At 60.1% G+C, this 57671-nt stretch carries 50 protein-coding genes and 1 pseudogene (1 of these 51 cut by a window edge); 31 read left to right on the top strand and 20 right to left on the bottom strand.

The genetic code is table 11. From position 1 onward, the window contains the following. The 3 genes in view from AC0L15_RS03355 to AC0L15_RS03345 are tightly spaced (at most 14 nt apart) and all read right to left on the bottom strand, a layout consistent with a single transcriptional unit that may run on beyond the window. Positions 1-859, bottom strand: the 5' portion of a protein-coding gene (locus AC0L15_RS03355) for a WD40 repeat domain-containing protein (RefSeq protein WP_287244814.1). Its footprint begins 299 nt before the window's first position; 859 of the gene's 1158 nt are visible here — the first part of the coding sequence; the start codon lies at positions 857-859; its stop codon lies off the left edge, out of view. A gap of 14 nt (positions 860-873) precedes the next feature. After that, positions 874-1194, bottom strand: coding sequence for a hypothetical protein (locus AC0L15_RS03350; protein WP_287244811.1), 321 nt, complete (start codon positions 1192-1194; stop codon positions 874-876). Beyond that, positions 1191-1664 (bottom strand): hypothetical protein, encoded by a 474-nt coding sequence (locus AC0L15_RS03345; protein WP_287244810.1) that lies wholly within the window; start codon positions 1662-1664, stop codon positions 1191-1193. The genes AC0L15_RS03350 and AC0L15_RS03345 overlap by 4 nt, the downstream gene beginning before the upstream one ends. 559 nt (positions 1665-2223) lie before the next feature. Here AC0L15_RS03345 and AC0L15_RS03340 point away from each other — a divergent pair. The 8 genes from AC0L15_RS03340 to AC0L15_RS03305 all read left to right on the top strand — a co-directional run bounded on the left by AC0L15_RS03340 (position 2224) and on the right by AC0L15_RS03305 (position 11196). Further along, the gene (locus AC0L15_RS03340; protein WP_006206784.1) at positions 2224-3897 is read left to right on the top strand and encodes an aromatic/alkene/methane monooxygenase hydroxylase/oxygenase subunit alpha; all 1674 of its coding nucleotides are present in this window, start codon (positions 2224-2226) and stop codon (positions 3895-3897) included. A 53-nt stretch (positions 3898-3950) separates the two neighbouring features. Beyond that, positions 3951-5012, top strand: a complete 1062-nt coding sequence (locus tag AC0L15_RS03335; protein WP_473495894.1) for a 2Fe-2S iron-sulfur cluster-binding protein — start codon at positions 3951-3953, stop codon at positions 5010-5012. A 50-nt stretch (positions 5013-5062) separates the two neighbouring features. Further along, a complete protein-coding gene (locus AC0L15_RS03330) occupies positions 5063-6121 on the top strand; it encodes an aromatic/alkene monooxygenase hydroxylase subunit beta (protein WP_128172142.1) in 1059 nt (352 codons plus the stop codon). A 17-nt stretch (positions 6122-6138) separates the two neighbouring features. Then, the gene (locus AC0L15_RS03325) at positions 6139-6510 is read left to right on the top strand and encodes an MmoB/DmpM family protein (protein WP_287244804.1); all 372 of its coding nucleotides are present in this window, start codon (positions 6139-6141) and stop codon (positions 6508-6510) included. Between the two features lie 73 nt (positions 6511-6583). Further along, positions 6584-7606, top strand: coding sequence for an amidohydrolase family protein (locus tag AC0L15_RS03320; RefSeq protein WP_287244801.1), 1023 nt, complete (start codon positions 6584-6586; stop codon positions 7604-7606). Between the two features lie 5 nt (positions 7607-7611). Continuing rightward, a complete protein-coding gene (locus tag AC0L15_RS03315; protein ID WP_287244798.1) occupies positions 7612-8406 on the top strand; it encodes an iron-sulfur cluster assembly protein in 795 nt (264 codons plus the stop codon). A 77-nt stretch (positions 8407-8483) separates the two neighbouring features. After that, the gene (gene groEL / locus AC0L15_RS03310; protein WP_287244795.1) at positions 8484-10115 is read left to right on the top strand and encodes a molecular chaperone GroEL; all 1632 of its coding nucleotides are present in this window, start codon (positions 8484-8486) and stop codon (positions 10113-10115) included. A gap of 37 nt (positions 10116-10152) precedes the next feature. Continuing rightward, a complete protein-coding gene (locus AC0L15_RS03305; protein ID WP_254020526.1) occupies positions 10153-11196 on the top strand; it encodes an NAD(P)-dependent alcohol dehydrogenase in 1044 nt (347 codons plus the stop codon). Positions 11197-11383: 187 nt separating this feature from the next. On the opposite strand, the gene AC0L15_RS03300 is transcribed toward AC0L15_RS03305, so the two are convergent. The 3 genes from AC0L15_RS03300 to AC0L15_RS03290 form a co-directional block, all read right to left on the bottom strand. Continuing rightward, positions 11384-13459 (bottom strand): sigma-54-dependent Fis family transcriptional regulator, encoded by a 2076-nt coding sequence (locus AC0L15_RS03300; RefSeq protein WP_287244794.1) that lies wholly within the window; start codon positions 13457-13459, stop codon positions 11384-11386. 96 nt (positions 13460-13555) lie between these two features. Continuing rightward, the gene (locus AC0L15_RS03295; protein WP_287244793.1) at positions 13556-14029 is read right to left on the bottom strand and encodes a hypothetical protein; all 474 of its coding nucleotides are present in this window, start codon (positions 14027-14029) and stop codon (positions 13556-13558) included. 267 nt (positions 14030-14296) lie between these two features. Next, positions 14297-14947, bottom strand: a complete 651-nt coding sequence (locus tag AC0L15_RS03290; protein ID WP_287244790.1) for a GntR family transcriptional regulator — start codon at positions 14945-14947, stop codon at positions 14297-14299. 199 nt (positions 14948-15146) lie between these two features. Between AC0L15_RS03290 and AC0L15_RS03285 the strand changes: the two genes are divergently transcribed. From AC0L15_RS03285 to AC0L15_RS03275, 3 genes are all read left to right on the top strand, one after another. Beyond that, entirely contained in the window at positions 15147-16541 is a 1395-nt protein-coding gene (locus tag AC0L15_RS03285; RefSeq protein ID WP_473495893.1) for a malonyl-CoA decarboxylase, read from the top strand. Positions 16542-16563: 22 nt separating this feature from the next. Next, positions 16564-18084: a malonate--CoA ligase gene (locus tag AC0L15_RS03280; protein WP_473495892.1), complete on the top strand. Its 1521-nt coding sequence runs from the start codon at positions 16564-16566 to the stop codon at positions 18082-18084. A 211-nt stretch (positions 18085-18295) separates the two neighbouring features. Next, positions 18296-19645, top strand: a complete 1350-nt coding sequence (locus AC0L15_RS03275; RefSeq protein WP_287244784.1) for an SLC13 family permease — start codon at positions 18296-18298, stop codon at positions 19643-19645. Positions 19646-19822: 177 nt separating this feature from the next. Here the strand turns inward: AC0L15_RS03275 and hutC are convergent, their stop codons facing one another. The 8 genes from hutC to AC0L15_RS03235 all read right to left on the bottom strand — a co-directional run bounded on the left by hutC (position 19823) and on the right by AC0L15_RS03235 (position 27910). Continuing rightward, positions 19823-20557 (bottom strand): histidine utilization repressor, encoded by a 735-nt coding sequence (gene hutC, locus AC0L15_RS03270; RefSeq protein ID WP_287244781.1) that lies wholly within the window; start codon positions 20555-20557, stop codon positions 19823-19825. After that, the gene (locus AC0L15_RS03265; protein ID WP_287244779.1) at positions 20554-21573 is read right to left on the bottom strand and encodes a zinc-dependent alcohol dehydrogenase; all 1020 of its coding nucleotides are present in this window, start codon (positions 21571-21573) and stop codon (positions 20554-20556) included. Before AC0L15_RS03265 ends, hutC begins: the two co-directional genes overlap by 4 nt. Before the next feature lie 6 nt (positions 21574-21579). After that, positions 21580-22902 carry a histidinol dehydrogenase gene (hisD, locus tag AC0L15_RS03260; protein ID WP_287244777.1) on the bottom strand — a complete coding sequence of 441 codons (1323 nt, stop codon included), beginning with the start codon at positions 22900-22902 and terminating at the stop codon, positions 21580-21582. Between the two features lie 36 nt (positions 22903-22938). Further along, the gene (locus AC0L15_RS03255) at positions 22939-23739 is read right to left on the bottom strand and encodes an ABC transporter permease (RefSeq protein ID WP_287244775.1); all 801 of its coding nucleotides are present in this window, start codon (positions 23737-23739) and stop codon (positions 22939-22941) included. After that, positions 23736-24680, bottom strand: coding sequence for an ABC transporter permease (locus AC0L15_RS03250; protein ID WP_027156433.1), 945 nt, complete (start codon positions 24678-24680; stop codon positions 23736-23738). Before AC0L15_RS03250 ends, AC0L15_RS03255 begins: the two co-directional genes overlap by 4 nt. A 66-nt stretch (positions 24681-24746) precedes the next feature. Continuing rightward, positions 24747-25853 (bottom strand): ABC transporter substrate-binding protein, encoded by a 1107-nt coding sequence (locus AC0L15_RS03245; RefSeq protein ID WP_287050054.1) that lies wholly within the window; start codon positions 25851-25853, stop codon positions 24747-24749. A gap of 35 nt (positions 25854-25888) precedes the next feature. Then, positions 25889-27034 carry an ABC transporter ATP-binding protein gene (locus tag AC0L15_RS03240; protein ID WP_287244772.1) on the bottom strand — a complete coding sequence of 382 codons (1146 nt, stop codon included), beginning with the start codon at positions 27032-27034 and terminating at the stop codon, positions 25889-25891. A gap of 102 nt (positions 27035-27136) precedes the next feature. Then, a complete protein-coding gene (locus tag AC0L15_RS03235) occupies positions 27137-27910 on the bottom strand; it encodes an SDR family NAD(P)-dependent oxidoreductase (RefSeq protein WP_473495891.1) in 774 nt (257 codons plus the stop codon). A gap of 232 nt (positions 27911-28142) precedes the next feature. Between AC0L15_RS03235 and AC0L15_RS03230 the strand changes: the two are divergent. Next, positions 28143-28367: pseudogene (locus AC0L15_RS03230) on the top strand (plasmid stabilization protein); the annotation flags it as partial. Positions 28368-28575: 208 nt separating this feature from the next. Here the strand turns inward: AC0L15_RS03230 and AC0L15_RS03225 are convergent. Then, positions 28576-28818 carry a hypothetical protein gene (locus AC0L15_RS03225; RefSeq protein ID WP_287237070.1) on the bottom strand — a complete coding sequence of 81 codons (243 nt, stop codon included), beginning with the start codon at positions 28816-28818 and terminating at the stop codon, positions 28576-28578. Positions 28819-29395: 577 nt separating this feature from the next. On the opposite strand from AC0L15_RS03225, the gene AC0L15_RS03220 reads away from it, so the two are divergent. Continuing rightward, positions 29396-29968 carry a transglutaminase-like cysteine peptidase gene (locus AC0L15_RS03220; RefSeq protein WP_287179674.1) on the top strand — a complete coding sequence of 191 codons (573 nt, stop codon included), beginning with the start codon at positions 29396-29398 and terminating at the stop codon, positions 29966-29968. A gap of 298 nt (positions 29969-30266) precedes the next feature. Further along, entirely contained in the window at positions 30267-31004 is a 738-nt protein-coding gene (locus AC0L15_RS03215) for a TylF/MycF/NovP-related O-methyltransferase (RefSeq protein ID WP_287244766.1), read from the top strand. 99 nt (positions 31005-31103) lie between these two features. Here the strand turns inward: AC0L15_RS03215 and AC0L15_RS03210 are convergent, their stop codons facing one another. Then, positions 31104-32192: a GSCFA domain-containing protein gene (locus AC0L15_RS03210; RefSeq protein WP_287244763.1), complete on the bottom strand. Its 1089-nt coding sequence runs from the start codon at positions 32190-32192 to the stop codon at positions 31104-31106. Between the two features lie 147 nt (positions 32193-32339). On the opposite strand from AC0L15_RS03210, the gene AC0L15_RS03205 reads away from it, so the two are divergent. From AC0L15_RS03205 to AC0L15_RS03170, 8 genes are all read left to right on the top strand, one after another. Continuing rightward, positions 32340-34145, top strand: coding sequence for an ABC transporter ATP-binding protein (locus tag AC0L15_RS03205; RefSeq protein ID WP_473495890.1), 1806 nt, complete (start codon positions 32340-32342; stop codon positions 34143-34145). A gap of 6 nt (positions 34146-34151) precedes the next feature. Next, positions 34152-35330 (top strand): glycosyltransferase family 9 protein, encoded by a 1179-nt coding sequence (locus AC0L15_RS03200; protein ID WP_287244760.1) that lies wholly within the window; start codon positions 34152-34154, stop codon positions 35328-35330. A gap of 8 nt (positions 35331-35338) precedes the next feature. Further along, positions 35339-36523: a hypothetical protein gene (locus AC0L15_RS03195; protein ID WP_473495889.1), complete on the top strand. Its 1185-nt coding sequence runs from the start codon at positions 35339-35341 to the stop codon at positions 36521-36523. Continuing rightward, the gene (locus AC0L15_RS03190; RefSeq protein ID WP_287244758.1) at positions 36513-37685 is read left to right on the top strand and encodes a glycosyltransferase family 9 protein; all 1173 of its coding nucleotides are present in this window, start codon (positions 36513-36515) and stop codon (positions 37683-37685) included. The genes AC0L15_RS03195 and AC0L15_RS03190 overlap by 11 nt, the downstream gene beginning before the upstream one ends. Positions 37686-37875: 190 nt before the next feature. Further along, the gene (locus AC0L15_RS03185) at positions 37876-38910 is read left to right on the top strand and encodes a hypothetical protein (protein ID WP_287244755.1); all 1035 of its coding nucleotides are present in this window, start codon (positions 37876-37878) and stop codon (positions 38908-38910) included. Between the two features lie 38 nt (positions 38911-38948). Then, the gene (locus AC0L15_RS03180) at positions 38949-39704 is read left to right on the top strand and encodes a sulfotransferase domain-containing protein (protein WP_287244752.1); all 756 of its coding nucleotides are present in this window, start codon (positions 38949-38951) and stop codon (positions 39702-39704) included. Between the two features lie 109 nt (positions 39705-39813). Continuing rightward, positions 39814-40341: a class I SAM-dependent methyltransferase gene (locus tag AC0L15_RS03175; RefSeq protein ID WP_473495888.1), complete on the top strand. Its 528-nt coding sequence runs from the start codon at positions 39814-39816 to the stop codon at positions 40339-40341. A 331-nt stretch (positions 40342-40672) separates the two neighbouring features. Beyond that, positions 40673-41368, top strand: coding sequence for a sulfotransferase family protein (locus tag AC0L15_RS03170; RefSeq protein WP_287244747.1), 696 nt, complete (start codon positions 40673-40675; stop codon positions 41366-41368). An 18-nt stretch (positions 41369-41386) separates the two neighbouring features. Here AC0L15_RS03170 and AC0L15_RS03165 read toward each other — a convergent pair whose 3' ends face one another. Further along, complete coding sequence (locus tag AC0L15_RS03165) at positions 41387-42304, bottom strand: sulfotransferase family protein (protein WP_287244744.1); 918 nt, start codon at positions 42302-42304, stop codon at positions 41387-41389. Between the two features lie 174 nt (positions 42305-42478). On the opposite strand from AC0L15_RS03165, the gene AC0L15_RS03160 reads away from it, so the two are divergent. The 8 genes from AC0L15_RS03160 (at position 42479) to AC0L15_RS03125 (ending at position 53505) form a co-directional block, all read left to right on the top strand. Beyond that, complete coding sequence (locus AC0L15_RS03160) at positions 42479-43648, top strand: glycosyltransferase family 4 protein (RefSeq protein ID WP_287244743.1); 1170 nt, start codon at positions 42479-42481, stop codon at positions 43646-43648. 108 nt (positions 43649-43756) lie between these two features. Next, positions 43757-44572 carry a glycosyltransferase family 2 protein gene (locus AC0L15_RS03155; RefSeq protein ID WP_287279850.1) on the top strand — a complete coding sequence of 272 codons (816 nt, stop codon included), beginning with the start codon at positions 43757-43759 and terminating at the stop codon, positions 44570-44572. A 78-nt stretch (positions 44573-44650) separates the two neighbouring features. Continuing rightward, positions 44651-45382, top strand: a complete 732-nt coding sequence (locus AC0L15_RS03150) for a glycosyltransferase (protein WP_091589996.1) — start codon at positions 44651-44653, stop codon at positions 45380-45382. A gap of 750 nt (positions 45383-46132) precedes the next feature. Further along, positions 46133-47272, top strand: a complete 1140-nt coding sequence (locus tag AC0L15_RS03145) for an acyltransferase family protein (RefSeq protein WP_287244738.1) — start codon at positions 46133-46135, stop codon at positions 47270-47272. A gap of 1039 nt (positions 47273-48311) precedes the next feature. Further along, on the top strand, positions 48312-49031 hold the full coding sequence (locus tag AC0L15_RS03140) for a Crp/Fnr family transcriptional regulator (protein WP_287201953.1): 720 nt from the start codon (positions 48312-48314) through the stop codon (positions 49029-49031). Between the two features lie 396 nt (positions 49032-49427). After that, positions 49428-50198, top strand: coding sequence for a response regulator transcription factor (locus AC0L15_RS03135; RefSeq protein WP_287244736.1), 771 nt, complete (start codon positions 49428-49430; stop codon positions 50196-50198). 59 nt (positions 50199-50257) lie between these two features. After that, a complete protein-coding gene (locus AC0L15_RS03130; RefSeq protein WP_287245628.1) occupies positions 50258-52201 on the top strand; it encodes a GNVR domain-containing protein in 1944 nt (647 codons plus the stop codon). A gap of 413 nt (positions 52202-52614) precedes the next feature. Then, positions 52615-53505, top strand: a complete 891-nt coding sequence (locus AC0L15_RS03125; RefSeq protein ID WP_287244733.1) for a sugar transferase — start codon at positions 52615-52617, stop codon at positions 53503-53505. A gap of 71 nt (positions 53506-53576) precedes the next feature. Here AC0L15_RS03125 and AC0L15_RS03120 read toward each other — a convergent pair whose 3' ends face one another. After that, the gene (locus tag AC0L15_RS03120; RefSeq protein ID WP_287050091.1) at positions 53577-53819 is read right to left on the bottom strand and encodes a hypothetical protein; all 243 of its coding nucleotides are present in this window, start codon (positions 53817-53819) and stop codon (positions 53577-53579) included. A gap of 149 nt (positions 53820-53968) precedes the next feature. On the opposite strand from AC0L15_RS03120, the gene AC0L15_RS03115 reads away from it, so the two are divergent. Next, positions 53969-55444, top strand: coding sequence for a hypothetical protein (locus AC0L15_RS03115; RefSeq protein ID WP_473495887.1), 1476 nt, complete (start codon positions 53969-53971; stop codon positions 55442-55444). Between the two features lie 17 nt (positions 55445-55461). Here the strand turns inward: AC0L15_RS03115 and AC0L15_RS03110 are convergent, their stop codons facing one another. Together AC0L15_RS03110 and AC0L15_RS03105 are read right to left on the bottom strand one after the other, a co-directional pair. After that, positions 55462-56235 (bottom strand): TylF/MycF/NovP-related O-methyltransferase, encoded by a 774-nt coding sequence (locus AC0L15_RS03110; RefSeq protein ID WP_287050095.1) that lies wholly within the window; start codon positions 56233-56235, stop codon positions 55462-55464. A gap of 138 nt (positions 56236-56373) precedes the next feature. Continuing rightward, positions 56374-57669: a polysaccharide biosynthesis/export family protein gene (locus AC0L15_RS03105; RefSeq protein ID WP_287061611.1), complete on the bottom strand. Its 1296-nt coding sequence runs from the start codon at positions 57667-57669 to the stop codon at positions 56374-56376. Positions 57670-57671: the final 2 nt, after the last annotated feature.

Here is a 57671-nt window from a genome sequence, read left to right as displayed (position 1 = left end):
CGCCGTCAAGTGGCGGAGCGGTCATCGACCAGCCGGCGATCCGGAAGGCGCCCGACGCAAACAGCGCATGCTCCGGCCGGCTCCAGCACAGTGTCCTGACCGGCGATGGAAAACCCGCGACGATGCCGTAGCGATCATCGGTCATGCTGACCAGGGCAAAGCCGCCTGTTTCGAGCCCACAGGCCAGCCATGTGCCGTCGCCACTCCAGCGGATCGACACCGGGCGCGCCGAAAAAGAAACGTCGCGTATCGGGGTAGCGTCGCCGTCGACCGCCCAGATCGATAGTCCATCATCCCGGCCGCAGGCTAGGCGCCTTCCGCCTGGCGAAAAGGCAAGCGCACCCGTGGACGGTGTCGCATCGTGCCGCAGTCGTACTGCATCGCCTTGGCCGCGTGCCAGGAAGACATCCTGGCCGTTGCTGACGGCTGTGATGGTCGTCCGGGGGTTGTGGTCGAGGGCGACGACTGGCCCGTCGATCTTGACCAGCGTCTCCATCACATTGCCGTCCGCGGCCAGATGCACCGCTTCGCCAGCCGCCGTTCCAACGAGGAAGCCGGACTGATGGTAGCTTGCGAGTGGGACGTCGCCCTCTCCCAAAACAGCGGTGGCGATCAGTGGCGCCGGTAATTTTTCTCTGGGCCGGATCGTCGTCTGGCCGAGATCGCCGCTCACCCTAATCCGCGATTCCGGCGGCTCCTGGTCCGCGACCGCGGCAATTGCGACTGTTCCATCCACACACGTGAAGGCGACGGTCGAGCCATCGGCGCTGAAGCGCAGATCGGCGACCGCCGACGGACGACGCCAGCTTCGCGCCAGCAGGTCGAACAAGGTCAGGTTCTGTATCGCGTGCTGGTTCATGACCATCCCCTTCGTCAGTTTCCATCCGTCGCCGCAAGGCTGCGATCGACGTCGTCGACCTCACCCTCCGCGGCGGCGATGCGTTGCTCGCACCTCGCGCCTTCCTGCATGACCGCCGCGGCTCTCTCCTGCGCCTCAAGCAAATCCTGCACCAGTTGCGCGCTGCCGCGGCTCCTGCCGATTTCGAGTTCCAGGCGCAGCACATCCATCTCGATACCGGCGCGTTTCTGACCGAGCCGCAGCGCCTCGGCAGTCAGCGCGGAGACGTTGGCGACAAGATCGAGCCGGCGGGCGAGCAACATGTCACGCTTGGCAGTATCGGACCCTCCTGTCATTTTTCGCTCCCCCAAGATCCGGGCGGTTTTTCGAAAGCCGACAGCAATTTTGGCAACGTGCCGGCCTGCGACTGGAACTGTTTTTCGGCTGTTTCGATGTGGCTCTTGAGCTGATCCCAGATGTCGACGCGGATCATCGATGTCGTATCGCCGGTAAGGCGCTCGATCTCCTCGACGCGGAACTGCCGCGACAGCGAAACGCCGGAAAACACGAAGTCGCGCAACAGGATCGCATGGTTCTCGATGAACAGATGGATCATCGGATGCGTTTCCGTGGTGACGCCGCCGGCGGCAAGCTCGGCCCGGATGAAGTCCTGGAAGTGGCTCTGGAGGCGATGTTGGCTCTCGCCCATGAAGCGCATGACAAAGACCAGATCGCGGGGCATCAGCCTGACAAGATCGCCGGTGACGCCATCAGCCTGGCTGGACATTGGCTCGGGCTGCCTCCGGCTGTCTTTGTCGTTCGCCACGGTTTTTCTCCAGTGCGAGGCCCGTCCGTGAGCCATTGCCCTCAAATAGTAGAGAAAGGGGAAGAATAAAATAGATGATGCGTGTTTTTCAAATTTGCTGCGAATGCTAACTGGATATATCGCAATTGCGAATAGATATTAAATATTACATGCGTACGTTACAACTGTAAAAGAACGTTACAGTTGCCGTCCTCCTGATGTGCCGAAAGCGCGGCGATTTGTTTTTAGCGTCAGGCTCGGGCGCCACTTTCAAATTGGCACGGCGCTTGCTTTATACATTTCCACAAGAAGCCCATCGCGCTTTTGACGCGGTGCCAAAAGAACGAAGGAACGGAGGAAGCAGGTCACGTCCGCTTCGATACGCCCATCGCATGTGCGATTGGCGCCGCGGCCCTGTCAGACTCTAACACCTTTGCCGCGATCCACTTGAATGGCCGGACCATGAGTCGCGCCTGAACGCGCAACCCTTTGTCGTGCCGTTCGCACTCTCACTAGCGGTGCTGTGCGCCGCTCCATGCCGGGGGTCAAGGGACCTGCGGCTCAAACCTGGTGGAGGCTTATGACCATGACGTCTCTGACGCTCAACAAGATTACCTCGCAACGCGGAATCTCCGTCGGCGAGGCAACCAAGAAGATTGCCGATCTCGGCTGGAATCCTTCCTACGTCCAGGAAGCGATGACGTTTCCGACGGACTACAAGATCAACAAGACGCCGCGCGACCCGATGAAGCAGGTTTTGCGGTCGTACTTTCCGATGCAGGAAGAGAAGGACAACCGGGTCTACGGCGCGCTGGATGCGGCGCTGCGCGGCGACATGTTCCGCAATGTGGAACCGCGCTGGGTCGAGTGGATGAAACTCTTTCTGGCGATCATTCCCTTCCCGGAAATTTCGGCTGCCCGCTCGATGGCGATGGTCGCCCGTATCGCTCCTGGCGAGGAACTCAGGACCGGCTTCACGATGCAGATGATCGACGAGTTCCGGCACTCGACGATCCAGATGAACCTGAAGAAATGGTACATGGAGAACTACATCGATCCGGCTGGCTTCGACATCACCGAGGAAGCCTTCGGAAAATGCTACGCCACGACCATCGGCCGGCAGTTCGCTGAAGGCTTCATCACCGGCGACACCATGACTGCCGCCTGCATGTACCTGACCGTGGTGGCCGAAACCGCCTTTACCAACACGCTCTTTGTCGCCATGCCTTCGGAAGCCGCCCGCAACGGCGACTATGCGCTGCCGACCGTCTTCCTGTCGGTGCAGTCCGACGAGAGCCGGCATATCGGTAATGGCCACTCACTGCTGATGGCGGCGCTCAAGGAGCCGGAAAATCATCTGCTGCTCGAGCGCGACCTGCGCTATGCCTTCTGGCAGAACCACGCGATCGTCGATGCGGCCATCGGCACCTTCATCGAATACGGCACCACCAACCGCGACAAGAACAAGGAGTCTTACGCGGAAATGTGGCACCGCTGGATCTATGAAGACTACTACCGCACCTACATGCTGCCGCTCGAGAAATACGGCATCAAGGTCCATCACGACGACGTCCAGGCGGCCTGGGAACGCATCACCAAGAAGAATTACGTCCACAAAGTCGGGCAGTTCTTCGCGGTCGGCTGGCCGGTCAATTTCTGGCGCATCGAAGCTCAGACCGACAAGGACTTCGAGTGGTTCGAGCACAAATATCCAGGCTGGTACGCCGAATTCGGCGACTTCTGGAAATGGTACGCTAAGCTCAGCCACAAGGGCGAGAAGGTGCTGCTGTTCAACAGCGATGTTGGCTACGTCTATCCGCATCGCTGTTGGTCCTGCCTTGTTCCCTGCCTGATCCGCGAGGACATGGTGGTCGGCGAGATCGACGGCCAGTTGCACACCTTCGCCCACGAACTCGACAAGTGGACTGCCACCGTGGCCTTCGCCGACGAGTATCAGGGCCGTCCGACCCCCGCCATGGGCCGCTTCAGCGGCAAGCGCGAGTGGGAGACGCTCTATGATGGCTGGGATCTGGCCGACGCCATCAAGGACCTCAACTTCGTCCGCTCCGATGGCAAGACACTCGTCCCGCAGCCGCATATGCGCTTTGACGACAAGGAGATGTGGACGCTGGACGACGTGCGCGGCAACACGCTCGGATCGCCGCTCAACGCGCTGCGTGCCATGTCGCCTGCGGACCGTGAGAAGCACCTGGCGGAATACCGGGCCGGCTTCACGATCAATCCCTGCAACTGATCAGGCCAAAAGGGGGCGGGTCGTCCCGCCCCTTCCTTTCATTGGAGGTCCGTATGTCGGAAACCCACACGGTCAGGCTCAGCCCAGTCGGCGTCGAATTCGACGTCGAGCATGGCGAAACGGTACTCAACGCCGCTTTCCGCCAGGGCATCGCACTACCGCACGGCTGCAAGGAAGGGCAATGCTCGGCCTGCAAGAGCGTGTTGCTCGATGGCGAAGTCGACATGCTCAAATACTCGACTTTCGCGCTGAACGACATGGAGAAGGAGAGCGGCCACGTCCTTTTGTGCCGCTGCATCGCCTACTCCGATCTGGAAGTCGAGCTTCTCAATTATGACGAGGAGATCTTGGCGAAAGCGATCGCCGTGAAGACGTTCAAGGGCCGGATTGCTCTGATCGAGCACCTGACCCATGACATTCGCCGCATCGAGATCGAACTCGGCTCGCCGATAAAGTTCTGGGCGGGGCAATATGTCGACATCACGGTTACCACGGAAAAAGGGGAGACGATTACGCGCTCGTTCTCCATGGCAAATACGCCGGACCAAACCCAAAAACTCTCCTTCATCATCAAAAAATACCCTGAGGGAAAGTTCTCCGGAGAACTCGATTCCGGAGGCATCAAAGCCGGAGCCGAAGTCATCGTCGTCGGACCCTACGGAACCTGTTTCCGACGCGACGAACGGCAAGGACCCCTGATCCTGGTCGGCGCCGGATCGGGCATGTCACCGATTTGGTCGATCCTTAACGACCATCTGAAGAGCGGTGAGAAACGTCCGGTCTATTTCTTCTACGGTGCCAGAACGCGCAACGACCTGTTCTATCTCGACAGGATCGCCGAGCTGATCGGCCAGCATTCGGATGTCACTTTCATTCCCGTGCTGTCGCACGCGACGGATGACGCCGAATGGGAAGGCGAACGCGGTTTCGTACACCAGAGTGTCGACGCCAAGCTCAAGCGACTGGCGGTCGATGGGCAGGGCGATGTTCATGCCTGCGGCCCGCCACCGATGATCGATGCGCTTCAGCCGGTTCTGTTCATGAACGGGTTTGAGACGGAGCGGATCTTCTTCGACAAGTTCACCACATCGGCAGGTGTTACGCCGGCCCACTGAGGGGGCGGCCACGCAACTGCAACCACAACTGCAGCAAGGGAGTGAAGACTATGCCAGCTATCTCGAGTTCAGTCGGATCCGGAGCCGCCGGCGCGGCGATCTTTGCCGATTCCGACAGCCGGAAATACCGATATTTCGACCCGAAGGGCCAGCGCGCCACACACTATGAGGACATGACAGTCGACGTGCAGCCTGACCCAGAGCGTTACCTGATCCAGGACTGGATCATCTCATTCGCCGACGGCAAGGGCGCCTATGTCAAGCAGAACACCGCCGCGCAGAGCTCCAACTGGCATGCCTTCCGCGCGCCCGACCAGGAATGGGAGCGCACGCACTACCAGCGCCAGTCGAAGATCGAGACGATGGTGCAGAGCGTCATCAACAATGCCCGCAAGTCGGGGGCGCCCAAGACCTTTGACATGGCCTGGGTCAAGATCCTGCAGACGCAGCTCGGCGCCTGGAAACATGCCGAATTCGGGCTCGGCACCTCGCTGATGCAGGCGCAGCGTTACGGTTACACCCAGATGATCAACAACGCGACGCTGACCAACTCGTCCTACAAGCTGCGGCTTGCGCAGGACATCACGCTCTACCTTGCCGAGATCGGCATGGACCTTCCCGGCTGGGACGACGAACTCGGCAAGAAGGCCTGGCTCGAGGATAACAACTGGCAAGGCACCCGCGAAGCGATCGAGACCATCATGGGCGCGGCCGACTATCTCGAGCAGTATTTCGCCATCAACATCGTCTTCGAACCGCTGGTTGGGGAAGCATTCCGCTCAGGCTTCCTGATGCAGATCGCCGCCGCCAACCATGATTTCATCACGCCTGCGGTGATTTCGGCAGCCGAGGCCGACTACGAGCGCAATCTCGCCAACACGATCGACCTCATGCACATGCTCGCCAACGACGAGAAGCATGGCGCGGCGAACAAGAAGCTCTTCCAGGGCTGGGTCAAGAAGCACGGCGCGCTCGCCGACAAGGCAGCCACCGGCCTGCAGCCGATCTGGTCGATGCCGCATTCAAAGCCGGTCGCGTTCGCCGATGTCCGTGCCAAATCCGAGGAACGGATTGGCCAGATACTCGGCGAACTTGGCCTCAAGCGCTGACACAGGGAGAAACTGTCATGTCAACAGCAGCACGCGACGCATCGCAATCCAACATCTTCAGGGCGATGAAGGACATCACCTTCGAACAGACGATTTCGCATCAGTGCGGCGTCACCATGAACGACTCGGTGGAAGCCAGGGCGATCGCCGAATTCATGGGCCTGAAGCCGAACGTGATCGTAACCTACCAACCGGCGATGATCCGCATCGATGGCACCGGCCAGCTGATCTTCAAGATGGACGAGATCAGCGAATATCTCGGCCGCGAGATGACGGCGGAAACCTTCGAGGTCAACAGCTCCACCCACTACGGGCGGATGGTGCGCATCGACGACAACACCGTGATCCTGTTCGGCAACATGGACGAGATGTTCGAATACATCGAATAGGCGACCAAGAAAATCAGGCGCGCCGCCTGGCTACGGCGCGCCGAACGATCAACGCCATTTTGTGGAGGTAGGAATGTTTAGGACACCGGAAGGCAAGGAGATTTTCGTGGTCGATGGCCACACCCATTTCTGGGACGGCAGCCCGGAAAACCAGAAGAATATTCACGGCAAGCAGTTCATCGACTGCTTCTACGCCTATCATACCGGGCTCAGCCCCAAGGAACAGCTGTGGGAGAAGAGCAAGTTTGAGAAGTACTCGGCCGAGAATCTCTACAACGACCTGTTCATCGACGGGCCGGATGACATCGCGATTTTCCAGACCACGTCACTAAGCGATTTCTACAAGACCGGCTTCGGCTGCATCAAGCGCACCTCGGAGATCGCCAAGAGGTATCCCGGCCGTTTCATTGTGAATGGGGCGTTTGACCCGCGCGATGGCGAAAAAGCGCTCGAATACATCCATTTCATGAAAGAGACTTACGACATTAAAGGCGTGAAGATGTACACCGCCGAGTGGAACGGCGCGTCGAAAGGCTGGCGGCTGAACGACTCCGAGGCCTACAAATGCTTCGAGCTCTGCGACAAGCTCGGCATCAGGAACATCCACGTCCACAAGGGTCCGACGATAATCCCGCTCAGCAAGGATGCGTTTGACGTACACGACGTGGATCATGCTGCTACGGATTTCCAGGGCCTCAACTGGATCGTGGAGCATTGCGGCTTACCGCGCCTCGATGATTTCTGCTGGATCGCGACCCAGGAGACCAATGTCTACGCCGGGCTCGCGGTGGCACTGCCCTTTATTCATTCGCGTCCGCGCTATTTCGGCGAGGTGATCGCCGAGCTGCTGTTCTGGATCGGCCCGGAGAAGATCCTGTTCGGTTCCGACTACGCGATCTGGACGCCGCGTTGGCTGGTCGAAAAGCTCTGGGCCTATCAGATTCCAGAGGACATCGCCGCCGAGCGCGGCGTGCAGTTGACCGACGAGATCAAGGAAAAGATCCTCGGCCTCAACGCTGCCCGCCTCTACGACATCGACATCGAAGCCCGGAAGGCGGAATTCGCCAACTCGCCTTTTAGCATCGCCGCGGAGTAGGAACGATGGCAACCGCCTTTTCCGGTAGCCGCGAGAATGAGCTCTGGCGACGCCTTGGTGAGGTCAACGATCCGGAGCTCGACGAATCGATCACCGAGATGGGCTTCGTCGAGCTCGCCGCAGTCGCCGACGACGGCGGCGTGCAGGTCGAGTTTCGCCTGCCGACCTACTGGTGCTCGCCCAACTTCGCTTTCCTTATGCTGGACGGCGTCTGCAAAGCGCTCGACCAGCTTTCGTGGTCGCCTGCCTATCGGGTGAAGTTGCACGACCATATGTTCGCGGAGGAGGTAAATCGCGGCATAGAGGCTGGCAAGGCATTCGGCGAGATCTTTGGCGAACTTGCTGGCGACCTCGATCTCGCAGGTCTGCGGGAAACGTTTGCGATGAAGGCGTTCAAGCGACGCCAGGAGGCAGTCTTGCGCGGCCTCCGGCAGCACGGTCTGACAGATCGGGAAATCCTCGGCATGGACCTGCCGGCGTACGACGTCGCGCGGTTCGAACCCGGCGAAGCGGCCAAACAGAAGCCGAGGTATAGGTCGGCTCTGCTTGAACGCTTTCCCGACCGCCGGGCGGATGAGCCTGTCTTCGTGACATGGGAAGGGCAACCGATACCGGCCCATGCACTCAGTGCGCATCTCGCCGAGCTGCGCAGTGTGCGTATCAACATGGAGTTCAACGGCGCGCTTTGCCGTGGGCTCAAGCAGACCAGATACAAGGAACTGGATGTGACCGACGGCGAACCGACACTGGTCGATTTCATCATGGATCGCGTGCCGGCACGAGCCGCGCCGACCGCCTGAAGTAGAGCCGAAAACAACGGCCTCCCTCGCACGAGGCCCCTAACCAACAACCCGCCCGTAAGGCGGAAGGAGGAATCATGCCCAAAATAATGCTTCACAACTCCGACGCCCGCCGCGCTCTCGCCCGTGGCGTCTTTCGGCTGGCCGCTGCCGTCGAGCCGACGCTCGGCCCCAAAGGCATGAACGCTATGATCGACCGGCCGATCGGCACGCCGATGGTGACCCGTGACGGCGTCAGCATCGCCTCCGAGATCGAATTGCACGACCGTTTCGAAAACATGGGCGCGCAGGTCGTGCGCGAAGTGTCGATGCAAACCAACGAGGTCGCCGGCGACGGCACCACGACTGCCATCGTGCTCGCCAACGCTCTCATCCAGGGCGGTGTGGAGGCGAATGAACGCGGCGTGAAATCCGTCGATCTGTGCAAGGGCATCGACCTTGCCGTGACAGCGGTGGTGGCGGCGCTCAAGGCTTCGGCCAAACCGGCTAAGGGCAACGGCATTCTCGCCTCGGTCGCCAACATTGCGGCGACCAATGCCAAGCTTGGCGCACTGGTGGCGGAAGCCCATCAGCGGGTGGGTGCCGAAGGCGTCATCGCCACGGACTTCAGCGTCACCACCGAGACCACGCTCGATGTGGTCGAGGGCATGTCCTTCGACCGCGGCTATCTCTCTCATCACATGGTGACTGACCAGGAGAAGATGGAGGCTGTTCTCGAACGGCCGTACATCCTGATGACCGATCTCAAGATCAAGCAGCCCGAGGCGCTGGATGCGGCTCGCCGCATTGCCGCCGAGGATGGTCGGCCGCTGCTGATCGTGTCCGAGGAAATGTCGCCGGAAGTCGTGGTAACGCTGCTCGGCAAGCAGGGACCTGGAAAATACCTCGTTGTCCATCCGCCGGAATATGGCCATTGGCGCAAGGCGATGATGGAGGATCTGGCGATCATCACCGGCGGTAAGGTGATCGCGCGCGACCTCGGCGGTCGGCTGGAGGACATCACCGCCGACGATCTCGGAACGGCTGACCGGGTGAAGACCAGTTCGTCCTACACCTCGATCATCCGCGGCGGCGGCGACCACGCGGCAATCGCGTCGCGTCGCGCTCAGGTGCAGCGGCAGTATGAAGCTTCGCCGCCGAATATCGATCAGGACAAGCTGCGCGAACGCCTAGCCAAGCTTTCTGGCGGCACCGCGATTCTCTATGCCGGCGGTGTCACGCCGGTCGAGCAAAAGCGAACCATTCAGCTCATCGAGGATTCGCTGAATGCGGTGCGCGCCGCATCCGAAGAGGGCGTGGTCGCCGGAGGTGGCTCGGCGCTTGCCCAGATCGCGCCGCTGCTCGACAAGGTGGCGGCAGACGTCGACGGCGATGTCGCCGAAGGCGTGCGGCTGGTGCGATCGGTGCTGTCGCGGCCGCTCTGGCGCATAGCCGTCAATGCCGGCGCTGATCCCGAAGCGGTCGTGGCGGAAGTCACGCGCATCAACGGCGGCTACGGCTACAACGCGTCTGCCGGCAGCTACCAGAACATGTTCGAGGCAGGGATCATTGATCCGGTCCGCGTCACCTACACAGCACTAGCCAACGCAGCTTCGGTGGCGACGCTGATCCTGACCACCGAAACGCTGATCGGCCATCTCGCCGAGGAGGAGGACCCGACGGCCGGACCGGCCCGCGGCGGCGGCTCTGAAAAGCTCGGCCGCGCCTAAGCAATCCGAACAATCTCGACGTTGAAAGGATACGACGATGAAAGCTGCCAGACTGTACGAATACGATCCGCATATGAACGTCCAGCTCAGGATCGAGGAGGTCAAGGCGCCGACGATCACTGCCCCCGACGAGGTGATCGTGCGGGTCGGTGCCGCCGGCCTCTGCCGCACCGACCTGCACATCATCGAGGGTGTGTGGAAGCCGACCATGGATCCCGAAGGCACGCTGCTGCCTTACATCATGGGCCATGAAAATGCAGGCTGGGTCGAGGAGGTTGGCAGCGGCGTCAGGTCGGTCAAGCGCGGTGACGCCGTAATCTGCCATCCCTTCCGCTCATGCGGCATCTGCCTCAACTGCCGGCATGGCGAGGACATGTACTGCGACAACGGCCAGTTTCCCGGTCTTGGCATGAATGGCGGTTTCGCCGAGTATTTCATTACCGGCGAGCGTTCGCTGATCAAGCTGAACGCCAATGTCACGCCGATCGAAGTGGCGCCGTTGGCCGACGCCGGCATCACTGCCTATCGCGCCGCCAAGCGGGCGGCCAAGCTGCTAAGACCAGGGAGCTATTGTGTGCTGCTCGGCATAGGCGGGCTCGGCCATATCGCGCTGCAATCGCTGCACGCGATCTCGGGTTGCCGCATCATCGCCGTCGATCGCGAACCGGCGGCGCGTGTGCTGGCCAAGGATCTCGGCGCCGATTTCGTCCTCGACGGCGGGCCGAATGTCGTCGAGGAGGTCAGCCAGATCACCGGCGGCGGCGCCCATGTGGTCATCGATTTCGTCGGCGAACTCGGCGTCGAGAACATCTGCTGGAAGATGGTGCGCAAGGGCGGGCAACTGTTCGTCGTCGGCTATGGCGGCAACATCAACGTGCCGACCGCGCATCTCGTCATCGAGGAGATCAACATCGGCGGCAGCCTGGTCGGCAATTTCACCGAGCTTGTCGAACTGATGGAGCTCAACGCCGACGGCAAGGTGAAGATGCACTACACCGAATACAACCTTGCCAGCATCAACACCGCGCTCGACGATTTCAAGAACCGTCGGTTCACCGGCCGCGGCGTCATCGTGCCCTGAAATGGATGGACCGGATTTCGCGCGGACGGGTGCGGTGTCCGGTCACATCTAGAGGGAGAGAAAGGCTCCAGGCGGCATCACCAAGATCGGCGCTGCTGTGGTAATTTCGCTGACCATTGGCATGACTTTCCCCAGCCAGTGGCGCGAATGCCGCGCGGCGCTTTTGTGCCGGTGACGGGTTCTGATCCTAGAGGAAACCGCGGCGGATGCCGTATTGGTCGAGTTTGCGATAGAGCGTCGGCCGGGAAATACCGAGCCGCCGCGCGACCCGACTGAGATTGCCGCCCTCGGCTGCCAATGCGTTCTTCATCGCCTGGCGTTCCGCCTCGACGAGTGTGCCTCCAGGCGACTCGGCCGACAGGGTCTTGCCATCATCGGACGTGGCGCTGGGCGCCGCGATTTCACCGGGGAGATCGTGGAGCCCGATATCTCGGCCCCGCGCCAGGACATGCAACCGCCCGATGAGGTTCTTCAGTTCGCGTACATTGCCTGGCCAATGATAGGCGAGCAGGGCATCACGCACTTCTTGCGAAAATTCCAGCGGGTCCTCGCCTGCTGCGGTGGCGATCTGCCGGTTGAAATGTTCGACCAGAAGCAGAACGTCCTCGCCGCGCTTGCGCAGCGGTGGGACTGTGATCGAGACCGCGCCAATTCGATAGTAGAGATCGCGGCGGAAGCGGCCTGCAGCAATTTCCTGCTTGAGATCGCGATTGGTTGAGGCGACCAGGCGTACATCCACCGGGCGACCCCGGCTGTCGCCAATGCGGTGGACCACGCGCTCTTCCAGGACACGCAGCAGAAATGGCTGGATCTCGAGTGGCAATTCGCCGATCTCGTCGAGACTGAGGACGCCGCCATTGGCGAGCTCGAAAACGCCCGGTTTGCCGTCGCGCGAGGCGCCGGTAAAGGCGCCGGCGACATGGCCGAACAATTCGCTGCCGAACAGGTCCCTGGTGATCGCTCCGCAATTCATCGCGATGAACGGATCGTTCGCCGTGCGCCGGCTGCCGGCATGGACAAGCCGCGCAAACAGCTCTTTCCCGACGCCTGTTTCGCCTTCGATCAACAGCGATGTCAGGCTGCCTGAGCGGGCGACGCGGCAGGCGACGTCGACAGCGGCCTGCAGCGCTTCACTTTCGCTGACGATCATGGCGACAGCATCCTGAAGATGCTTGTTCACTTCCCGGTGGACCACCGCCACGCTGGAGACTGCCGGCACGGAGGGGAACACCAGCGCCGCGCCGCGGAGGTCGCCGTCCAACTTCAGCGGCGTGATGTGGCAGGATCGCAGATGGGCCGGTAGTGCCCTGGCAAGGTCGGCCTCGGAGCCGGACGACGGAAGGTTCATCAGCCAGCGACCACGGCCAGGCTCCATCGGGCCGTCCACCATTTCGGTTTTCTCGCCGTCAGGCACGTTGTTGCAGAAGATCGCACGACCGCGGTGGTCGACGATTACCAGCCCGTCCTTTCGGCGGTAGCCGGGAGCCGATGAAATGAAAGCTTCGAGCAGGCGCGTGCGCTGTTCCTGCTGCTGTTCGGCCAATGCCTTTTCGATCTGCCGGGCTGTCGCGGCGACGAGCGCGGTGTTGTGCGGCCTGAAGATCGGCGAATAGCCTGACAGGTCGACCACACCGATGATCTTGCCGTCCAGCGGGTCGCGAATCGGCGCGCCGGCGCAGGTCCAGGATTTGATGCCGGCACAGAAATGCTCGGCCGCATGCACGAAAGTCGGCTCGCCGGTCCACAGCGCCGTACCGATGCCGTTCGTCCCGACGGCATCCTCGTTCCATTTGCCGCCGATGGCCAAGTGGATATCCATGCCGTCATGCAGCGTCTTCTTGTCGCCGATGGCGTCGATCAGCACGCCGTCACTGTCGGCCAGAACCAGCATCGCGCCGGTCCCGTCCAGTAACTGGCCAAGCGATGCGAACGACCGCCGCGCCGCCGAAAGCAGTTCTGCATTGGCCCGGGTAAGATATTCGATTTCGTCGCGATCACTGCTCAGCGGCGCTTCAATGCCTTGAGCGTTGATGCCGCCGGTGGCACTGCGATACCAGGAATCGTGAATGAGGGAGCGGACGTAGCTTGGGTGGACAGCATCGCCGGCGCATTTGGGCTCGTCAGCCAGGAAACTTTCCCAGGCGCGCATGGTGGCATGCTCGTCATAGTCGATGTTGCTCAGAGCCATTTGGCCGGTGGTCAGCGACCTACGCGCCGGAAGGGCATCGATCTTCATCTGATTGGGGTCTATCGCGCGTTTCATTCAGTCATCACAGAACCTTTGAGGCATGCCATTGCTGTATGCTGTCATGTTCGAATGCTATCGCGGATTGGAAGCGCACGTCCCAACGTCTGCCGCTCAGTCGATGCCGAGTTTCGCACCGATGTCGGCGGCGAGCTGCTCTTCGGTGTAGGTTGCGGCGAGGCGGGATCCGTCCAGGTCCGCAAGCGCCTCGGCGACAGTTTTGTCGACCGGCGAGAAGAAGCCATTCTGCTTCGTCGCCAGAACGAAGATCTGGTCTCCGCCGCGGTTGCGGATATCGCCGATGTGATGAAGTTGACGGCCGGTGTTCCGATCCTTCGAAATGACGCGGCCGTTCATGGTGACTTGGATGGACGGCTTGGCCTCAGCAACCGGTGCCGTGCCGCCGCCAACATGGATGATCAGACCTTCCGCCTTTGGTTGCTGTCGTGGCTTCCTGGAAGCTGAATAGCCGCCCCCGCTGATCTGGTCGGCAAGGCGGACGATGGTCGAGCGGTTCTGCTCGATCAGTCTTTTGACTTGTGCGTCCTCGCGCCGCGGGCCATCCCGCTTGGAGATAATCTCGACCATGAATCCTCCCAGATTCGCTCCGCGTCGCCGTTTCTAGGGCTCAATTCTTCTTCTGAGGTGAACCCTACACCGCCTCGGCGAAGTTCGCCATTCATATCAAGATAGCGCCAAAATCTGCTTTGCTGGTAGCAGGTGGCTGCTACACGGGATTTCCGATATCGGAATGCCCGCTTGCTCAGATGCACGCCCGCTGCCTTGCCGGCCTCGGCATGCGGCTTGGCTTCACTGAGGCGGCGGTGAAAGGCGAGAGGCTCGACTTGCGACGGACTATCTGCTCGCCATCGTCGCTACAAGATCGCTGAAACGCTCGCCCTGGATGCTGACATGCTGGCGCAGGAGCGTGCGCGCCTGCTCCGCGTCGCCGGCGAGGATTGCTTCCACGATCGCGCCATGCTCAGCGAACGACGTGGCAACGCGGTTGCGCACGCGCAGTTGGAGACGCCTGTAGGGCTGCAGACGGCGATGCAGTGCGACGCACTGCTCGGCCAGAAAACCGCTGTGGCTGGCAGTGTAGATAGCTTTGTGAAAGCGTTCGTTATCGTAATAGTAGGCGTCGCTGTCGCCGGCCGAAGACGAACGCTCGCAATCTGCATGCGCCGTCAGGATCGTTGTGCGATCGGCATCGGTGAACCGTCGCGCGGCCAACGAGCCGGCCAAGCCTTCAAGTTCCGCCATCACCTCGAACATTTCGAAAATGCGGTGCGGTCCCGGATCGATCACCACGGCACCCCGGCGCGGCCGGATCTCCACCAGCCCGATTGCGTTCAACTGCATCAGCGCCTCGCGCACCGGCGTTCTCGAGACGCCGAAGCGTGTTGCCAATTGCACCTCGTCCAGTCGTGCACCGGGGGCGAAGTCGTTCGAGATTATGCCGTTTTCAATCTCGTCACGTAGGCGCTGAACGACATTCTCCGACATCTTTTGGGCCTTCCAATGCAATATGATAAATCTTGTATGCAAGAACATTGACTTTGCGTACAAGAACGTTTAAGAACAATACCACAAAAGGCAAGTCGCACACAAATGGGTGGACGCATCCGAGCACCGGCACGCGTCGAGGCCGCGCGGCGGGTCTGCTTGCGCCGATTTCGATTTTTTTGCCAGGAGGGACTCCGACATGGCAGGCATCTCGTTCTTTAGCGATATGGTGCAAAGCATTACCGATCGCGGCCGCAGGCTGGTTGCGGCAGGGGCGCGCAGCGAACCGGTCCAAGCCGAGACGAATATCGAAACACTCTGCGACATGCTGTTGTCGAGCCGGGGCGAGGCCTCGGGCATGGCATTGGCCGCCGAGGTTCTTCAGCGCTGGGCTCAACTGGACGCGGCCGGTCAGCAAGACTTCGTGCGTATGCTGCACGAACAGTTCGGCCCAGACATCGCCAAGCTTGACAAAGCCATCGAGCGCTACCGCAGCGACAGGAGTTCGGACGCCGTCATCGAACTGCACCAGGCCGCCGAGCCGCGTCGCCAGGAACTGGTGCGCAGACTGAACCTGGCCCCTAAAGGCACAGTGAGGCTGGTGGAGATGCGCGAGCGTCTATTAGCCATGAAGGATGCGACGGAACCGTTTCGCGCCGTCGATGCCGACTTCGCCCACCTGTTCGGCTCATGGTTCAACCGCGGTTTTCTGACCCTGCGTCCGATCGACTGGTCGACGCCAGCCGACATCCTGGAGAAGATCATCAGATACGAGGCGGTGCATGAAATCGCCGGCTGGGAGGAGCTGCGGCGGAGGCTGGCTCCAGCCGACCGCAGGTGCTTTGCGTTCTTCCACCCGCGTCTCGCAGACGATCCGCTGATCTTCGTTGAGGTTGCGCTGACCAGGGCGATTCCCTCCGCCATCGCTGATGTGCTCGATGTAAACCGTTCGCCGATCACGGTCCAGGACGCCACCACCGCTGTCTTCTATTCGATCTCCAACTGCCAGGACGGACTGCGTGGCATCTCTTTCGGGAATTTTCTGATCAAGCAGGTGGTGGAGGATTTGCGCCGCGACCTGCCTGGCTTGAAGACCTTCGTGACGCTGTCGCCGGTTCCGGGTTTCGCTGGCTGGCTGGCAAGACTGCGCAAGGCGGCCGATGCGAGCCTCGATGATCAGGCCCTCAAGACGCTCGAGCTGCTGGACGACCCGAACTGGGCGGACAATCCGCAGAAGGCACGGCTCGTTGAAGCGGTGCTTCTCCCGCTCGCCGCACGCTATTTCATTAGGGAACGGGCCACCGGCAGACGGCCGGTCGATCCTGTGGCGCGTTTTCATTTGGGCAACGGCGCTCGCCTTGAACGGCTGAACTTCCTCGCCGATCGCTCCGCCAAGGCGATGCGGCAGTCCCACGGCTTGATGGTCAACTACTTTTACAAGTTGGACGACATCGAGGCGAACCACGAAGCCTTGGCGCAGCATGGCGAGATCGCTGCTTCGCCGGAGGTGAGAAAACTGGCGGCAACCGCTTCGACCGACACCGATATCGCGGCCCCGGTTCGTCGACGCCGCACCGAAATGCAGAAAACCTAATAAGCAGATTGGGAGGAGTTCAATGAGCAATCATCTGTTCGACGCCATCCGAGCATCCGCCAAGTCAGGCGAGTCGATTTTCATCGAGACCATTGATGGTCAGCGTTGGACCTATGGAGATGCGCTGCGGCTCTCCGGACAGATCGCCAGCGCAATTGATGTGCTCGGCGTTCGCCCGGGCGACCGCGTCGCGGTCCAGGTGGACAAGAGTCCCCAGGCTCTGATGCTCTATTTCGCATGCGTGCGCTGCGGGGCGATCTATCTGCCGCTGAATACCGCCTATACGCTGGCTGAACTCGACTATTTTATCGGTGACGCCGAACCGCGGCTTGTCATCGTCTCCTCGAAGTCGCGAACTGATGTCGAGACGATCGCGCACGGCTACGGCGCGATTGTTGAAACGCTTGATGCGGACGGCGCCGGGTCGCTCATGGAGTTGGCCCGGGACGAGTCTGACGATTTTCTCGACGCGGCGCGCGCGCCTGACGATCTCGCCGCGATCCTGTACACATCTGGAACCACCGGCCGTTCCAAGGGCGCAATGCTGACGCACGACAACCTTTTGTCCAATGCAACAGCACTGCGCGAATGCTGGCAGGTGACGGCAACCGACCGGCTGATCCACGCGCTGCCGATTTTTCACACGCATGGGCTCTTCGTGGCGACCAATGTCACGCTCATCGCCGGCGCCTCGATGTTTCTGCTGCCAAAGTTCGATCCGGAAGAAATCCTTTCTCTGATGCCACGGGCGACGCTGATGATGGGCGTGCCGACCTTCTATGTCCGGTTGCTTCAGCATGAGGGCCTGAACCGGGAGAGGGTCGCCAATATCAGGCTGTTCATCTCCGGCTCGGCGCCGCTGCTCGCTGAAACCCACGCCGCATTCAAGCAGCGCACCGGTCACGCCATTCTCGAACGCTACGGCATGACCGAAACCAACATGAACACCTCAAATCCCGATGACGGCGAGCGAAGGGCAGGGACAGTAGGTTTCCCACTCCCGGGCGTGTCGGTGAGGGTCACCGATCCGGCCACCGGCGAGACGCTCGGACCAGGCAAAACCGGCATGATCGAGATCAAGGGCCCGAACGTTTTCCGGGGTTATTGGCGGATGCCTGAAAAGACGGCGGCGGAGTTCACCAAGGACGGCTATTTCATCAGCGGCGACCTCGGCAAGATCGATGAGGCGGGCTATCTCCACATCGTAGGCCGCGACAAGGATCTGGTGATCTCCGGCGGCTACAACATCTACCCGAAGGAAGTCGAGGGTGAGATCGATCAACTCGACGGCGTCGCCGAGAGCGCGGTCATCGGCATTGCACATCCGGATTTCGGCGAGGGGGTGACGGCCATCGTGGTGCTCAAGCCCGGTGCCACAATGGACGAAAAGGCGGTGCTCAACGCGCTGCGTGACCGCCTTGCGCGTTACAAGCAGCCGAAACGGGTGATCTTCGCCGAGGACCTCCCGCGCAACACCATGGGAAAGGTGCAGAAGAACCTTCTGCGCGACCGGTTCAGCAACCTTTACATGCCCGCCTCCTAGAGCATGATGCCGAAAAGTGTGCGACATCATGCTCTATCTCTTTGATTTAGAGCCGGATTCAGATTTCAGGTCGACTTGACCTGAAATCATCCGGCTCTAGGAGGCGCTGACGACCCTGCGTTGGGGCTTGGGAGCGAGACCAAAGCAGGCTGATCTACCACCGATGGAAATGAGAACGGGCGCCTGAAGGCGTTTCCCGAGGGAGGAAGCTATGAACATCCAGATTCTGTCGATCGCGCTGCTGGTCGGCATGTTCGTGATCGCCACCATGCAGCCGATCAATATGGGCGCACTCGCCTTCGCATGCGCCTTTCTGGTCGGCTCGCTCGTCATGGCTATGAAGCCGGCGGAAATATTTGCTGGCTTCCCGAGCGACCTCTTCCTGACACTGGTAGGCATTACCTACCTGTTCGCCATCGCCCAGATCAACGGTACTATCGATTGGCTGGTCGAGGGCGCGGTCAAACTGGTGCGCGGACATGTGGCCTGGATTCCCTGGGTCATGTTCCTGGTCGCGGCCGTCATCACCGGCTTCGGTGCGCTCGGACCTGCGGCGGTCGCCATCCTGGCTCCGGTGGCGCTGGGTTTTGCGTTCCAGTACCGCATCAATCCGGTCATGATGGGATTGATGGTTATTCACGGTGCACAGGCGGGCGGCTTTTCGCCGATCAGCGTCTATGGCGGCATCACCAACCAGATCGTCGAAAAGGCGGGGTTGCCGTTCGCGCCGACATCACTGTTTCTCTCCAGCTTCTTCTTTAACCTGGCCATCGCCGTCCTCGTATTCTTCGTCTTCGGCGGCTCGAAGGTGCTGCGTAAGTATTCGATCGCCTCGGGACCGCTGCCTGACCTCCACCCCGAGGGCGTGACGCAGTCAATCGTCGGCCACGGCGGCACGCTGGCTACTCCGATCAGCCATCACGTCTTTGAGGAGCAGACGAAAAATGTATCGGCGCTTTCCGGCCTGACTACGGAAAGGTTGACGACATTGATCGGCCTGACCGCGCTCGCGGTCGGCGCGCTTGTCTTTAAGTTCAATGTTGGCCTGGTTGCGATTACTGTCGCGGTCGCGCTGGCGCTGCTCTCGCCGAAGACCCAAAAGGCGGCGATCGACAAGGTCAGCTGGTCGACGGTGCTCCTGATCGCCGGCATCATCACCTATGTCGGCCTCATGGAGAAGATCGGCACGATCGACTACGTCGCCCAAGGCATTTCGAGCCTGGGCATGCCGCTGCTGGTCGCACTCCTCCTCTGCTTCACCGGCGCCATCGTATCGGCATTCGCCTCGTCCACGGCATTGCTGGGAGCCATCATTCCGCTGGCCGTGCCCTTCCTTCTACAGGGACAGATCAGTGCCATAGGCGTGGTCGCCGCGATCGCGATCTCCACCACCATCGTCGACACCAGTCCGTTTTCGACCAACGGCGCGCTGGTCGTCGCCAATGCCCAGGAAGCAGAGCGCGAAGGCGTGCTGAAGACCTTGCTGATCTACAGCGCGCTCATCGCCATCATCGGCCCTGTCATCGCCTGGCTGGTTTTCGTGGTCCCCGGGTTGGTTTGAACGGTCGGCCAATCAGTCTGGCCGCTCCGGTGCAACTTGACCGGCGGCCAGGCTTGACCCGAACCTGATCTGGTCGGCGTCAACAAGAAAACGGCGGCGCAGGTAGACCTGATTCCCTATCAAGGCAGCCGATTGGGCCGATCGCGCCGCCCGCCCTGCTTGGCGGGCCGTCGCTGCTCATGCGGCGGGTGAGGGCGCGTAGCGGCTGCCCAGCGAATAGCGGCTGCCGACATAGGTAAGCTTGTTGACGGTGGCGACGGCCGCGCCCGACCACGTCCGCCGATGCAGGAGCAGGCAGGGGTCGCCTGGTCGGATCATCAAATGGCGGGCCGCCATCTCTTCTGCGGCGACGGCCGAGATCACATGCTCCACTTCCGTCAGCGGCGTCGTCCGCTGCAAATAGTCGTAGGTGGTGGTCGCCACGAAATCTTGCCGATGGTAGTCCGGTGCGAGCGCCGGATTGACAAAGCGTTCCTCAAGCTGGACGGGCACATCGTCCTCGAAATGCACAATGATTGAATGGGCGACCGGTCTGCGGCGCGTGAACTCGAAGGCGACGACGAGGTCCAGCGCCGGATTGCGGATCTTCTCGAGGACGACGACCTCGGCCCTGTGGCGTGCGCCGCGCGCGGCGATCTCGCCGGCAATGTTCCTGATTTCGATGAGGGCCGATTGCGGTTTTGGCGGCGCCACAAAGGTGCCTACGCCCTGGATACGCAGGAGGTGGCCTTCCGAGGTCAGTTCCCTCAGCGCCCGGTGCACCGTCATCCTCGAGACGCCGAGCGTGCTGACCAGCTCGTTTTCGGAAGGCAGCCTGCGGTCCTTTGGCCAGTTGCCGCTGCCGATATTGCCAAGCACGTAGTCCTTGACCTTTTCGTAGAGCGGCCCGGCGGTTTCGGTAAGCCTGATCATCCTCTCTCCATTCGGACGATGGTCTTCAACCCGCCGCTCGCGCCGACGATCAGGCGCTGGTAGGCGGCGGGAATCTCACCGATCGCGATCTCGTCGGACACGAAGCGCGACAGCGCGGGCGCGAGATCGGCAAGCATCGCGACGGCCGGCGCAAGCTCGTCGGCGAAGGCGTGGCAGCCGACAAGCGCGATTTCGCGCTCGACCAGCAAGTTGGGGTCGAGGTCGAGGCGGCCATGCGAAATGCCGACCAGCGCCAGCGTGCCGCCGCCGGCCAAAACATCGAGCAACCGCGCCATCACCGCCACGCTGCCCGTCGCGTCGATGGCATGGCGCAGATTGGGGGCATGGCGCAGATTGGGATCGCAGGGCAGGGCGTCCAGGTCGATGACGGTCGCGCCGCTCACCTTGGCGACAAGATCAGCACGCGCCGCATTGCGGTCGGCGACGAGGAGCTGTCTCTCGCCCGGCCGCGACAGGAGCAGCGCAGCCAATCCGCCGATCGGGCCGCAACCAGCGACAAGCACCGGCGCTGCGGCCGGCGCCGCCAGCCGCCGCACCGCGTGCAGGGCGACCGCCAGCGGCTCCGCCATGGCGGCGATCGCGGGATCGAGCGTGGGGTCGTGGCGCACAAGAAGCCGCGCCGGCAGCTGCGTCTCTTCCGCGAAGCCGCCGTCGCAGATCTCGCCTACAAAGCCCAGTCTGGCACAGACATTATGCCGGCCGGCCAGGCAGGCAGGACACTCGCCGCACCAGAAGCGCGAATCGGCCACGACCCGGTCTCCGAGCGCAAACTGGGACACGCCGGCCCCGACGGCAGTCACTTCGCCGGCGAACTCATGCCCGGCGACGCTCGGCGCGGGGCTGATCCACTGGCCGGTGCGGAAGTTGTGGAGGTCGGAGCCGCAGATACCGGCGGCCGTCACCTTGAGCCGCACCCATCCAGGCGCTGGTTCGCCGGGAGATGGCACGTCCTCAACCCGCAAATCACCCGCCGCATGGAGTCTGGCTGCCTTCATCGTCCGCTACCGCGCCAGATATCGGTCGCGCACGTCGGAGACGGCGTGTTCATGCGAGGAGAAGCCTTCATAGCGGGCAAGTGTGCGGGCATGGCGCGCGAATTCCGGATAGGCCGCGGCCGTCACGTAGCCGATTGAAGAGCGCTTGACGAAATCCGTGACCGAGAGCGGTCCACAGGTACGCGCCCAGCGACTGGTCGGCAGCACGGCGTTGGGGCCCAGCCCGAAATTGCCGATCGAGACCGGCGTGTGCGGCCCCATCAGGATCTCGGCAGCTTCAGTGATGTGGCCAAGATGCGCGAACGGGTCGGTGGAGAGGATCTCCAGATGCTCCGGTGCGTAGTCGTTGATGAAGCGGTAGCTCTCCTCGATCGAGGCCGTCAGCACCATGCCGCCACAGGCGCCGGTCAGCACCGCGGTGGAGAACGCTACCCGTTGCTCGCTCATGCGCGCCCAGTGCTCCGGCAGCGCCGCCAGTGCCTCCTCCGCCACGCGGCGGCTGTGGGTCACCAGATAGGCCGACGAGTCCGGTCCATGCTCCGCCTCGATGAGGAGGTCGAGCGCGGCCAGTCCGCCATGCACGCTGTCGTCGGCGAGGATGATCGCTTCGGACGGACCGGCGGGAAGGCCGGGATCGATGACGCCGGCAAGCAGCCGCTTGGCTGCAACCACCCAGGGGCTGCCTGGACCGACGATCTTGAGCGCGGCCTTGATCGTCTCTGTGCCGTAGGCGACCGCGGCGACCGCCTGCGCACCGCCGCATTTGTAGACCGTTTCGACGCCGGCGAGGCGCGCCGCAACCAGCGTAGCTGCGTCCACCGAACCATCGGGCGCCGGCGGCGTGACGATGGCAAGCTCCGGGACGCCCGCCACCACTGCGGGCACTGCGGTCATCATTGTCACCGAAGGGAACGCCCCTTTGCCGCGCGGGACATAGTGCGCCACCGAGCGGATCGGCGTGAAGCGGTCGCCGGCAAAGGCGCCGGGCCGCATTTCCTTGAGCCACATCGCTTCCGGTTTCTGCTCTTCGTGGAAATGCCGGATGTTGTCGATGCCGAAGCGAATGGCGGCGATCACGTCCTCGTCGACCATGCCGAAGGCGGCGTCGAACTCGGCGGGGCTGACCTTGAGTCGCGTGGCATCGAGATCTGCCTTGTCAAAGTCGCGGGCGAAGCGAACGAGCGCGGCGTCGCCTTCTGTTCGGACCGCCTCGATGATCGGTGCGGCCTTCTCCATAAAGCCAGAGAGATCGGTCTCTGAGCGCCGCATCAATGCCGCACGACTGGCGGCGTCGAGTTGGCTCAGATCGTGGAATGATACGTTTGGCATAGGATTTCCTTTTGCGGCCCGACGAGCCGGCTTTCCTCATTTCGATTTCAGGAAGATGTCGAGCCCGACCAGCCTGTCGAGCAGGAAAACGGCGACGGCCGAGCAGGCGATGAAGACCACGGAGATCGCGGCGAGATCCGGCGTGATGATCGAGCGGATGGAGTTGTAGATCAGCACCGGCAGCGTCACGATGCGGGCATCGACGAGGAGCAGGCTGACCAGGAACTCGTTGAGCGCCAGGATGAACATCAGCAGCGAGCCGGTGATCACCCCCGGCATGACCGCCGGCAAGGTTACGGAGAAGAACACCTGGAGCGGCGGCGCGCCGCAATTGGCGGCGGCCAGTTCAAGATCCGGGTCAAGCCCGGTGGCGCTCGCCGTGACCGCCCAGATCATGAAGGGCAGGTTGATGACGCAGCAGGCGATCCCGACCGGCCAGAGCTGGCCGAGGATGCCGGCGTTGCCGAAGATCAGCATGAGGCCGATGCCGGATCCGATCAGCGGGATGGTGAATGGCAGCAGCAGATAGATCTGGATCGTCTTCTCAAAACGCACCGTATATTTCGCCAGCGCGATGCCCGCCAGCGTGCCCACTGGGATGGCAACGATCGTACAGACCATCGCCACCTGGAGCGTGCGCAGGAAAGCATTGCGCAGGTCGGAGGCCTGCGAAATACGCGCGTACCACCGCAGCGACAGTCCATCCGGCGGAAAAATGATGATGTTGCCGCCGGTAAAGGAAGCGCCGAGCACAACGATCGTCGGCGCCGAAAGGGTCACCAGGGCGATCGTCACCAGGGTCCACAAGACAAGCGATTTGCTGCGCGAGCCGCTCACGCCCGTGACCTCCCCATGGCGAGCGTTCCGGCTCCAAACAGCGCGAACACCAAGCCGACAAGGATCGACCCGAGCGCGACCAGCATAAGCGCCAGCATCGCGCCGAGACCCTGGTCGGAGGTGCGGAAGAACTGGTCGTAGATGGCGTTGGCGATGAAGTCCTGCGAGCCGCCGCCAAGGATCGCGGGGACTGCGAAGTCGGTGAGCGAAAGCGTCAGCACCACCACGCCGGCGCCGACAAAGCCTGGACGAGCGAGTGGCAGCACGACGTGGATGAACGTGCGAACCCAGTTCGCGCCGAGCGATCCAGCGGCTGCCTCCAACTCTTCGGGAATGGCGGTGAGTGCCGGCGCCAGCATCAGCACGGCAAAGGGCAGCATGTACTGGACGAGGCCGAACAGCACGGCGGGATAGTTATAGATGAGCCGCATCGGGGCGACCCCGACGAGGCCGAGCGCCTCGTTCACCATGCCCTGGTTGCCGAGGATGATCAGCCAGCCATAGGCACGCACCACCTGGCCGATGAAGAACGGCAGGAATAGCGCGATCAGCAGGAATTTGCGCAATCCTGGCGAACGCGTGCGCACCATCAGATAGGCGTAGGGAAACGCGAAGACGAGCGTCACCGCGGTGACGATCAGGGCGGCAACGAGGCTGCGCTGCGCAACAACCAGGAACAGTGGCTCGGTCAGCGCGCGGCGGAAATTGGCGATGGAATAGTCGTCGGAGAACTGGAAGGTGGTGGTGTCGAGCGTGCGCAGGCTGGCATCCGCGATCTGGATGAGACCAAGCACGAGCAGCCCGACAAGCAGCACCGCCGGAAGCAGCATCAGATAGGGCGTAGCGCGCCTGAACCGCGCCGGCCAGATAGCGGCGGCAACGCCTTCCAACGCATCCATGATGCGCCATGTCAGGGGATAGGCTGTCCTGGCTGCCCGCATGAAGAATCCGTATCCGACGTGGTGAAGGAACCGGTGCCGCACGAGCGCAGCACCGGCCGACCGGCGTCAGCCCTGCATGATCGCCTTGAACTTGGAAAACCACTCGCTCTCGTTCTCGACCTGGATCTTCGACGAGATGCGGATAAGGCGCTGGAAATCCGCTTCGGTGGTCGGATAGGACGGATCGCCCACCAGATCCTTGGGCGGCGTGAGGCCCGGCACCACGCCCGGCAAGCCAAGCCCGTCCAGCCAGACCTGCTGGGCTTCCTTGGTCAAGGCGTGATTGATGTACTGCTTGGCCCAATACAGTTCGTTTTCGGGCAGGCCCTTGGGGATCCACAAACCGTCCGTGTCGAATTTTGCACCCTCTTCCGGCACCACCCATTCGATTTTGACCCCGTTCTTGCGCGCCTCCCGGGCGTTGGTCGAGATGGTGCAGGCAGCGTCGATCTCGCCGTTCTGGAACCAGGTGGTGAAGTCGGGATCCTCGCCGAGCAGCGGCTGCTGTGCCTTCATCTTGGTGATGAAATCCCAAGCCGGCTGCATGTTGCCCGGTATGTCCTCCAGCTTGCCACCACCGGCGACCTGGGCGGGGAAATGGAAGCCGATGCCATCATTGTAGAAGGCAAGCCGACCCTTGAACTTCGGGTCGAGCAGATCTTTCCAGGACTTGGGCGGTCCATCCGGGAATGCCGCAGGCCGATAGGCAAGCACATAGACATAACCGTAGGTATTGACGATCGGGAAACCTTCTAGGCCGGCCGGCTTGGCAAGGTCCGTCACATTGGCCAGGTTCGGCAGGTCGGAGAGGTCTTCCGTCACGCCGCGCAGTGCCGATTTCGTGGCATTGGTGGTGGTGTCCCAGTTGATATGGATCGGCGGGACGCGTTTCTGCGCCACGGCCGCCCAGACCTTGGGCTGAATCTCGTTGTCTTCGGTCAGGTCGTGACGGACAGCAATCCCCGTCATCTTGGTGAAGCTGTCGGACACCCCGGCCTTCAGGCTATCCACCCAGCTGCCGCCCCAGGCGCGCACGATGATCTCCGCCGGCTTTTCCGGTTCCTGCGCATAGGCGCCGCGCAGGCCGAGCGCTGAGGCGCCGCCGAGCGCAGCGGTGGCCTGAAGGAAGGTTCTGCGGGAAACATGGGATATCTTCGGCTTGAAGCGCTTCATCTGCATTCTCCTCTGGGTTTGACTGGTTTCCGGTTCTATCGAAAAACAAGCATGTCCCTGGCATTCCACCCCAGGAACACGCTTTCGCCTATGTCGAACTGCGTGTGCGCGGCGGGATCATGGTCGAAAACCCGAATGACCTCGTCGCCAATTGCGGCGCAGGCTACCTCGTAGACCATGCGCTCGCCTTCGAAGATGGTGTCGGTCACAGTCCCGGCCAGCATGCAATCAAGCTTCGACAGCTGCGCAGCATCGCCCGCGAGACGGATCTGTTCGGCGCGGATCGCTCCCGATGCCTTGTCGCCCTCGGCAGGCGGATTGACCGGATCGCCGACCTTTCCGGCAAGCATCAAATCACCCCGAACGATGGAAACATCGCCCATTTCCGATACGGCCCGTACCGTGCCGGCAATGAAGTTGGTGACGCCGATGAAATTGGCGACGAAGGCGTTGCGGGGCTGGCGGTAGGTGTGGATCGGCCGTGCCTTCTGCTGGATCTCGCCCTGATCCATGACGACGATATCGTCGGAAACCACCAGCGCCTCGCGCTGGTCGTGGGTGACATTGATCGTGGTGACGCCGAGCTCACGCTGGATGCGGCGGAATTCGAGCTGCATTTCCTCGCGCAGCTTGCGGTCGAGCGCAGCCAGCGGCTCGTCGAGAAGCAGCAGGTCGGGCTCAAACACCAGCGCGCGCGCAATCGCGACGCGCTGCTGCTGCCCGCCGGACAATTCGTGAATGCGCCTGCCGCCGTAGCCCCCCAGCCGGACCAGCGCGAGATATCGCTCGACGCGGTCGGGAATGGTGCGTGCGTCGCGCCGACGCATCTTCAGCGGGAAGGCGACATTCTCGGCCGCCGTCATATGAGGAAACAAAGCAAGCCTCTGAAAGACCATGCCGATCGACCGCTTGTGCGGTGGCACCGCGCTCACCGCTTCACCGTTGATGAAGATCTCGCCGCTGCTCGGGGTCTGGAACCCGGCGATCATGCGCAGGAGGGTTGTCTTGCCGGACCCAGACGGCCCGAGAATGGTGAGAAACCGGCCCTTCGGCAGATCGAAGGACGCATTCTTGACGGCTTGAACCCCATCGAAGTCCATCCCGACGTTGCGGACCGTGACGGCGACTTCCCCGTCGCCTTCCGCCACGTGCGAAGCTGCGGCCCGAAAACGCTCCTGCATTGTGGTTCCCCTTTTGTCGCCGGTCGCATGCAAGAACGCCCAGCGTGTCAGGTGGTATATACAACCATATACAAGCTCGGTCTACACGATCCTCTCAGTCGCTCAGATGGATGCGAGATAGCCGCCGTCGACCGGGAGGCAATGCCCGGTGACATAGGCGGATGCCCCGCTCGCCAAAAACACGACAGCGCCGGCCAGATCCTGCATCGTGCCGAAGCGCCGCTGTGGGATCTTGGCCAGCATCGCCGTCTGCCAGTCTGGATCCTGGTAAAAGGCGTCCGTCATCGCCGTATGGAAATACCCCGGAGCGATGGCGTTGACGCGGATGCCGAGCGATGCCCATTCCGCGGCGAGTGCGCGGGTCATGCCTAGAAGCCCGGACTTGGACGACCCGTAGGGTACCGCGGTCGGAATGCCGACATAGGAGGTCAGCGAGCAAAGATTGATGATCGCGCCACCGCTGTTGTCGTCACCCATCCGCCGCGCCGCAGCCTGCGCGCAGAAGAAGGCGCCCTTCAGATTGGTCGATACGATGCGGTCCCATACCGCCTCGTCCACGTCGAGCGAGGGCTGGACTTTTTCGTAGCCGGCGTTGTTGACCAGAATGTCGAGCCCACCAAAGGCATCCGCCACCTCGTCGACCACCACGCGGATGCGATCGGTGTCGAGCACGTCGAGGGACCGGCAAAGCGACCTTCGCCCATGTGCGCTAATTCGGTCCGCCGTTTCACGAAGGGAATTTTCGTCGCGGGCGGTCACCGCCACATCGGCGCCGGCCGCCGAGAGCGCCTCCGCCATGGCCTGGCCGATGCCGCGGCTGGCGCCCGTCACCAGCGCCTTTTTTCCCGTCAGGTCGAACAGGCGAGCGGCGTCCATGCGGTTTCCTGCATTCCCGAAAAAAAACCATGCGGTCGGATTGGAAACGAACACCAGTTGCGGCCGGTTGTCTATACATCTTGCGCTATTGCGGGGGTGCCACCAAACGGCGCGGCGCCGGTTTGCGGCGATCGCTTGAACGACGGCATCCCGGATGCCCCAACAGAGCGCCATCAACTGGCGTCTCGCTGGTAAAGCCATTAAGCTCGATCAACGGCAAAGGGAGTCCCACATGGTCGAACCGCGGCTTTCCGTGCGCAGTGCAAAGGCGCGTGATCGCACCGGCTGGCTCGGTGCGAGAACCGCTCGATCGCCGACTTGGTTGAGCGCGCGCTGGAATCCTATGAGGTTCGGCAAGCCGGTCGTGAGCCGGCGTCGACGTTCTGCTTATGGCGTCGAAATCGACCTTGAAGCAGCGATCCGGAACCTCGGCAGGTTGATGCGGAGCTTGGATCTTCCCTGCTGCCAGATTCATTTCCGAGACGCTGAAGAAGTCGCCCGAGCCTGCCGTGATTGCATGGCTGTTCGCCATGGCGCCTCGACACGCTCGCCCGAGACATTGAATTCACCCTATCGGCGCGATTTTCCTGAGCGCCCTTGTCCAACCACCCCCGCTGAATGCGGGGTGATTGGACAATTTTGCATAGGTGGAAAAGTTCAGCGTCTCAACGGCTGCCCGCCCATGGCGCACGACCCCTAAGGACCTTGCCGGGCTGTGGCTGTTCTTCTTTCGGAGCTACCACCGGTTGAGGCAAGGAAGCCGTGTGACTGGTATCCAAGGTCATTCCGCTGTTGTCGACGCCAGTAGCGAAGCCGCGGGTCGGGTCGCGGTCCGGGTTTTGATTGGCAGCGAGCGAGACTCCTGTCGACAGGGCGAGGAGGGCGATAGCGGTTACAATTTTGTTCATCGTGCTGTTCCTTTCAATAACGAGCAGACCCGCCGACGGCGGCTCGCGCGGAATTGACTCCTGCTTTGCGAAATCCCGTCGGCTCTCTGTCTCGCCATCATGACGAGGCTTCCTGCTCACGGATGAAACTACGCTGGGCCTGTCGCAGAGGTTTGCCCGAGTGCTATCGAAGTGTATCCGAATGTATGAGAATCCATGCGAGGGCCCGCAGCTCTTGGACTTCGACAAATTTGGCTACAATTTTTTTCGGCCGCCTGTCGGCGTTTGCGCGGCCAGATACCTGTCGGGCGCCTCATCAGGTCCAGGTAAGCGGAGCTGCCGAAGAACGCCGATGACGTAAAAGCGGTACAATTCCCCTGATCGGGTGAACGCATAATTTGCTGATCGGGCGACCGCGCGGCGTCCATCGTCAGGTGGTTCGCCACCGTCGCTTTAAATTGTGCGGCGGCTGTGTTGATGCGCCCAAAAAAAGATGGTAACGCGGTATTAAAGATTGTTTCGGGTTGTTACCTCTTGGGCGGGGCGAATGGGATTGGTACCGCGGGCATGGCTGTGTGCCGGCCTACTGATAGGCTTGATGATGTCCGCGACGCCGATGGAGAAGGCTTCGGCCGACGTCGTGCCTGGCGCCATGGCCACCGGGCAGCCAACCTCCATCCCTGTCGGCTACATCGAATTCTGCAGACGGCGGGCCGCGGAGTGCGCAATACGATCAGGCAAGAGCGCTCCAGTCCTTCTGTCCGCGGGAATGGAAGGCAAGCTCGCCTCCGTCAACAAGCTGGTGAACAGATCGGTCAGGCCCGCGAGCGATTTGGACGTTCACGGCATGATGGAATTCTGGTCCTATCCTGACGGCGCGCTCGGCGACTGCGAGGACTATGTCCTGCTCAAGCGTCAGTTGCTCAGGCAGCAGGGCATATCGCTGTCGAACCTTCTGATCACCGTCGTCAGGAAGCAGGACGGCGAGGGGCACGCGGTGCTGACCGTCAAGACCGACAAAGGCGACTATGTGCTCGACAACCTCAACGACGATGTGAAGCCTTGGTCGGTAACTGGATATCGATTTATAAAAAGGCAGTCGTCTACGCATACTGGGCGCTGGGTCGCGATAATCGAACACCCCGATGTACTGGTCGGGGCAGTCGACTGAACCTCCCGAAATAGCGGATCGACAATGCCTGGCGCTGGCGCTCATGCCGGAGAACGGCCAGATGCCCGGCTCCGCGTCTGTTGCCGCACCGGCCCAGGCACATGACCCGTGATCTTGAGTCGCACTGCATGGGAGTTCCATTCCAGGCATAGGCTTAATACGAGCACCGGACGCGCTCCCTGCGGCGCTCGATAAGCCAGGATCGATCAGCCGGGAACTCGACATCATTGCGCGCCTGATGCCGGCGGAGCTTTCTCTTCCTCCGGTTTTATGAACATATCGAATGCTGGAGGTACGGATGAAATTGCGAGACGTGGCGCGTGCTTTTATCTCGAAAAAAAGCAGAGGCGTGGCCTGGTACAAGGTCTCGCAGAAGAAGGCCGACAAATACGGCTTTTATGTTTATTCCAGTCACATGGTCTGGAAGGATCAGCCATTTTTCCGAAAGGCGCTGCAGCGGGTCAAGGACATAAGCGGGATTCCAGATCCCCGCGCTTTTGTCCTGCAAAGCTGTTTGCGATCGATCGAGCGCATCGACGGCGATGTGGCCGAATGCGGCGTAAGACAAGGCCGCTCGACCATATTCATGCTGATGAGCGACCTTCAGCCACGGCACTACCATCTTTTCGATTCGTTCGCCGGCCTCTCGGAACCAACCGCGGAAGATCGCAAGCGAAATGGCCGAATGCCATGGAAGTCCGGCGATCTCAGCACCGACGAGAGCGTGGCCAGGGAGAATATTTCGGGCTTCGGCAACACCACTTTTCATGTCGGATGGATACCAGATACTTTTTCCGACGTATCCGACCGGCGTTTCGCCCTGGTCCATATTGACGTCGATCTATACGAGCCGACACGTGACGCGCTCGCCTTCTTCTACGACCGGGTCGCCGCGCATGGCATGATCATATGTGATGACTACGGCTCCGCGCTCTGCCCTGGCGCCCGAAGGGCATTTGACCAATTCTTCGAAAACCGCCCGGAAGGCATCATCGAACTTCCAACCGGGCAGGCGATTGTCGTAAAGGCGAGTTGATGCATGTCGCGCAAAAGCACGCCTTCAGGCTTGAACCGAGGGTGCTGCGACGCGCTTTAGCGCTGGGAGGCTTTCCAAACAGTCTCTGGATGGCTGCGGCTACGCCGACGGCGGGGCAAAGTACGCGTTGAAGAACTGTTCGACGATGTCGTTGACGACCGGTGTCTTTACGTGCCGTAGGTCCTCCCTGTAGCTGCGAGCAAGGCCTCCATAGGTGACGAGTTCGAATGAGGGAAGGTAATGGACATTGTCCCGTTCCCGGCAGACTTGACCGAGTACAGCGCGAAGGACTGACTTGCCTTCAGTGCTGGCGGTGACGACATCGGCGTCTTGAAACGTCCGGGCCAGTGCAACTGGTGAGACGGTTAGAACTATCGGTGCGTCGGGCTTGTGTTTGCGGACCATGTCCACGATGGCCAAAACGTTGGCGTGGTTTTCCTGAAAGCTGCTGACGTGAAGCGTCGTTTCCTGCATTCCGCCTCCGCCGCGATAGAGCGGTTTCTGTGCCGCTACCTTGCCGCTGGCCTTGTTGATGAAGACCTCGGTCATTCCGAAGGTGAAGATGAATGCCGTGGCTGCATCAAAGCCAACCCGCATCTCCCGGTTCATGCTCTCGATCACCTCTCTGAGAATTTCCGGAGATTTGGCGAAGATGCCGCGGCGGTACGGGTCCTGAAAGCAGCCCGAGCCCCAAGGCACACGTTTCTTCACCTGCCACCAGTCGTCATCGTCTTGATCCCACAAGCCGAGCATTTGCTCGATCTGAAGGCGAACGGTGAAGGTATTGTAGAAGTTCATGTGCTCTTGCCGAGGCAGCTCATCTACAATGGCTTCTGCAGGGTCGAAGCTGATATTTCTATAAGACGGGACACATGCGATCTGTCTGCTTGTCAATGCACGTCGAATTTCCTGCACAAAGCAACTCCCCATAGCGAAGAATATATCGTCGCCGGTGAATAATGAGGTTTTGCGGATTGTAATAGTGCCGGAACTGACAAAGTCGTGATACTTGGTGTTTGATTTGTCCGATCCCATCAAACGGACAGGTTTAATGTATCCGAGCTGGTGGCGCAGCCGAAGGTACTTTCGTCGAATGCGCTCTAGTAATGCCACAATAGCTCCATGATCTTCATATCCGGCCGCCGACGGCAATGCCCGACATTTAGTCCGCTTCGCCGCCAGCCGCAATCAGGAGGATTCAAGATTGACTATAACTTCGAACGAAGTCAGACGTCAGGTACCAGTTTGGCGCATGTGTGACAGCGTCGAGAGAATTTCATGGATCGGCAGGAGCGAGGGTCGTCACAAAAACGATACATCGCATCGGGAAACGGAATGAGCGCAAAGAAACGAATTTCAGCGGCCCTGACGTATCCGCCGGTCAAGCGCCTGATCGTCGAAAACCTGCCGCCGCATAAGAAGCTGTATGTGACAGGTTTGTTGTGTTCGATCGCCGCTGCGGCGGCGACCGGCGCAACGGCTTGGATCATGAGTGTCATGGTCAATACGATTTATGTGGATCGCAACGCTGCCGCCGCCTGGGGTATCAGCCTCGTGATTATCGGCATTTTCCTGGTCAAGGGGATCGCCGACTACTGCCAGACTATCACAACGGGGAAGATTCGCCGGGCTATCGTTTCAGACCTTCAAAACCGCCAGTTTTCCCGAATGGTGCGTTTCGACATCGGCCGGTTCGCCAACCAGCATCCGGCGAAATTCGTCTCCAAGATCATGTTCAACGCGCGCGCCGGGGCCGCCGTTATTCTCACCCTCACAAGCAGCTCTGTCTCCGATGTGCTCAAAATGATTGCCCTGGCAAGCGTCATGGTCAAGCAGGATCCGGTGATGTCGCTGATATCCGTGACAGTTCTGCCGCTGCTGTTCCTATCGGTGGGCGCCCTGACCAGGAAGCTCAAGGCGCTGGCGAGGGGTGAGACGGAGTTGGCTGCACTTGTCCAGTCGATCGGCACGGAAGCCGTTGAAGGCATCCGCACCATCAAGTCCTTCCAGCTCGAAGATAAGGCAGCCGCCAGCTTCGCAAAGGCCGTCGGCAAGATGGAAAGGCGCGGCATCCAGATCAACCGGACATCGGCGTTGATGAGTCCATTGATGGAGACCGGTGGCGGCTTCATTATCGGCCTTTTCGTTATGTATGCTAGTTGGCAGACCCTCGGCAACGGCAAGACGCCGGGCGAATTCATGGGCTTCATAACCGCCTTTATGCTTGCCTATGAGCCCGTCAAGCGGCTCGCCCGGGTCAATGTCGATATCCAGAAGCAAATGGTGGCCGTCGAGCAGATGTATGATTTGATCGATACCCCCGAACAGCGACAACTCGCAACTGCGGGCGAGCATCTCACCTATGTCGAGGGCAGCATCCGTTTTGAAGATGTCGCCTTCACCTATGGCGGCAACAGCCCGGCGCTGCACGGTGTTTCCTTCGAGGTGCGACCTTGTGAGAAGCTGGCGATCGTCGGCCGCTCCGGCGCCGGAAAGACAACCATCGTCAATCTTGTCCTGCGCCTGATGGAGCCGGACAAGGGCAGGATTCTCCTCGACGGAAAGGATATTTCGAAGATCAGCCTCTCCGACGTTCGCGACAATATCGCACTGGTGTCACAGGACGTCTTCCTGTTCGAAGGCTCGATCCGTGACAACATTCGTGACGGACGCCCGAACGCCACCGATCGGGAGATCGAGGCCGCGGCGGACCTCGCCCGGGTCACCAGCTTTGCCTCTAACCTGGAAAACGGGCTCGATACGCTTGTCGGGCCGAGCGGTACCAATCTGTCGGGCGGGCAGAAACAACGCGTTGCCATCGCACGCGCCCTGCTCAAAAATGCTCCCGTGATTGTCTATGATGAAGCAACATCGGCGCTCGACGGCGAAAACGAGCGGGCGGTCATGGAGGCAGCCTTCGACGATGCATTTCAGCGCACGGTGATCTGCATTGCGCACAGGCTTTCAACCATCAAGGCGGCCGATCGCATCCTCGTATTCGACGCAGGCTTGCTCGCAGACTCCGGGACTCATGACGAGCTTGCCGGGCGCAGCGAAATCTATCGCTCGATCTTCCATCTGGAAGCGTCCGCTCCGATCGTCGAAGGCGGCAAAACGCTGCGGCAGAGCGTATCGCGCTGAAGGCCGATGACCAGCTTTTACCACGGTTCCTATATCCGGTACGTGATTGGCGGATTGGGCCTGCAGCTGCGCCGATACACAAAGGCCTTGCGGAGGCTGTTTACCGGCTCCAAACCTCGTTCCGTTCTTGAGCAGCAGGCCAGGGCCGACGCGCTGATCGGGCGCAGGGACTGGACAGGGCTTGAAGCAAGTACCAATGAAATGGCCATCATGGCCGTTCGTGCCCGCGACCCTGAAATGATGCAGAAGGCAGGCCAGGCGTTCGAACGGCTGGGCAACTTCGGCCGGGCGGCCGAGCTTCGGCTTTCCGCTCGCCGGCAACGAAAAGGGAAAGGTGGCAACGAGTGGACTGGGGAAGACCTCGGTTCGGATACACTGCTGATCGATCTTGTGGAGGATGACCCTCGCAGTCTTGGCCGAGTTATCCGCCATGCGCGACTGGCCGGCGCCGCTGCTGCATGTGCGCAAGGCGCAACGATTCGGGTCGAGCCGCGCCTCGTATCGCTTGTACAGCGGACGTTCCCGAATGCGACCGTGGTCCCAGCGCAGCAGAATGTCGTCGGTGACAAATTTGCGACCTTCGAAAATCTCGCCTGGGTATTCGGACGCGATGCCGAAAAGCTTGCCGCCGATTTCGTGCCGCTGCGGGCAAATCCTGAGCTCGTCGAGACCTTCCGCAAGCGCTATCGCTCCATGACCGATCAGCCATTGGTCGGTCTGTCCTGGGGCAGCAAATCCCATAGCAAGGACGTGCCTGATTTCCCCGAATGGGCACGGTTCATCGCCCAGACGCAGGCGACATTCGTTTCCCTGCAGTACGGACAGATCAAGCCGGCGCTGCGGCGCCTGCGCGATGGCAATAATGACCGTCTTATCTATGACGAAAGCGTCGATCAGATGGCCGATATGGACCGTTTCGCCGCGCAGATCGCCGCGCTCGATGCCGTGGTGACGATCAGCAATACGGCGGCGCATCTGTCCGGAGCACTCGGCGTGCCGACTGTTTTCCTGATCGATGACAATTTTCAGACAGCGTGGCCAGTGATTGGCGATCGAACGCCCTGGTATCCAAAGGGCATCGTCATACACAAGGAAGGGCGCGCATGGTCGGCGGTGCTAGACGAAGTCGGTCGGCGGCTCTCGTCGATTCTGACGGCGCGTTCGACGCTGTCTAGCGATAATTGAGGGTCGCCGTGGAGAGCAGACGATCCATCCTTGAGAAGGCAAAAGCTGCCGACCTGCGCCCGCAAGGTGTTGACGGCAAGCGGCTGCAGAATGTTCTCGATCGGGCGAGGAAGTTCTTTAGGCGTCCCTCGCGCCATGCTGATGAAAGCGTCGAACGGCATGTGAGCCTGATGGCGCAGAGTGTCGAGCGGCGTGACTGGCAGGCGGCCCGGGATCATGCGCTGGAACTCGGCCTGCTCGGTGAGCAGCTTGGCGATCGCGGGCTTGTCAAAAAAGCCGGGCGTGGACTGAGACGCCTCGGCGGCGGCAACCGCGCGTGGCAGTTGATCGCGTTGAGCAAGCAAGTGCCCGGCCGGCCCGAATGGGATGGCAGTGATCTTGCAGGTCGCAGCCTTGCCGTCGAGCGGCGCGAAGGCGATCTTGCAATCTTCCTCCAGTTCGCGTCGCTGCTTGGCCCGGTGGTCGCGGCCGCCGACCGATGCACCGTCCTGGTCGAGCCGCGGCTGGCGCCACTTTATCGCAGAACATATCCCGCGCTCGATGTCAGGCCAGAGGCGGAAGCGGCGGCGGCGGTCGACGCCGATGTCTTCGCCTGCTTCGAGACACTGGCGAGGCACTTCTGGCCGGATGAGCCGACGACGCGTGCGCGCTTCGTTCCGTTGGAGCCGGACCGCCGGCTTGTCGCCGATTTGCGCGGCGCCTATCTCGAACATGGCCCGGGTCCCCTGATCGGCTTTGCCTGGGGAAGTCTGAACAAGAGCAAGGACCTGCCGGCCCTGGACGACTGGCGGGCGCTGCTCGGCAGTCTGCCGGGCCGTTTTGTCAGCATGCAATATGGCGATGTCGGGCCGGCGCTCGCCGAATTCGAGCGCTGGGCGCCGGGACGCATCATCCATGACGCGTCCGTGGACCAATTGTCGGATATGGACCGCTTCGCCGCGCAAATCGCCGCCCTCGACGCGGTGGTGACGATCAGCAATACCGGTGCCAATCTGGCGGGAGCGCTTGGCGTGCCGACCGTAGTCATGCTCGACGATGGATTTCGGCTGTCGTGGCCTGCCTTTGGCGAGACGGTAGCCACATATCCAAACGTTCGGCTGGTCCGAAAGGGTGGCCAGGCATGGGCGTCTGCAATGCAGGAAGCAGGTGGACGGGTTATGCAAATCATCGATGGAGTTGGTGATGGCCGGTAGCCAACTCCTTCGCCGGTTCCGCCGCGGTGTCGCGCTTGCAGGCTACAACTACAAGGTCTGGTTCCGTCGCCACCGGCGGCAGCTTTTCCTGCGCTGGCGTGATGGCGACATTGCCGATCAGATGGCGGATTATCGGCGGTGCGTCGAGGCGCGCGATTGGTCGGCAGCGCTGCCGAAAGCCCTGGCTCTGGGTTCGATTGCGAAGTCGAGGGGCGAGGTTCGCCTGCTCGACGAGCTTAGCAAGGCGCTGATGCGTATGGGCGCCTACGGCCCGGCGGCCGAACTCAAGATCGCCCGGCGCCACATCGTTGAGGGCCACGTCAACGGCGAATGGCTCGGCCAGGATGTCTCGGACCAGGTCCTGCTCGTCGATCTGATGGAGACCGAAAAGCAGGGTCTGGCGACCGCGATCCATCATGCGAGTTCCGTCGGCCGCACGCTCGCCCGGGCCGCTCGTCTGATCGTCCTGGTCGAGCACCGCTTGGTGCCGCTCTTTCAGCGGACATTTCCCGCTGCCGATGTGCGAGCTGTTGGTCCGGGGAACAAGGCCGCCTATCGCGAGGCCCAGGCCTTTGCGGGCGTTCAGCATCTGACTGCCGTGTTCGAGACAGATGAGACCACGATCAGGGAGCATTTCGTCCCGCTGAAGCCGGACCCGGCGCGGGTCGCTGAACTTCGCGCTCGCTATCGGAATGATGGGCGGCCGTTGGTCGGCATCGCATGGGGCAGCTCCAACCCTGGCAAGGACCTGCCGCCACTTACGGCATGGCGCGGCCTGCTCGGTCGACAGGACCTGCAGTTCGTTTCGCTGCAATATGGCCGGATCGAGCCCGACCTGAAAATCTTGACCGATGGTGATCCGGCGCGGATCTTGCACGACGTCTTGGTGGATCAACTCGTCGATATGGATCTGTTCGCGGCGCAGGTTGCCGCGATGGACGCCGTGGTAACCATCAGCAATACCGGGGCGCATCTTGCGGGCGCGCTCGGCATCCCGTCGGTCTTTATTCTTGGCGATGGTTTCAAACGTTCCTGGCCGGTCGAGGGCGATCGCACACCCTACTATCCCTCCGCCGTGCTGGTCTCGAAACGGGAAAGGCCGTGGGCCGCGGTGATGGAAGACGCACAAAACCACATGGGCTCACTCATCAGCGCTACTTGAATCCACCACGCAAGGCATCGCGAGGTGCCAGGCAGGTCACGCCGGCGAAGTAGTCAAGCGCCTTTCTTGACGGCAAGAGCATTGTAAACTACCCGGCGGGGCGGCCGTTCTAAATTTCACGGGCAAGAGGCGATGCATATCTTTGGGTAGGTCGAGAACCAAGGCGGCTTCTCCTGTCAGCGAAGGCTTTGTGCAGCGGCTCCTCGCGGCGTACCGGCTTGTGCATCCAGGAAATCTGTTCAAGCGCGGGCGTATCTACGTTCGCGGCAGGGCAGCGACGAGGACTGTCTATTTCGTCCCACACAACCGCAACAATGTTCGGCTGCTGGCCGACGCGGCAGAAATTCTGGTTGACCGCGGCATCCGATGCGTATTTGCGCATCTCGATGGATTGAAACGCGGCGGCGTAGCGCAACCTGAGCTCATCGCCCGGGGAATATCGCATATCGGCTTTGCCGAGCTCGAGCGGATGATCAGACCCGGCGACATGCTGGTGACTGGAAATGACTATGCGCCGCAATTTTTTAGGCGGTTCATCGACTCCATCAACTTCGGCATGGTCCGTGTGGTCGGCCTCATCGGAGGTGCGCGACTGCTGCAGCCGCATCGATTTGTGAGAGCTGATTACATCCTGTCGATGGGACCAGCAGCGCTGCAGCAAAGGCGACAGCCGACATATGTTGTTGGCTCCCCGGTCATTGAGCGTGCCGTCGGAAGCGCTGGCGCCAGGCACGACGAAGGGCTTTTTGTGCTGGTGAACTTCAAGGGGGATATCGAGGACCCCGCAGATCGCCAGGCGATTGAAGCCGTGGCAGCCGCATGTGCAAAACTCGGCCTTGCCCACGTCGTTAGCGTCCACCCCACGATGTTCGCAAAAGTCGATATGCCGAACAAATCGCCCCTGGATTTCGCACAACTGCTCCCGGACGCTCTGGCGCTCGTAACGCGCCCAAGCACGACTGTTTACGAAGCAGTCGCCTGCGGCATTCCGGTGGTGCTGTTTCCGCTCGTTTCGCCCATGGTCGAGTTCGACAGGCCCATGGGCGCCTTCAAACCAACATTGTCGGAGCATGACCTCGTCGAGAATATCCGCGCAGCGGTCAGGTCAAGGCCGACCTATTTTGAGCAAAGCCGGGACTTCCTCAATGCCAATCTGTCGATCGATCCAGAGGTGCCGGCTTCGCAACGGATCGCCAATGCCCTAATCGATATCTACAATCGCTGATCTGCTCGATCAAAGTGCCCGCAATCGGAGTTCTCACGTTGAGTTTGTTGTCCAACTTTTTTGCAAGAAAGCCGTCGCTGCTTGTCGTCTCATTTCCCAAATCCGGGCGGACCTGGCTGCGCGTCATGCTTGACGACCTGGGCGTTGATGCGGCCTACACGCATGACGGTTCCGACCACAAGGATCTGCGTGACATTACGCAGATCAGCGCCGACAAATCCCGCTATAAACGGCAACGGATTCTGTTCCTGACGCGAGACCCCCGCGACACTGCGGTGTCAGGATATTTCCAGGTCAACAAACGCCATGGGCTGGAAGCAGGTCCGATCGGCGATTGCATAAGAAGCCCCAAACACGGTGTCGAGAAGATCGCGCTTTTCAATCTGCAGTGGTTCGCAGCCGCAACTCACATGCGAAAAGTTGCGCTTCTGCGCTATGAAGATGTGCAGCGGGATACAAACGATGCATTGCGCAGCATCGGGAAATTTTTGGGAAAATCCTTTGACGAATCCCAGCTTGCCGATGTTGCTGTCAGCAGATCGTTCAAACGAATGCAGCAATCTGAAATCTCAGGAGAACTGGGTGCGCGCTATGGCGGAAGATTACAGCCACGCGATCCTGACGACCCGGAAAGCTTCAAGGTTCGAAAGGGTAAGGTCGGTGGTTATTTGGACTACCTCAGCGCGGATGACGTAGCCTTCTGTGACGACGTGCTTGCCCGGCTCGATTACTGGAAGCGGCTCGATGACGCCTTTCAACGGCATGGCGTGTCTTATTCCGGCGACCGGGTGTGAATTGATCCGATGCACCGGCTTTGTCTGCGGCTGCGGGCATAGCGGCACAACCCTGACTGCGACAATTCTCGCCTCCATCCCGGCTTTGCCCGGCCACGAAAGGTGATTCATGCTGTTTTGGAAATTTCACAAGAAATTCGCGGGAACATGGGAGGATCGTCTCGAAGGACTATTTTCGTGCGGGGTAAATTACTCAGACAAGACAATCCTGGATGTTGGGTGCAATATGGGCATTGTCGCTTATGAAATTTCTAAACATAGACCGGCCTACATCCATGGTATCGACATCCTGAAACCACATATCGGCGTGGCGCGGTCGATCGTTCTCGGGTCAGACGTCGAAAGTCGATTTGACGCCATGAACCTGGGGAGCCGCAAGCTCCCGTCTGTTCTACGCGACCGCTACGACATCGTTCTTCTCCTCGCTGTGTACCAGCATGTCCGCAGGGGGGTGGGCCAGGAAAAGGCCGATCTCATCTTCACCGACATCATCAACCGCGCCCAGACCGTAGTAGCGCGCGTTCCCGACGAAGAAGACACCTGTCTTCAATCTCTAATCGAGGGCGCTGGATTCACCATGTCTCATCGCAGCAGGTCGCCCCGCGGGAGTACAGTTCTGGCTTATCATCGCAACTAAGGGGCGGCGTGGAACGTTTCCGTTACAGCATGGCAGGTTTTCTCAACCCGCAGCGATCCCGGCGCGCCAACTCTGGGAATCTAAAGGAGGCCGTCTCCCTTGTTCTTTCTAAAATTGTTGCAGGCCAAAGCGCCGCCTCTTCCCTTATCCTATCCTTTCCAAAATCAGGGCGCACCTGGCTGCGTGTCATGCTGGACGGTCGTATTGTGAGGAGCAACTGGCCAAGTTCGAATATCGGGAGAAGCTGGACAAAAGCTTTAGCAAGGACGGCTTATCCTATGCGCGCCTCAATACCGTACTCGGGTCGCCTCAGGTTAGGAACACTGCCGAGATGGTGATGCGGACCGGCTTCGTATGCGGCTGCGGGCATAGCGGCACAACCCTGATTGCGACAATTCTCGCCTCCCATCCCGACGTCTACCTGCCTTTCCAGGAAACCAACGTTTTCTTCAAATGGACCCCACTGGCGGTGTTCCGCTACTGGATGCTGAAGCGCGCCGCGCTTGGCGCCGGAAAGACCTTTCTGCTCGAAAAGACGCCGCGGCATATCCGTCGCGTCGGCCGGATCCGCCGGCTCGTGCCTGGCGCGCGTTTCGTGATGCCGGTGCGCGACGGGCGCGACGTCGTGGCGTCGCTGGCCAGACGTCTCGGCGATCCAGCGGAGGCGCTCGACCGCTGGATCGACGACAATGCGCTCGTTCTTGCCGAACAGGAAGCGCCGGATGTGCTGATCTACCGCTATGAGGATCTGGTCGAGGATCCAGCCAGGATTGTCGAGCGCATCTGCGGCTTTCTCGATCTGTCCTTCAGTTCGGACCTGCTCGACTACCACAGGAACCCACAGCAATGGTTCAAGCCGGCCGAAGCCGAGGTTGAGACGCAACATGCCGCGCTCCGCAACCAGCAGGTCAACAAGCCGATCTATGATGGCCGCGGCCGCTGGAAGACCGAACTGGGTCAAATGGAATTGAAGGAGCTTACCGAGGGACGCGGCAAATTGCTGATGCAGGCGTTCGGGTATCTTTGAGGGTTCCGCCCCGATCGTTCACTCTGGAAGCGCGCGCGGATAGCCAAACTGATCGAAGTCGCGCTCATAGGCGCGGTAAATGGTATTGGCCAGTTCTGGCGTGAAATAGTCGGCAAGCCTGCGGCGCGAGGAGGTGTGCAGAGGTGGCATCGCCGCGCGTCGCATTTCCTCGCTTGCACCGACATGATCGAGAACCCGTTCGAAATCCCGTGCGAAAGTCTCGGTTTTGCCGATGAGGTCGAACACAACGCCTGGAAGGTCGACGATGTCGCTTTGCCTCTGCCAATGCTTGTCGATTCGCCATGTCGAGGTCGTGCAGGCAAAGGCGACGAAATCAGCAAACGACAGGCTCTTGTCAGCACCGACAGGCAGCGATGGATCCGCCCTTTCGCGATGGGCCAGATAGACCTCCACCCTGCCATAGCCCGGCACAAGGGGGCGGTCGCGATATTGGTCGGCCCAGCACGACAACAGCCTTGTATAGGGATTGCGAACGAAGGTGAACCGCAAGGCTTCGGGACTTGTGGCCATGCGATGGAACTGCACGATGCCATGGCGAGGCGCCTGCAAGCTCGACGCCTTTCGGTTGTGCACCTTCCAGTTCTGGTCGCTGCGCCACTCCGACACGGTATCATTGCCGATCATGGCTGCAAGGTTGCTGCGAATGCGGCTGCTCGCCGCCTTCGGCGTGGCGAGATACAGGATCTTGAGTTGCGGGACGACGTCGATCAGGTCGTCCGGCAGATAAGCCGTCTGCATCGCTCTGCGGTAGAAAGCCAGAGCTTCCGGATGCGCCCAGGCTAGAAACGGCTCCTTGACCAGACCGCTGAGATTTCGCAGCCCCGGTCGCAACGAGCGCTCCAGTCGGCGGACCACGCCGACTTTGCGTTTGCCCGAGACGGTCTTGTCGGCGGGCGAGACATGGCTGGTGGTCATCGGCAAAAACCCTCGCCTTGAAAGCAGTCTCCCGTCGTGGCATAGCCGCAACCACGCGGAACTATACGCCAGCGCCCCTATCCAGGACCGGCTTGCCACGCTTAATAGACTGCGAGCAAAGTGCCGCCAAGTTCGAAAACTTGATCGGGGTGCAAAAGGGCGTAGCGAGGTCGCATGGATTTGCCACGGCATGATCAACGGGTTCAAGCTGACCCGAACAAGCCTATCCTGTTCGTGCGCCAGCGTTACGCGCCCTTTGGCGGAGGCGAGATCATGCTGGAAAACATCATGGCGGCGTTCGCCGCGCGTCAACGGCCGGTGGCCGTGCTGTCAGGCGACTGGCCGCGACACGAAGGCATAGAGTTCATCCAGTGCGCCGGCCGCCGCTTTCCCCGCTACCTGCGGGCGACGTCCTTTGCTCGAGCCGCCTGCCGCAAGATCGCCGAAATGCCACCGGCCCTGGTGCAGAGCAACGATCGCCTTCCGTGCTGCGACGTCTTTCGGGCCGGGGAAGGCGTTCATGCCGCCTATCTTGCCGAGCGACGGCGTTTCGAGACGCGACTTGGCAGGGCAGCGATGGGGCTGAGCCCGTTTCACCGCCAGACGCTGCGACTTGAACGCACAACCTATGCCAGCCCCCGGCTAAAAGCGGTGATTGCCATTTCGAAAATGGTGGCGGAGGACATTGTCCGTCACTACGACTATCCGGCCGAACGTGTGCACCATATTCCCAACGGGGTCGACCTGGATCGCTTCAACCTGGAGTTGCGACGACAGCATCGGGCCGTGGTCCGCTCACGGCTTGGCGTCAACGATGACAGGCCGGTTGTTCTCTTCGTAGGCTCGGGTTTTGCGCGAAAAGGACTTCTTGCCTTGATAAAGTCTGTCGCAATGCTCGATGGTGAGCCGGAGTTATGGGTCATTGGCCACGATTCGCGCGCCGATACGTTCCAGCGGGCCGGTGACAGGCTTGGTCTTGGTGCAAGGCTCCGCATGCTGGGACCGCAAAAAGATACACTGCCATGGTACGGCGCCGCCGACATTGCGGTGCTGCCTTCCATCTATGATCCATTCGGCACAGTGGTGATCGAAGCCATGGCCAGCGGCTTGCCCGCCGTCGTCAGCACCGGGTGTGGGGCGCGCGAGCTTGTCGATCGCTTCGAGCCGACGCTTGTTTGCGACGCAGCCAGCGTAAAGGACCTCGCCGCCGGGCTTGCCCGCGCGTTGCAGCTGTCGTCACGGCCTGAGACTGCGGCCAGGGTCAGGGCGGCAGCCGAATACTACGATTTCAACGTCATGATCAGGAGAATGATAGCGCTGTACGAAAATCTCGACCTGAAATAATTTTCGACATATTTTTTGGATCCGTTAGTATCACCGGAGTGCCAACCGGCCGGGGGGGCAGTTTCATTTGAACAACAGTCGCAGTTTTGATGCCGGATCCGTCTGACCGTGCCGGCGCTCTCAGTCGTCATAATCAGCCGCAATGAGGAAGCGTGCATTGCACGTTGCCTTCGCTCGGTACATTTTGCCGACGAAATCGTCGTCCTCGACAATAACAGCACTGATCAGACCAGGGATATCGCTAGCGGGCTCGGGGCCAAGGTGCTGATCACCCTCGATTGGCCGGGTTTCGGTGCGCAAAAAAACCGCGCCCTCGCCGCGGCGACAGGCGATTGGGTCCTTTCGCTCGATGCCGACGAATGGGTCGAGCCGCCGCTGGCCGCGGAAATCAGGGCCGCCATCGCCAACCCGAAAGGCTGTGACGGCTTCGAAATACCAAGACGATCGCGCTTTTGCGGACGCATTGTCCGCCATGGCGGCTGGTCGCCCGATCTGGTGCTTAGGCTTTTCCGTCGCCAGTCCGGCCGCTTCAGCAACGACACCGTGCATGAGAAGGTGGTGGTGAATGGCAAGGTCTCGCGATTGTCCCATCCCATGGAGCATGACTCCATCGCCGACCTGGCGGACGCGCATGACAAGATCGGCAGATACGCGCAAGCGTCCGCCGCGCGGATGCTTGCCGAGGGGAAAAAAAGCTCGATCAGCAAGGCGGTTTTGCGCTCGGTCTGGGCTTATATGAACAGCTATGTCTTCAGGCTGGGGTTTCTGGACGGTTCGACCGGTGCGATGGTCGCCGCTTATTCGGCCGGCTACACCTATCAGAAATGGGCGCTTGTCGCGTTGGGCGGCAAGTCGAGGTGCGCCGAGGAAAGCCGGGCCGGGGTGAAGGGCAAATCCGCGGGCTTCAGAAATCGCCGTGGCTAATTTCCGCGCCATTGTTGCCGAGCTGTTGCCAGACAGTTAGTGTATGACCGTTTTGAAATTGGAGCCAAGGTACTGAATATGACTGATGCGTTTAGGGTATTCGTTGGATGGGACAGCCGTGAGCCGATCGCCTACGACGTGGCGCGGCACTCTTTGCTCAAAAACGCTTCGGTGCCTGTCTCCGTCATTCCAATCAAGCAGGACGAGCTGCGTGCCCGTGAACTGTATTGGAGGGAGAAAGATCCGCTCGCGTCAACAGAGTTCACTTATACGCGGTTTCTCACGCCTTTTCTCGCCGACTATACGGGCTGGGCTTTGTTCTGCGATTGCGACTTCCTGTGGCTCGGTGACGTCGCAGGTTTGCTGGAATACACGAAGTCGAACAAGGCGGTCTATTGCGTCCAGCACGACTACACGCCGAAGGCCACCACCAAGATGGATGGCGTTGTCCAGACATCCTACCCTCGAAAAAACTGGTCCTCGCTGATGCTGTTCAATTGCGCGCATCCTGCGGTTAAATCGCTTACGCCGGAGGTCGTGAACCGCGAAAGTGGCGCCTACCTCCACCGAATGCAGTGGGTCGCCGATGAGGATTTGGGCTCGCTGCCGGTAGAGTGGAACTGGCTTGAAGGTTGGAACGAAAAGCCGGCGCATGGCACACCCAAGGCGGTCCACTATACAAGTGGCGGTCCGTGGTTTGCCGAGTGGCAGAATGTCGACTATGCGGATCTGTGGATAGCCGAACGCGACGAATTCCTGAGCAGTGCCGATCAAGCAGAGGCTGCTCTTTCGCGCTCGGCGAGCCGGTAGCCCCAGTCAAAAAGCCCCAGCGGCTGGCGGTGGCGATGCCTAACGTCGCTTGGGGTTCCCGCGCTGACGGCCGGTCTTCGCGCGCCGTGCTGCGGCACGGCCTCGCTGAACACCGGGTTGGGCGCGCTCTTCGCAGGCGCCGGGACGGCCCGTATCGTTTCGACGAGGGTCGGGCGCTGCTTCGCCCCGGCGCAGCGCCCTCTACACCTGCCCGTCCAGCCATTCCCGCAAATCGCGGTCCTGCTTGTTTTCGGCAACGGGCAGCGAGGGCCGCCTCCAGACGTACCAGATGGCAGCAAGCACCCCGGCAGCCCACGTGCCGGCGAAAACATTCGCAATGAGGTCGATTGGAACCTCCCAAGCCGGCTAGAACATTAGCACGGCATCATTTAGGAGGGCGACACCAATTAGGAGTAGAGCGGGTGGAGCCGTAGGAATCTCACCGCCATCCACCGTCTCAACCAGCTATCCCTTGCGAGGTCGCGGCAAGACGGCGATGAGCAACAGCCATGCGGTCACCTTGTAAGACGGCGCGTAGCATTCTTCGTCAATGGCAACGATCGGACGCAACGCTGCTCAACATATCAAGGCGCCGAGCAATCCAGGCGTAGCAGTTCGGTGGATCTGCCCACGAAACGGGTCATATCCGACGGTTAATCAATTCGGCTATGTCCGAATGTAGCAGCAGGCGTACTGACCGTTTCACGATAGTATTCGGCCTTGGCCTCTGGCAAGGTTCGGAAACATTATATGGAACGCAATGTCCACTACCACGTCATGGACTTCTTGCGCATTTTTGCAGCGCTCTTGGTGCTGCTGAACCATTTCGCGACATTCGCCTGGAGCAGTGCGTCAGTCACCGAGGGAAGCGATGTCGCCTTCGGTTTTCTGTCGGCGTTTGCCGGTTTGGGTGCTGTAGGGGTCGAAGTTTTTTTCGTAATTTCCGGGTTCGTCATTGCCATGAGCGCTGCAGGCGAAGGGGGCGCGTCGCAAGCGCTGCGCTTCGCGCGCATGCGCGCTACGCGTATTTTGCCCGCCCTGTGGCTGTCCGCGCTCGTCAGCTTGGCCGCACGAGCTCTCTATGGCGAGGATTTTTCCCATCTTCTGATGGATTTTTTCAGATCGGTAACCTTGTCTCCCAAGGGCCCTTATATCGACGGGGTCGTATGGTCGCTCGTCGTCGAGGCCGTATTCTACCTCCTGGTAGCCGCGTCAATTTTGTCGAGGTTTCGCTTATCACTCTATGATCTGGCCAAAATAATAGGGTTTTCGAGCTCGGTATACCTTCTCATTCTCTCCGGGTTGCACTTGCTGCCGCCGTCCACGCGGCCGGAAGAAGCGATATCAGTGCTTTCGCGGTTCCCCTTCAAACTGCTTCTGCTGCAGCACGGCGTTTTCTTCGCGACCGGCATGATCATCTTTCTTGTCAGGAACGGCGGCGACGGCCGTAGCGAAATGGGACATGCAGGGAAGACGATATTGATATTGTTTTTTGGCTGTATGGGCACTGCTGAAATTTTTATGTCGGTTGAACGCGGTTATGCATATAAAACCGCCGCGGTGATTGTGTGGTTGATGTGCATGTATGCAATGGCAGCAGGAATAAGGTATAATGAATTCATTAAATACAATATTTCAGGCTACCGGAATTTTGTGAGATACGTTGGGGGAATTAGCTATCCAGTATATCTGAATCATTACTCGGTTGGAATGGTTGTGGTCTGGTGGTTGTTTTCATTAGGTTTTTCGGCGCCCCTTGCCTTTGTACTGTCTATGCTATGCGTTTTGGGTTTGAGCATGGCGGTCATGTCCCTGGAAAAGCGGATTCAAAACGCCATCAGGCGAGAGTTTCCTAGACCCGACGCCAAGCGAGATCAAATGGCAGTTTAGCGCGTCTCCGAGAGGAGGGCAGGAAATCCCACGGCTTTTGCGTGGTGAGCAGGGGATCCGGGCGACTACATCGATAATCACGGGCCGAGCAAGGCGACAATTTCGGCGTGACCTGAGTATCGGTCCGCCAGGGCGGACCAATCCGGCCGCAAGCCGCAACCGGAGCCACCGCGACTTGGCGGGAGCACCAACCCTATGGAGCGCAACAGGGCGGTTGAGGCGGCCGCTCGCCCTGAAGCGCGTCGCCCTCTTCAGGGTGCGTGGCGAGCGTCTCTTCGCACGTGCGAGGCAATCGGGGCTTCAGAGCTAACGCGAATGGAGTACTCGCGCCTGTGTCGCGGCTGAACCCGGAGACAGTTTGGCTCGAAAGAGGGACGGTCAATCGACGCGTTCCGGTCCTGAAACTGCAGCGTTACTCATCGAGCCGAAGTGGCCGAATCTGTGAATGAACGCTCTCGTCCGTTCAAACCTTGTCACCGCAATGAGGAATTCTCGTACCCGGCCCAGCGCGACCTGCCGGCTTTGTGAGGCATCTGGCCTGCAGCGGTTGCACTTGAGTGACCGGTGCTGCTCGATCTGGCGGAACCCGAGGTGCTATCTGGGAGTGAAATCAGAAGGTTGCATGGATGGGGTAGCGGCACGTTCCGCCCGATGTTGAACGACCGCCGGTTCGCCCCCGACAACTTAAGCGCGACCGCAAGTCAGCAGCAATGCCTGGCCTTGCTGTCGGTAGGCTAGCCAGTCACGCCGAAAGCCGTAAGCATCCGGAAGGGTGGCGTGGTCGAAAGTTGCACGGTGTCCATCAATCGCTTCCGACCGCCGGAGACCTCACCATTCGAATGGATGGTGCAGAACGTCGGTCGAGCTTTATGATGAATTCGGGTCCTACTGCGCTCGATCAGGTGTGATCCTTGCTTTTTTGTGAGAGTGCAGTGCAATATCACCCAATGGTTGTAGCCCGTGCAGGGTACTCAACACGTCAAAGCTGGAGTACGTTTTTGCGTAGGGAGGGTATCAGGGGAGGATTGGCGGGGTTCGAATGACGTATGCTACAAGCCTTTCATTGAGTGAGAATGAAAACCGTCCGACGTCAGTCGCAGTCAAAAGCGACGATAAGGCGTATATCAAGGCGCTAGGCTTCATGCCGAAGCGATATGCGGCGCAGACCGCTATCGTCAATCAGGGGGAGGACGGCGATCGCGTCTTCATAATCGAGTCTGGCTGGGGTTGCATTTCTCATGACCTTGCCGGGGGACAGCGACAGATTTTGGACTTTGCCCTGAAGGGCGACATTGTCCTGCCACAGACGTATACGGGCGCTGCTCTCCAGACATTTGTGGCTCAAACCGACCTTGCGGTGCTGGAAGCCTCGGCCAAGACGCTTGCTCTTGGAGCAGCGAAGTCGCCCCACATAGCCTCGCTTTTTCTTGAAACGCTGGCGCGCCAGCGAGCGCTTGTTGCCCAACACCTCACCAATATAGGCCGACGCAGCGCCTTGGCGCGTACAGCGCACTTGCTGCTCGAGCTGAGAGCGCGCTTGGAGCGCGTCGGCGCTGCCAGCCGCACTGGCTTTGCATGCCCTCTCACCCAGTATGACCTCGCGGACGCGCTCGGCCTGACGCCGGTCCATGTCAATCGAATGCTGCGGGAATTACGGGAACGCGGGTTTCTGGAGTTCCGCCAAGGTCACGTCCGCGTGCTGGATCGGCTGGGCGTAACGAAGTTTGCCGAGTTCGATGACAGGTATATCGATGGTTGACACTTACTTTGGCGCACGATGCAAAGGCGGTGCGACGCGCCTTGAAGCCGCGCTGCCATCGGCGACGCCCGCTGTCTTTAGCGACGGTCCGCCGCGCCTGGCAAACAACGCGATGTCGGTGAGTTCTCTGGCTACCATCCCTCCTAGACCAAATAGCTAGGGCCAAGTGAAGGGATAGAAAATTTTTTACCTTTTATTAACCTAAATTAGTGAAGGCACATCTTTTCGGCGATAAACATTATGGACGGGGTAGTGCTGTCCAAGGTGGGGCTTGGGAAATCCCGAGGTTATAGTGAAGGCGACGCGAACAGACCATCGTTCGCGGGAAATAGTATTTGCCTGCAGTACATATCGTACTGGTCTCGAAACGTTGGGTAGAGTTTGGGGAGTAAGTTCATGGTTCCGACAATTCAACTGGATAGCAAATCACCCGGTGCACTTGAATTCGTATCGCGCAAGGCTGGGAATGGAATACATCTTCATAGACATGGCTTGACCGAATCTTGCCTGGCTCTGCTAGACGAGCGAGTGCTTGACCGACAATGTCTTGCGCAATGCCTGACCGCCTATGGCATCGGGAAGGAAATCCTGTCGTTCGGCTCGATCGAAGAGTGGCGGCATCAAGAGAATGCACTGTCGATATCGGCTATTCTGCTGAACGTGGGCAGCCGAAAGGTGACAGATGCAAGGACCGGCAGCGAAATCGCCGATCTCGTGAATGAGGCCCACCCGGTTCCAGTGTTGATTTTGGCCGATACCGACGATCTGGAGCAGATTCTGAAGGCGTTGAATTATGGCGCAAAAGCCTACATCCCTTCATCGATCCGTTTCGAGATCTGTGTTGAAGCCGTAAATCTTGTCCTTGCCGGCGGCACATTTGTGCCGGCAAGCAGCGTGCTTGCCCAGCACAAGGCAAGCGACACAACCGCCGATATGACAAGGCCCATGGCGAGTGTGTTCACGGAGCGGCAAGAAGAGGTCGTCCAGGCTCTCAGGCGTGGCAAGGCGAACAAGATAATCGCTCATGAGCTCAACCTTCGCGAGAGCACGGTCAAGGTCCATATCCGCAACATCATGAAGAAGCTGAAGGCGACGAACAGGACGGAGGTCGTCTACAAGCTCAATGAGATGTTTCCTGGCGCCCACCTGTTGGGCCGATCGAGCTAAACGGTTGTCATCATAACAGTGGCGCGGCTGCATGCTCGTAGCGGGACCCATCGGTGGCGATGCTGCTCGAGCGTTGCAGTTCGCCGCTCTTTTTGTTGCAGATATGGATTGAAGCCATGCTAGACCGGCCGTCGGCGGCAATTGCTCACAAGCCATGGCTTGGGGCGGACGCACCGCAGGACTTTATCAGCCTCGCTGACGTTGTCTCGTTTGCTCGGCAGTATCTTTTCTCGATTCTTGCGTTCGTCGTCGCCGGAATCGTTTGCGCCACGTTCTACTTTGCTACCTCAGATCCTATTTATTCGGCGCGCACCCAGATCCTGATCGAACCGAAGATACCCAGAAACCTTCAGCAGCAACCGGCCGAAGTGAACCTGTCGCTCGACACCGCTCAGGTCGAGAGCCAACTTGCAGTTCTGCGCTCCCAGAAGATCGCGATGATGGTGATCGATGATCTTGGACTCCTGGACAATCCAACCTTCAGGGATCTGGACGGTCCGACAATCGGCGAGAGGTTTCGCAGAGCCTGGATGGGCATCGTCGATGCCGGCGGATTCCATGCCGGCAATGCTGCGCTGACGGATTTCTTCCATAGCGTGCTGCCCTGGCCGGATCGTTTGGAGGTGAACGGGCCGCAGCTGGAATCCGAGCGTCGGCGTCGCGCGGTGGAGATATTCAGCGATGGTCTGGATGTCCAGCGTGTCGGTGTCTCCTATGCAATGGACATTACATTCCAGTCTCACGATCCGGCATTGGCGGCACGCGTCGCAAACGCCACAGCAGAAGCGTTCGTGCGCGAGCAAGTGCAAACGACAACAGCAACGGCTAGCGAAGGCATCGCATGGCTGGAAAGGCGGATGCGGGAGGTCGGTGATCAGATGAACAGGGCGACCCGGGTCGCCCAGGAGTTTCGCGCAAAACACGACTACAGCATCGGTCAGGACGAGACGCCCGTCGCCGGACAGGACCTCGTACACAGCGAAGGAAAGCCAACACACCAGATTACGCTGGAGCAATTGGAGGTTACCGCCGACACCTACCGAAAGATGTATGAAAGCCTGCTCGCGGCATATACAAACTCGGTCGACCAACAGCCTTATCTGATCGCCGATGCTCGCGTGATCACGTCCGCGACGAGCCCCAAGAAGGCAAGTCGGCCGCGCAGGACGCTGATCCTCGCCTTTGGCGCACTTGCCGGGATGGTAGCTGGCATCGGGTTCGCCGTGGCGCGACGCGGGCTCGATCGGAACGTGAGGACCCCGCGTCAGATCCGTCGCGAACTGGGCCTGGCCTGTATTGGAGAATTGCCGCCGGTCAGCTTCAGGCGGGGTGGTTTTGGCCGGCTTGACGAGGTACTCAGGAACCCGGACTCTTCATTCAGCGGCAGCCTCAGGAGCGTCAAGGCGATCATGGGCCTGGCCGGGGCCAACGCTTCGAGGGGGCGTCGCATCGGAATTACATCCGTGTCCCCCGGCGACGGCAAGAGCACCGTTGTAAGCAATCTGGCGGCGCTGTGTGGGGGGTCGGGCACGGCGACCCTCGTGATCAACGCCGACGATAAGTCGGCACTGGCCAACGAACGTCCCTTTTCCTCCGATTTCACCGTGGTCGATCGGGATTCCGGCAACCCTAAAGACATCAGCAAGCAAATCCAATTCATTGAAAAGACATCGTTTTATTATTTGAAGAACGATGCGTCGAATTGGGCGAATTTGCTGATTCCCGATAATATGGAGAAATTGCTGAACGAAGTTGGCAGTTACAGTATCGTCATTGTTGAACTGCCACCGTTCAGTTCCGGTGCCGAAGGGCTTGCTCTCTGCCCGCTTCTTGATGGCGTGATTGTGGTGGCGCAGTGGGGCGTGACGTCGCTTGATCAGCTGGAAGACCTGACGCAGACACTCAAAAACACCAATTCCTCCGTCCTTGGCGTGTTGATGACACGTGTTCGTACTGTTTCGGCCCGGCGTTACCGGAAGCGCGCAGGTCAAGCGCCGCGCTGACATCCTGGCCTCCTCTCGGCAGCACGTCGCGCGCAAAAAGCATGCCCTCGGCCTTGAAGCCGGCTTGAACCGAGGGTGCGCAGCGGTTTTGCGATAACGACATGCATCAAAAACAAGACCTTAAAGCGCGTCGCATGAATCCGTTCAAATGCGACGCGCTTTAGAGTCCGCGGCAAGTCTCGACACCGCCCCGTCAATCCGACACTTGCCCGTCAAAGGGAATCCGCGCCCCTTCGGGGCTCGCGAGTCGAAAAATCGATTCCGATATCGTGCCAGGCATTGAACGGAGCAGCCATTCGTCCGTACCCGGCCTAGCAACTAAGGGGTAGGCCACGCTGCCAAACACCTCCGATCTACCACCTTTTCCTTGCTTGCCGGAGATCATCCGTCGTCGACAAGATGCAGGCTATAAGTTGAAAATCGAGCGCAAGCGGAAGATGTCCAACGTAACCGAAAGCAACCTGCGGCAGTGCGAAGACCTGGCTGTTGAAGGCTGGGCTCTACTGGTCGGAGCCGGGCCCCCCGCGACATCGCTTCTTCGGCGCGACAGCGACGCGGCTGCACGATCGATCACGCCAGACCTTTCGTCGCCTCAACTCAACGCAAGCCATGACCATGGCGCCGTTCCGTTTGAGCCGGATATGCGCACGGCAAGCATTGACGACGATGTGCGGACCGAAAGCCGACAGCCTCTCGGCGGTTGGGCCAAGAGGCTGCTGGATCTGATGGTAGCCTCGACAGCGCTCATTCTGGCCGGTCCGATCTTGGTTCTTATCCCACTTCTGATCAAGGCCACCACAGGCGGTCCGGTGCTGTTCGTTCACCACCGTATTGGATTCAAAGGAAAGGTCTTCGACTGCTACAAGTTCCGCACCATGGTACCGAATGCCGAGGAGGTGCTCCAACGGCATCTGAGCTGCAATCCACAAGCCGCCCAGGAATGGGCAGCCAACCAGAAACTGAAGTGCGATCCGCGTATCCTGTTTTTCGGAAGGATGCTTCGCAAATCGAGCCTGGACGAGCTGCCGCAGTTGTTCAACATCTTGCGGGGCGACATGAGTTGCGTCGGCCCGCGTCCTGTCGTTGCCGACGAATTGCAACGCTATGGCGCCGCATCGCATGAATATTTGAAGACGCGGCCAGGACTGACCGGCCTCTGGCAGATAAACGGGAGAAACACGACTGAGTATTCGCATCGCGTATTGCTGGACACGCAGTACGTTCGGACATGGTCTCTACGCCTCGATCTTTCGATCCTGATGCGGACGATACCGGCCATGATGAAGTTCGATCAGACCTCCTGACCTTGGCGATGTCAGGGGTGCGGCAGAAACGGCCTCAAGCGATTTTCGCCGACAAGGGATTGTCGCCCACTCTATTGTCCCCTTGGGCGGTGCCGCAGCACGGCAATTGCAAGGCCGACCAGGTAGGCAATTTGGGTGACGACAACAAGATAAAACGTCGAGCGGATGGTGTTTGGAACAGACAGGTGAAGAAGACTGCCTACAGCGACGCTGCCGACGATCACCACCAAGGTCGTCACTATCAGCGCCGGCGCGCGCAACGTAAGCCCTATTGTCAGGGCAAGACCGGCAACGCCGATAATGGCAAGCAACACGGCGACCTCGTCCCTGGGTCAATCTACGCTGCGAGAACCAACCTTATCCTAAGCAAATCAGAGTGGCTGGTTTTTGTGAAGCCAAGCATTCAGCTCAGCGGTTCCGGGGGCGCCGTCAGGGTCTGGATCATTGATGGTCGGAGTGTGAAATGCAGGTTTCCCTCGTTGGGGCACTGATTTGCATGGGACTGCTGGCCCTCGTCGTTTATATGCGCTGGTCGCTGATCACTGCACTGATTGCCTCGCTGGCGTTTGGTGCGACGGCAATCGGGACAATAACCTCGCTTGGCGGTTCATCGCCGCTTATCTTTACCGTCTTTGATATGCTCGTGATAGTAGCCGCGCTGGCTCGACGGGGAATCTGGAGAGAAATAGGCGCGGTCTTCGTTCGTATAGGTGCCGCATGGATCGTCTGCGCGCTGATGATCTATGTCTGCATCGGAGCGCTGTTATTTCCGAGGCTCTTTGCAGGGCAGACAAGCGCCTTCGTCGCTTCCCGCACCGGCAGGGGCGTCTACGAAGCGGCCTTGGCGCCGGTATCGGCCAATATCTCTCAGGCGGGATACTTTATTCTGGGAGGGCTGACGTTCCTGGCGGCCTGTCTGCTGCTTCGGCGCAGCGGCACGTTAGCGAATATCAGGCGGGGCTTCTTCCTGTGGTTCAGCTTGCACGTGCTGATGGGCGCCCTGGATTTGCTGGGCAAGGTGCTCGGTGCCGGCGACGTCCTTGCCCCGATCCGTACGGCCAACTACGCCATGCTGACGCAGGTCACGGAAGCTGGGTTCTGGCGGATCGCGGGGGCGTTTTCAGAGGCATCGTCGTTCGGTGGGGCATCGCTGGCAGGGCTGGCGTTCACCTACACCTATTGGCGCAAGACCGGATCCAAATTCGCATTGGGGTTAGGAGCGGCCCTGTTTGTTCTCCTGCTGCTGTCGACATCGTCGACCGCCTACGTTGGTCTTGCAATCGTAAGCGTGCCCGTTGTCTTTTCCATCGTGAAGTCGCTCGCTTCAGGTCGGCTGAGGTTGGGGGAGGCACTGCTTATCGCGTTGCTACCGCCCTTGCTCCTCTCCGCGATGGCCGCCAGTCTGTTCTATCCGCATTTCTTCGATCCGGTCTTGCAGCTTGTCGACAACACGGTAATCAACAAAGTCACATCAGCCTCCGGCCAAGAGCGCAGCTACTGGAACTACAAAAGCCTGCAGTCTTTCTTCGATACAGGTGGACTGGGGGTCGGGTTGGGAAGCTCGCGCGCCTCGAGTTGGCCGATCGCGGTGCTTTCCCAGTTGGGGCTGTTCGGCACCGCGATGATGACAGTTCTGTTGGCAATGCTGGTGCGGGGGGTGCGGGGTGCCCGCGGTCGCATCGATCCCGAGGTCGACGCGATCGCGTCGAGTGTCCGCGCTTGCGCCTTATCGGCGCTCGTGGCTGGATCCCTGGCAAGCGGCGGCGCCGACCCGGGTATCGTTTTCTTGATTCCTCTCGCCGTCGTTCTTGTCAGCCGGTTCTTGCCTGTTGAAGACGACAGTGTTGCTGAGGCTCCTGTAAGGACGCTCCGGCATTCGCGCGATTCCAGCGAACAGGTGATTAAATCGCAGGTCGGCACTGTTCCCGGCCGCGCCTAAAGCGATCTAGGCTAGGCTCAGAGCTTTCGGAAGTATCCATGAGCTCCGAAACCCATAGTGCTATCAAATCCACCATACAAAAGCGCAACCTTTTCGGGTTTATCGCTAAGGAACTCGTCGCAGGCCTTCTTTACCCCCGGATAGAGATCGACTGAGTCGAACAATCCAGGATCACTGTAGTCGTCTATCAGACATGCAGCACCCTTTGATAGGCGAGGATACACATACTCCAAGCTGACCTTGACCGAGTCGTATAGGTCACCATCCAGATGCGCAAATGCAATTTTGTCCGGCAACTGTGTGGGAAGCGTATCTTCGAACCATCCCTGGTGAAGAATAGGCTGCCGAAGATTCAAACGCTTGAAGTTTGCCATGAGCGCATCCTTCGTAGTGGCCATGTCGCCCTTGTGAGCGTTGGCGTGGCCGTCTTCGGCACTGGCGTTCGGGAGACCTTCGAAGCTGTCATACAAGTGAAGGTTCCTGCTTGGATCGTAGTGCTGAAGTATGCGTTGGAATACCACGGCTGACTTGCCTTCGTGGCATCCCAATTCACAGAAGTCTCCCGGTACGTTGTAGAAAAGCGCTGCGCCTGCCAAGTGATACATGTCCATTCTCTGTTCAACACTGGTCATCCAGCCCGTGCGAACAGGTGGTGCGAGGACGAGATTTATTCCAAGTTTTCGGAGAACCTTGTTGGCAAAGCGAACCGTCTGAGACTTGGATGGCTTCTGTTGAATCCATTCATCGAACGTGTTGGTCAAGAAGACGTTCGGTAGGTCAGTTGCTTGCATAGCGAAGTCTCTTTTCCTCTCATAGAGCGCGATGGCGATAGAGCTATATAGTGCGTGTATTGGTCAAGGAAGTTACCTGATCTACATCAAGCAGTCGCGCGTTTCTACCTAATCCTTCTAGCAAGACCCGCCGGGAGGCTACGGAACGCCTACAGTATCGCCGGCGGTTTCTGCCTTGAGTTCTATTCCCGGCGCCTCGTGCCGCTCGGTCGATGTCAGGTCCAGCGCGCCCGTTTCATCCTCAGCCAGTGGTATTTCAACCTTGATCGTGTCTCCGGGCTCGACGGCACTCGTTTCGCTAGCTTGGATTTGCACTGTCGCACCATCCGCCGACGGCCGGAAAATCGTGTAGATCGGCGCAGCCAGCTCCGCATCAGTTCGGCGGGCAAGAAGGCTCGGGGCAGAAACCGCGGACTCGTACAATAGCCGCCTTGCCGTCTCTGTCTTGCTTTCGAGAGCATCGAGCTCAGCTTGCGTTTGACGCAGGTCGATCGTTACCTCATTTTTGCGCCCATCCTGGAGCTCGAGAATTGATATGTCAGTTTTGCTGATTTCCTGACGCCCACGCAGCAGACTGGTTTCCGCCGACAACCTCTCGCTCTGCGCCTGGGCAAGGGCCCGCTCTAGAGAAAACTCGCGCGGGGCCGCCGCAAGGCCTTTGACGACAAGCGCCGAAACCGCTGTCAACTCTTTCTGGATTGAGCCGATTTGCTTGTCGAGGAAAACGAGTTGCGCTTCCAGCGAGGCAAGTTCCTTCTGGAGGAACTCGCGCAGTCCATGAAGCGCCCTGACCTGAGTGTCCAATCCCTCGCTGCGCGCCTGGAAGATCAGGCGCTCCTGCTTCAAGAGCATCGCAAAGACGTCGTCTTGAATGCGGGAGGTCAATTGGGCCGGAAACTGAATGTCGCTGGCATGCGAGAGTTCCGCCTCGAGTCGTGCCTTGCGAGCGATGAGACTGGCCTCGTTCAGTCTGAGCAGGCTCACATCCCCTTCGCCCTGGATCACTTCGCGCTCGAACCTGGCGTCCCTGTCCTCTCGAGTCCGCAACCCGCCCGCGATGCTCAATGCCTGCAACACGGTCAGCCCAGGCCGGTATGCGAATTCTCCCGACTGCGTCACCTTGCCGACAACATAGAACGGTCGGAACTGGACGATTTCCACCGCCGTATTCGGTTTTCGGGCAAGGCCGGTACTTTTCATGAGACTGTCGCCGATCGAGTTTGCGATCTCACCGGTGGTGAGTCCGGCGGCCTTGATTTCGCCGACCAGCGGTAGCGAAACGGAGCCATTGGGACCGACCGTGTACTCGTCGTTGAGAGCATCCCAGCCAAAAATCTTGTCGCGTGACGCACGCCATTCGTAGACCTTGACGCGGAGCTTGTCCTGCGGACCGAGCACATACTCTTTGTCGTTTGCAGCCGAGGCACCCAACATGC

The sequence above is a fragment of the Mesorhizobium sp. WSM4846 genome, from assembly GCF_055811415.1.
Note: the sequence above shows the minus strand (reverse complement) of the source record. Positions and strands in the feature narration are given on the sequence as shown.

Excerpts from the sequence above, each read along its gene's own strand:
- AC0L15_RS03215 (WP_287244766.1), top strand. The coding sequence starts at position 30,267 with ATGAAATTGCGAGACGTGGCGCGTGCTTTTATCTCGAAAAAAAGCAGA.
- AC0L15_RS03115 (WP_473495887.1), top strand. The coding sequence starts at position 53,969 with ATGCAGGTTTCCCTCGTTGGGGCACTGATTTGCATGGGACTGCTGGCC.
- AC0L15_RS03225 (WP_287237070.1), bottom strand. The coding sequence starts at position 28,818 with ATGAACAAAATTGTAACCGCTATCGCCCTCCTCGCCCTGTCGACAGGA.
- AC0L15_RS03145 (WP_287244738.1), top strand. The coding sequence starts at position 46,133 with ATGGAACGCAATGTCCACTACCACGTCATGGACTTCTTGCGCATTTTT.
- AC0L15_RS03160 (WP_287244743.1), top strand. The coding sequence starts at position 42,479 with ATGGATTTGCCACGGCATGATCAACGGGTTCAAGCTGACCCGAACAAG.
- AC0L15_RS03280 (WP_473495892.1), top strand. The coding sequence starts at position 16,564 with ATGAGCAATCATCTGTTCGACGCCATCCGAGCATCCGCCAAGTCAGGC.
- AC0L15_RS03190 (WP_287244758.1), top strand. The coding sequence starts at position 36,513 with ATGGCCGGTAGCCAACTCCTTCGCCGGTTCCGCCGCGGTGTCGCGCTT.
- AC0L15_RS03245 (WP_287050054.1), bottom strand. The coding sequence starts at position 25,853 with ATGAAGCGCTTCAAGCCGAAGATATCCCATGTTTCCCGCAGAACCTTC.
- AC0L15_RS03240 (WP_287244772.1), bottom strand. The coding sequence starts at position 27,034 with ATGCAGGAGCGTTTTCGGGCCGCAGCTTCGCACGTGGCGGAAGGCGAC.
- AC0L15_RS03320 (WP_287244801.1), top strand. The coding sequence starts at position 6,584 with ATGTTTAGGACACCGGAAGGCAAGGAGATTTTCGTGGTCGATGGCCAC.
- AC0L15_RS03220 (WP_287179674.1), top strand. The coding sequence starts at position 29,396 with ATGATGTCCGCGACGCCGATGGAGAAGGCTTCGGCCGACGTCGTGCCT.
- AC0L15_RS03350 (WP_287244811.1), bottom strand. The coding sequence starts at position 1,194 with ATGACAGGAGGGTCCGATACTGCCAAGCGTGACATGTTGCTCGCCCGC.
- AC0L15_RS03170 (WP_287244747.1), top strand. The coding sequence starts at position 40,673 with ATGGTGATGCGGACCGGCTTCGTATGCGGCTGCGGGCATAGCGGCACA.
- AC0L15_RS03135 (WP_287244736.1), top strand. The coding sequence starts at position 49,428 with ATGGTTCCGACAATTCAACTGGATAGCAAATCACCCGGTGCACTTGAA.
- AC0L15_RS03150 (WP_091589996.1), top strand. The coding sequence starts at position 44,651 with ATGACTGATGCGTTTAGGGTATTCGTTGGATGGGACAGCCGTGAGCCG.
- AC0L15_RS03165 (WP_287244744.1), bottom strand. The coding sequence starts at position 42,304 with ATGACCACCAGCCATGTCTCGCCCGCCGACAAGACCGTCTCGGGCAAA.
- AC0L15_RS03275 (WP_287244784.1), top strand. The coding sequence starts at position 18,296 with ATGAACATCCAGATTCTGTCGATCGCGCTGCTGGTCGGCATGTTCGTG.
- AC0L15_RS03265 (WP_287244779.1), bottom strand. The coding sequence starts at position 21,573 with ATGAAGGCAGCCAGACTCCATGCGGCGGGTGATTTGCGGGTTGAGGAC.
- AC0L15_RS03140 (WP_287201953.1), top strand. The coding sequence starts at position 48,312 with ATGACGTATGCTACAAGCCTTTCATTGAGTGAGAATGAAAACCGTCCG.
- AC0L15_RS03315 (WP_287244798.1), top strand. The coding sequence starts at position 7,612 with ATGGCAACCGCCTTTTCCGGTAGCCGCGAGAATGAGCTCTGGCGACGC.
- AC0L15_RS03285 (WP_473495893.1), top strand. The coding sequence starts at position 15,147 with ATGGCAGGCATCTCGTTCTTTAGCGATATGGTGCAAAGCATTACCGAT.
- AC0L15_RS03105 (WP_287061611.1), bottom strand. The coding sequence starts at position 57,669 with ATGTTGGGTGCCTCGGCTGCAAACGACAAAGAGTATGTGCTCGGTCCG.
- AC0L15_RS03200 (WP_287244760.1), top strand. The coding sequence starts at position 34,152 with ATGACCAGCTTTTACCACGGTTCCTATATCCGGTACGTGATTGGCGGA.
- AC0L15_RS03330 (WP_128172142.1), top strand. The coding sequence starts at position 5,063 with ATGCCAGCTATCTCGAGTTCAGTCGGATCCGGAGCCGCCGGCGCGGCG.
- AC0L15_RS03130 (WP_287245628.1), top strand. The coding sequence starts at position 50,258 with ATGCTGCTCGAGCGTTGCAGTTCGCCGCTCTTTTTGTTGCAGATATGG.
- AC0L15_RS03205 (WP_473495890.1), top strand. The coding sequence starts at position 32,340 with ATGAGCGCAAAGAAACGAATTTCAGCGGCCCTGACGTATCCGCCGGTC.
- hutC (WP_287244781.1), bottom strand. The coding sequence starts at position 20,557 with ATGATCAGGCTTACCGAAACCGCCGGGCCGCTCTACGAAAAGGTCAAG.
- AC0L15_RS03335 (WP_473495894.1), top strand. The coding sequence starts at position 3,951 with ATGTCGGAAACCCACACGGTCAGGCTCAGCCCAGTCGGCGTCGAATTC.
- AC0L15_RS03290 (WP_287244790.1), bottom strand. The coding sequence starts at position 14,947 with ATGTCGGAGAATGTCGTTCAGCGCCTACGTGACGAGATTGAAAACGGC.
- hisD (WP_287244777.1), bottom strand. The coding sequence starts at position 22,902 with ATGCCAAACGTATCATTCCACGATCTGAGCCAACTCGACGCCGCCAGT.
- AC0L15_RS03235 (WP_473495891.1), bottom strand. The coding sequence starts at position 27,910 with ATGGACGCCGCTCGCCTGTTCGACCTGACGGGAAAAAAGGCGCTGGTG.
- AC0L15_RS03305 (WP_254020526.1), top strand. The coding sequence starts at position 10,153 with ATGAAAGCTGCCAGACTGTACGAATACGATCCGCATATGAACGTCCAG.
- AC0L15_RS03295 (WP_287244793.1), bottom strand. The coding sequence starts at position 14,029 with ATGGTCGAGATTATCTCCAAGCGGGATGGCCCGCGGCGCGAGGACGCA.
- groEL (WP_287244795.1), top strand. The coding sequence starts at position 8,484 with ATGCCCAAAATAATGCTTCACAACTCCGACGCCCGCCGCGCTCTCGCC.
- AC0L15_RS03325 (WP_287244804.1), top strand. The coding sequence starts at position 6,139 with ATGTCAACAGCAGCACGCGACGCATCGCAATCCAACATCTTCAGGGCG.
- AC0L15_RS03300 (WP_287244794.1), bottom strand. The coding sequence starts at position 13,459 with ATGAAACGCGCGATAGACCCCAATCAGATGAAGATCGATGCCCTTCCG.
- AC0L15_RS03175 (WP_473495888.1), top strand. The coding sequence starts at position 39,814 with ATGCTGTTTTGGAAATTTCACAAGAAATTCGCGGGAACATGGGAGGAT.
- AC0L15_RS03110 (WP_287050095.1), bottom strand. The coding sequence starts at position 56,235 with ATGCAAGCAACTGACCTACCGAACGTCTTCTTGACCAACACGTTCGAT.
- AC0L15_RS03340 (WP_006206784.1), top strand. The coding sequence starts at position 2,224 with ATGACCATGACGTCTCTGACGCTCAACAAGATTACCTCGCAACGCGGA.
- AC0L15_RS03250 (WP_027156433.1), bottom strand. The coding sequence starts at position 24,680 with ATGCGGGCAGCCAGGACAGCCTATCCCCTGACATGGCGCATCATGGAT.